This window comes from Shewanella sp. GD04112 (genome assembly GCF_029835735.1).
In the GTDB taxonomy this organism is placed as follows: Bacteria; Pseudomonadota; Gammaproteobacteria; order Enterobacterales; family Shewanellaceae; genus Shewanella.
In genome coordinates this window covers 230,686-286,177 of record NZ_JAOEAL010000001.1, presented here as the reverse complement: position 1 = coordinate 286,177, position 55,492 = coordinate 230,686, and the positions used below count along the sequence as shown (strand labels likewise).

Below are 55,492 nucleotides of genomic sequence, written 5' to 3'. Positions count from 1 at the left end.
CGCAAGTGATCCAACAAATCCAGTATCAAGTCGTCATCACTTCCCCTACGGAAGAGGAAACCGTGAGAGACAATAGCGGAGACTTTCAAGTCACTGCCACTGTCACCCCAGAGATCAAAAGCCAGTATCTGATGGCACTCAAACTCGACGGTCAAACGGTCGGTCAGCCTCAAGTGGGTGGCATCTTCCAACTTAAGAACATCGACCGAGGTGAACATACCATTGTTGTCGATGCCATGACTCAAAACGGCAAAGTCTTTGCATCTAGCTCTCCACGAAAGATATTTCTTCATCAAGCGGCGATGAATCCAGTCCCGAAAAAACAACCAAAATCTAATTAAACCATTTAATAACAATTGATTAGGTCGTTTTTGCTCAATCTAGCCCTTTGATGAAGTCGTGTTGCAGCCTGCACCAAATCGGTGCAACATAATGGTGCAACCCCATTTTCAGGAACGGTAGATGGATAAAGAGACTCTGCTTAATCATTTAGTCACCGCGGTACTTGTCATCGATAAGGATCTTAAGCCTTGTTATGCCAACGCAGCAGCAGAGCAACTGTTAGGTGTAGGTAGCCATAGGTTAGTCGAGCAAGCCCTTCCGGAGCATTATCAAGTCCTTGGCGTTGATGCCCAATTACTGAGTGATGCGGTGAAAGCTGGCCAAGGCCTCACGGTTAACACGGCGACCTTAGTGACCTTAGATGCCCAGCACCATACCGTCGACCTAACGCTGATCCCGCTCGAAGACGAAGCACAATTGAGCCTGCTTGAACTGAGACAGGTGGACCAGCAACGCCGGATCCACCAGCAACTCAGCCAGGATGCCCAGCAACAGGCGGCGCAATTTCTGGTGCGAAATTTGGCCCACGAGATCAAAAATCCCCTGGGTGGCCTGCGTGGCGCGGCACAGTTGCTCTCACGGGAATTAGAGGATCCGGCACAAAAGGAATTTACCAATCTGATCATTGAGCAGGCCGACCGCCTGCGCAGCCTAGTGGACAGATTGCTCGGCCCGCAGCGACCGACCCAACATAGCCTGCACAACATTCATCAAGTGGTGCAGAAGGTTTATAAACTGGTGGAAATGGCTCTGCCCGCCAATATTCAGCTAAAGCGCGACTACGATCCCTCGATTCCCGATATCGAGATGGATCCCGACCAAATGCAACAAGCAGTGTTGAATATTTTGCAGAATGCGGTGCAGGCCCTTGAGCATACAGGGGGCGAAATCCTGATCCGCACCCGCACGCAACATCAGGTCACTATCGGTTCGCAGCGCCACAAGCTCGTGCTGACCCTGTCCATTATCGACAATGGCCCAGGTATACCACCAGAGCTGATGGACACGCTATTTTATCCCATGGTCACCAGTCGTGAGCAAGGTTCGGGATTAGGCCTATCGATTGCCCATAACATTGCCAGATTACACTCGGGCAGAATCGATTGTGTATCCAGCCCTGGGCATACCGAATTTATCATTTCGTTACCGATTTTAAGCGCCAAATAATCAAGACAAACCAACACATACCGTATGAGGAAGCAAAATGCGAATGAGTGAACAAGTGTGGATCCTCGACGATGACAGTTCGATACGCTGGGTGCTCGAAAAGGCGCTACAAGGCGCGAAACTCAGCACAGCCAGCTTTGCCGCGGCCGAATCACTCTGGCAAGCATTAGAGATTTCCCAGCCACGGGTCATAGTCTCAGATATTCGTATGCCGGGCACCGATGGCTTAACCCTATTAGAAAGGCTGCAAATCCACTACCCGCATATTCCCGTCATCATCATGACTGCGCATTCGGATTTAGACAGTGCCGTCAGCGCCTATCAGGCGGGTGCATTTGAGTATTTACCCAAGCCCTTCGATATTGATGAGGCGATTTCCTTAGTCGAGCGCGCCCTAACCCATGCGACCGAGCAAAGCCCTGCACCTGCGGCGCAGGAGACGCAAGTCAAAACGCCCGAAATCATAGGCGAAGCGCCCGCCATGCAGGAGGTATTTCGCGCCATCGGCCGATTATCACGCTCCTCAATCAGCGTGCTGATCAACGGCCAATCGGGTACGGGTAAAGAGCTGGTTGCAGGCGCATTGCACAAACACAGTCCACGCAAGGATAAGCCCTTTATTGCCTTGAATATGGCGGCAATTCCCAAAGACTTAATCGAATCAGAACTCTTCGGCCATGAAAAAGGCGCCTTCACTGGCGCGGCAAACGTGCGACAAGGACGCTTCGAGCAAGCCAATGGCGGCACCCTGTTTTTAGATGAAATAGGCGATATGCCGCTGGACGTGCAAACCCGCCTGCTGCGGGTGCTCGCCGATGGGCAATTTTATCGCGTCGGCGGCCATAGCGCCGTCCAAGTGGATGTGCGCATTATTGCCGCTACTCACCAAGATCTGGAGCAACTCGTACTCAAAGGGGGATTTAGGGAAGACCTATTCCATCGGCTCAATGTTATCCGCGTCCACTTGCCGCCGCTGTCACAACGCCGTGAGGATATTCCCCAACTGGCGACCCACTTTTTAGCCTCCGCCGCGAAGGAGATTGGTGTCGAGGCAAAAATCCTCACCAAAGAGACCGCCGCCAAGCTGTCGCAACTGCCTTGGCCAGGGAACGTCAGACAACTCGAGAATACCTGTCGCTGGCTCACGGTTATGGCCTCAGGGCAAGAAATCCTGCCCCAGGATTTACCCCCAGAGCTACTTAAAGAGCCCGCCAGCATTAATCCTATGGCAAAAGGCAGCCAAGATTGGCAATCGGCACTCACAGAGTGGATTGACCAAAAACTGTCTGAGGGAAATAGTGATTTATTAACTGAGGTTCAGCCGGCCTTTGAACGTATTTTGCTCGAAACCGCATTGAGACATACACAAGGGCATAAACAAGAAGCGGCAAAACGTTTAGGCTGGGGCAGAAATACTTTAACGCGAAAACTGAAAGAATTGTCTATGGATTAACCATCCATTTAAAAGCAAAAAAGGGATAGTGATATCCCTTTTTTATTATTTAGATTAAATCTAAATAATTAGAACTGGTAATGCACACCAATCGCCAGTTGTTTAATATCGGTATCGATATCTTTCACATTTAAATAATTGTGGTCAGCGTCTAAATCACCGCTAGTAACATCGTAACTCAAGCGAACATTTAAATGCTCTGTCACAGCAGCGTTAATACCTACGCCATATGTCCAACCAAAACCAGTGAAATCTTCATCGAAACCAAAACCGTCAAAATTCATAGCCATAGATGCAACACCAACTTTTGCATAAGCTGAGAACATATCATTGATTTGCAAAGTAAACTTAGGCGTGAAGGTTAATGCGCCCGCGGTGACATCCGTATCTCTGTCGCCCAAATCGGCCGTCGCAAATAAATTGGCTTCTAAACCAAACCACTCGTTGAAGTTGTAACCACCGTAAACACCGAAACCTGTGCCAGTATCTGAATCATCAACAACATCCACAGCTACGCGGTTTAGTGCGCCACCCACATAAAAACCTGTAGTATCGGCTGCCGCTGAAGCTTGGCCGGCCACTAATGCAGATAATAAAGATACCGCAACTAAAGATAGTTTTTTCATTATATTTTCCTAATGAGTTAACTTGAGTAGTAAACGCGGCGGATATTACAACAAACAAATAATAAGAGTGACATTTTGTAAAAAATAAATACGTTTTATACAGGAAGTATTCAGCTTTAAATTAAACAATAACAAAATTTATATACTTAAGTATTAAATAACATACTCAATATTAAATACTAAGTATTAACTGATTATACGTAATAAATTCATTATGCCGAAATAACACCAACGAATTATCGAACGGCGTTTTCGTTCATCGAGACATTCAATAATAACCACCTTCCCCGACTGCTCGCAGGTCACACGGCTGCGCCACATCAACAAGGGCCAAATATGCAGTCGGTAGTCCCGCTGTGCAATATTAAATGGAATCGTTCGCGGCCAATAGTATAAAGGTTGGCGCAGGATAAGCTCGCTCCAAACGCCCATAGGAGGATTGACTAAATGCGGTTCAGGGAGTTTTGAATCTGGCCCCGCGCTCGCGACGGGGCCATGTTCGGCGATCAACTCGAAGCGGGTCGATAATCTATGATAACGGCAAATCAGCCGAGTCTGTTCGGCTAAGGGGTGAACCTGTTGCTGCGTCCATGACATAACCATTCCTTTGGCTGTTTAATAACGGTTAACACTATTATGATGAAGCCGCAGCACTAGGCTCCACCTGCACGGGATCTTGGTGAATAATCACCTCGGCATCTTCAAAGGCGGCCTTCACCCTCAGTCCCGTGGTATCGGCAATACTATGGGCTTCATTCAAGCTCAGGTTACCATCCAACTCTAAATGGAATTGAATGAAGATAGTCTTACCTGCTTGGCGCGTGCGCAAATCATGTAGTCCTTGGACTCGGGAGTCTTCCTTAGCGATTTGTTTAATCCGTTGACGAGTGTCCTCATCCAACTCCCGGTCAAGCAGTGCTTGAATAGAGCGGTAACCTAGGTCAAATGCCTGTTGGCCGATATAGCAAGCGATAAGCACGGCAAAGAGCCCATCGGCCCACCACCAACCATATTGGGACAAAACGAGTGCGAGCAATACTGCGCCATTGAGGAATAAATCCGACTTATAGTGCAACGAATCGGCTTCGACTACCGTACTATTGGTCGCCGCCAGCGCCCGCTTTTGCAACATCACTAATGCTAATGTCAACACAATCGCGACAACTGAGACCACCACACCTAAAGTTGCGTGCTCAACCGGGGCGGGATTCAGTAACCGCTCTCCACCATAAAACAGCAGCAGGAATGCCGAGCCCATAATAAAGGCCGATTGCGCCAACGACGCTAATGGCTCCGCTTTACCGTGGCCGTATCTGTGGTCATGGTCGGCGGGGACGATGGCATAACGAATGGCGATAAAGTTGATGATTGAGGCGAGTGCGTCGGCGAAGGAGTCCGTTAAGGATGCCAGCATACTGGCCGAGCCAGAATATAACCAAGCTAACAGCTTGATAAGAATAAGGGTCAAAGCGGTAGCCACGGAAGCGCGACTAGCCAGTTTGACCCAAAAATCGTATTGGGAAGTCTGAGTCATAAGGGTCTATATCGGGAAGCTATGACCCTATTGTATATCAGCTTACAAGCTTAACCGCGAGGTTCTTTACCAGCTTGTGCTTCAAATCGCGCTTTAAACTTAGCTTGCTGCTCCGGTGTCAGCAGATTGTAGATTTGATTCTGCATCGCCTGCATTTCAGCACGATGCGCTGAACGCTCCTCCTTGCACGGCTTGTCGTCGCTACGTGCGGCGCGTTGCTCAGCAAACAGCTTTTTAATGTCTGCTTTTTGTGCATCAGTTAAGTCTAATCCTTCGAACATTCTATGCATGCCATCATGCTCCATGCGATCGCCACGTTTATGAAACTCGCCACGAGGATGGTCACAACCTTGGCCTGGCTCGGCATTAACTGTCGTCGCGAATACCGCGGAGCTTGCTAGGATGGCAAATAGGCCTGCTTTAAAAGGAGATAATGTTTTCATCATGTTAACCTCAATAGTTCAACGTTATGTTGTAAAGACAAGATACAGTGACGACCCTTTTAAAAGCCGAATCACTTTCGACGATTACAGTCTAAAGCGTCATATGTAAGTGAGGGCGTGACCTGAGTAAATCAGTGTAAAGTTGCGACAAGAACTAACAAATTCCCTATTCTTTACTTTGGCTTACATTGCTACACAGCAATTGACATCAAAAGAGGTATACTCAGGCAAAATACTCAAGCCGTCTGTGGTTTAGCACATCGCTTTGAGTCTTTCACACCAGTTCACCCAGATTAAGGAACACTATGAGTCGGATATTATTAATCGATGATGATCTTGGTTTATCAGAACTCCTCGGACAATTACTCGAGCTCGAAGGGTTTAAACTCACGCTGGCCTATGATGGCAAGCAAGGCCTAGAACTGGCCCTAGCGGGGGATTACGATCTGATCTTACTCGATGTGATGTTACCTAAATTAAATGGCTTTGAAGTGCTGCGCGCCCTTCGCCAACACAAGCAAACACCGGTGCTGATGCTCACCGCCAGAGGTGATGAAATTGACCGTGTGGTAGGGCTTGAAATCGGTGCCGATGACTATTTACCTAAACCCTTTAATGACAGGGAGCTTATCGCTCGGATTCGCGCCATCATTCGCCGCTCACACTTAACCGCCCAAGAGATCCACGCCACCCCAGCGCAGGAATTTGGCGATTTGCGCTTAGATCCCTCACGCCAAGAAGCCTACTGCAATGAGCAACTGATTATCCTCACGGGAACCGAGTTTACCCTGCTACACACCTTAGCGCTCCATGCTGGCGAGTTGATGAATAAAGAAGAGCTTAACGAGATGGTGCTCGGCAAAAAACTCATGCCCTTCGACCGCAGCCTAGATATGCACCTCTCGAATCTACGCAAAAAACTCCCCGAGCGTAGCGATGGCAGACCTAGGGTGAAAACTATCCGTGGCAAAGGCTATATCTGGCTACCATAACGACGGGAACAACTGTGCCTAATCGCTTATTTATCAAGTTACTGCTCGGATTTTGGCTCTGTAGTTCGTTGATTATTGCCTTAGTCGGGCTGTTGCCTTTGTTGCAACAAAATCACGACCGCGCCCCAATTCCGCCGCATCTGCAAAAAGTGCTGGCAAGCATAGCGCAGCGTATTCAAGACAATCCCGAGCTAGTCACATCTGATTTTCTGCGCCGCTGGGAAAGACGTGGTGATATGGAGGGCAAACCCCCTAGGCTCTATCTGGCCAACAGCCAAGGCCAAGTGATTAACACCAATAGAATCAGCCGTGGCGTACGCAGTTTTATGCTAATGACCGACGAGGAAAAACAGCCGATTAGTCATCAGTTTAAAGATGAATTGGTCTTCGGCCCACACCAATTTACCCTTCAGGGTGAAACCTACTATCTCTATGGTCGCTTGCCGGATATTCACCCTCGTCCCTGGTTCTTCTTCTTTATTGAAAACAAGCTACTCACCCTAAGCCTAGCCATAGTGCTCTCGGGATTACTGTGCGCCATACTCGCTTGGCATTTAGGTAAACCATTAAACTCGCTCAAGAAAAGTGCCGATGCCCTCGCCGAAGGTGATCTCAGCAATCGCGTCGATAAGGCGACCACTCAACGTAACGATGAAATCGGCCAGCTCGCCACCGCCTTTAATAGCATGGCGGATTCGATCGAAGCCATGGTGAAGAATCAGCAACGTTTGATGGGGGATATTTCCCACGAACTGCGCACCCCACTGACCCGCCTACAATTATCACTGGCATTGGCCCGCAAGAAAGGCCAACAGACTACGGAAACCGACCGTATCGCCTACGAGGCCGAGCAACTAGAGAAATTGATCGCAGAGCTCTTGGAGTTGTCGCGGGTCAAACTCAGCACCAATGAGACCAAGGTGCGCCTTGGCTTAGCCGAGTCGCTAAGCCAAGTATTGGACGATGCCGAATTTGAAGCCGATCAACAGGGCAAAAAGATCACTATCGATATCGATGAAGCCATCGAACTCAGCCATTATCCGAAATCCCTGTCCCGGGCGATAGAAAACCTGCTGCGCAACGCGATTCGTTATGCCCAGAGCGATATTCACCTGCGCGCGAGCCAAGCCAGCGGCCAAGTACAGATCACCATTAAAGACGATGGCCCGGGGATAGATCCTGCTGAACTTGAAGCGATTTTTAAACCCTTCTATCGCCCCGATTCGGCAAGGCAGCGGGAAAGCGGTGGTTGGGGCCTAGGACTCGCCATTACCGAAGCGGCCATTAGCGCCCATAAAGGTAAAATCAGAGCCGAGAATCGCCAGCCCCACGGCCTTGAAGTCAATATCAGTTTACCGACCTAAAAACATAAGCCCCGCTAACACAGTTAGCGGGGCTTATATCATCAACAGTCAACTACCGTTAATTCTTAATCCCTAGCTGTTTTAATTTGCGATACAAGGCATTACGACTAATCCCCAAACGCTTAGCACATTGGCTCACATTGCCCTCACAGGCACGATAAGCCTGCAACACGTTCAGATTTATGGTTCCGTGGAGCGAGTCTATGGTGGCGGAGCTAGACTCGGACAGTTCGTGCGAATGCGCCGTTGTTTCTGCTTCGACAACCTCAGTTAAGGTGTACGGCTCACACGCCAGGTTCATTAACTTTTGAGCAAGGTAATCGGGGAGATGATTTATCTCGAGTACAGCCTCACCTTCGGCCATCAAACAGGCCACCTGCATTAGGTTATCCAGCTCCCTTAGGTTGCCGGGCCAATCGTAGCGCATCAGTTGCGCCAACAGCTCAGTACACAAGGTTTGCGCGCTGCTGCGGTGACGGCGGTGCAACTTATGGATGATGCGTTCAATATCCTGCCGCTCACGCAGCGCAGGCAGCCGCACCTGCAATCCATTCAGGCGATAAAACAAATCCTGACGGAACAGCCCCTGCGCCACCAGCGATTCTAAGTCCATATGGGTCGCGGCGATGATCTGAATATCGACCTTAAAACTTTGATTACTGCCGACGGGGACCACCTCGCGCTCCTGTAGCACCCGGAGTAAACGGCTCTGCGCCGCCAGTGGCATCTCGCCAATTTCATCGAGGAACAAAAAGCCGCCGTGTGCCTGACGGATCTTACCGATAAAACCAGTTCGATTGGCGCCAGTAAAAGCCCCCGCCTGATAACCAAATAGCTCAGACTCAACCAATTCCGCGGGCAAGGCGGCGCAGTTCACCGCCACCAAGGGCTGTGCGCGACGGGCACTCTGGGCGTGGAGCTTTTTCACAAATTGCTCTTTGCCGACACCCGTTTCGCCAAGCACAAGTAAAGGAATTTGCTTAGTGATCACCTTGTTCGCCTGCTGCCAGGCACGCTCAAGTAACGGGTCGCGAAACCTGACGCCTAATTGGTTCAAGGGTTTATCTTGAAGGGTTCTGGTACTTTTCGTCTGCGTAAGTGCCAATGCTTGCGTCTGCACATGCAGCGCCGAATCGCGGTGAAAGCCCCCCGCTCGCGCCCAATTGTCGCCGAGGTGTTGCTCTAAACTGTCACCCAGTTTGGCCTGACTCAACAGTTGTTTCGCCATGGGATTACAGCCGACAATCCGCCCGTCACTGCTAGCGATAACTATGCCTTGCCAACCGGAATTTAATAGACTCGGCTGCGCCGCGAAATCGATTCGATAATGACTGTCGGGCAGATGACACAGCAGCGCCGTTTCGACCTGCTGCGCCAGACTCGATACTAGCATCAAGGTTTGCTGCGAATGCCGTTGCTGTTCACTGGTAATATCGAGCACTCCGAGCATCTCGCCTTGGGGCGAAAAAATCGGGCAAGCGGTGCAACTCATAAAACGGTTTTGGCGGATAAAATGCTGCTCTCCGACCACTGACACCGCCTGCTTGGCCGTGAGCGCTGTGCCTATTGCATTGGTGCCCTTATACTTTTCGAGCCAGTTGACCCCAATATCGAGCGCCACATCCGCCAGCTTGCTGGAATAGCGGCTCACGCCCCAATGTTTCAGCACATAACCATCGGCATCGGAGAGCAATAATCGACTATTAGAGTGCGCCATCAGTTGATTAAACAGCGGCAAGGCATGGGATTGTACTAATTCGATGAGCTGCTGATATTGTTCATGTTTATGTTTGAGCTCCGAACGCGTGAGCCTGAGAGCCTCACCGGCATGAAACTCTGACAAGCCAGCACCTAAGCTGCGCTGCCATGAATCGGTTAACCATGCCTGTGTGGTTGGAAAATGCGGTTTTACTGTCATAGCCAAGCTCCCCGAGCGCTGTTCCATTTCGGCACACCCATGATGTGTCGTTGGATGACAAAATGACCACAGGGCACCTTTCCTTCCGTGAGCGCCCCTATTGTTTGGGATCTACAAAATTAGCTTTTCATCATACTGTTAGCTCAACAAGTGTACAACTCCTGCCAGTTTGGCACTGTCCTTGCGATGTCTATTTATACGCAGTGCTCAAGTGTTGCGTAAGAGAACACCAACTTAATCAAGAGCTTTGTCAGTCAACTCGATTGGCAAAGGATAAAAATAACAACAGTGCTTAAACCCATTTCAACAAGACCCATTGCTGAGACGCTGCACATTTAGCGTATTCGGCAGCCACAGAAGGAAAACACTATGATTTATGCTCAACCCGGAACCGCTGGTGCCATCGTTAACTTTAAAGAAAAATACGCCAACTTTATCGGTGGCAAATGGATCGCCCCAGTCAACGGCGAATACTTCGATAATCGCTCCCCCATCAATGGTCAAAACTTCTGTAAAATTCCCCGCTCCGACTACCGCGATATCGAACTGGCGCTCGATGCTGCCCACGCCGCTAAAGATGCTTGGGGCAAAACCTCAGTCACCGAGCGTGCCAATTTACTGCTGCGTATCGCCGATCGCGTTGAGCAAAATCTCGAATACTTAGCTGTTGCCGAAACCTGGGAAAACGGTAAAGCAGTGCGCGAAACTCTCAACGCCGACTTACCTCTGTTTGTCGACCATTTCCGTTACTTCGCCGGCTGCATTCGAGCACAAGAAGGAAGCGCCGCCGATATCGATGGCAACACCGTCAGCTACCACTTCCCCGAGCCATTGGGTGTCGTCGGGCAAATCATCCCGTGGAACTTCCCACTGTTGATGGCGGCATGGAAAATCGCCCCCGCACTCGCCGCGGGTAACTGCGTAGTACTCAAACCCGCCGAGCAAACGCCCGTATCTATCCTTGTGCTGCTCGAACTGATTGAAGATCTGCTGCCGCCCGGCATCCTTAACGTCGTCAACGGTTTTGGCGCCGAAGCGGGCCAAGCCCTCGCCACCAGCAAACGCATCGCTAAACTGGCCTTTACTGGTTCCACCGAAGTCGGTTACCACATCTTAAAATGTGCCGCCGAATCGCTGATCCCATCGACCGTCGAACTCGGTGGTAAGTCGCCTAACCTGTATTTCGCCGATGTGATGGACCACGAAGACGAGTATTTAGATAAGGCCGTCGAAGGCATGTTACTGGCCTTCTTCAACCAAGGTGAAGTCTGTACTTGCCCATCAAGGGTGTTAATCCAAGAGTCAATTTACGATCGCTTTATCGAAAAAGTGCTCGCCCGTGCGCAAACCATCAAGCAGGGCAACCCGCTGGATACCGCCACCCAAGTGGGCGCACAGGCCTCCCAAGAACAGTTCGATAAGATCTTAAGCTATCTCGCGATTGGTAAAGATGAAGGCGCGCAGGTGCTTTTAGGCGGCTCGCTCTGCCAGCTCGAAGGCGAGCAAAGCAAAGGCTATTACATCAGCCCAACCATCATGAAAGGCCATAATAAGATGCGGATTTTCCAAGAGGAAATCTTCGGTCCGGTAATTTCGGTGACCACCTTCAAGGATGAAGCCGAAGCCTTGGCAATTGCCAACGATACCGAATACGGCCTTGGTGCGGGTGTATGGACTCGGGATATGAACCGCGCCCAGCGTCTAGGTCGCGGCATTCAAGCGGGTCGCGTTTGGATTAACTGCTACCACGCCTATCCTGCCCACGCGGCCTTTGGCGGTTATAAGAAGTCGGGCATCGGCCGTGAGACCCATAAAATGATGCTCAATCACTATCAAAACACCAAAAACCTATTGGTGAGTTACGATATCAATCCGCTCGGGTTCTTCTAACCGAGCTGAAACCTTGCCTTGATAACAAGAAAGGGCCATTGGCCCTTTCTTTATTTTTAGCGCGTTGAACTATAAGAACATACCGCCAGATGCCTCGATACGTTGTGCGTTTATCCACGCCGCGGCGGGTGACAACAAGACACTGATTGCGCCGCCAATATCCTCGGGTAATCCCACCCGCCCCAAAGCCGTTTGCTGCGCTAAAAACTCATTCATCTGTCGGTTATCCCGCACCGCACCACCACCAAAGTCCGTTTCAATTGCACCGGGAGCCAGCACATTAACGCGAATGCCCCGTGGCCCTAACTCCTTAGCCCAGTATTTGGTCATGGTTTCGACCGCGCCTTTCATGGTGGCGTAGGCGCCAAACCCCGGGATTGCAAAGCGCGTTAACCCCGTAGAGACATTGATAATACTGCCGTTATCGGCAAGTAGAGGCAGCAACGCCTGAGTTAAAAAGAAGGGGCCTTTGACATGGATATTCATCAGAGTATCGAACTGCTCCACGCTGGTTTCTGCCATAGGCACATGGATACCAATCCCAGCATTATTAACTAGATAGTTAAAACTATCCCGCTGCCAAGTCTGTTCGAGTGCGGTTTTTACGCGTAGCGAAAAATCGTTAAAGGATTGGCTATCACCCACATCTAACGGTAAAGCGACAGCCTTGCGCCCGTGCCATTCAATTTCCGCGACCACCTCGGCGGCGGCAGCAGCATTGCTTTGGTAAGTTAGAATAATATCAACACCTTGTGCGGCTATGGTCAGGGCCGCATTTTTACCTAAGCCACGGCTTGCACCAGTGATCAGCGCGATGGGAGTTGTGTTCATTGTGTATCCTCTTCATTCATCTATGTTAATGCCGCCGCACAGCATGGCGATCCCACTGCACACAGCTTATTACTTGCACAAAGAGGGATAAACACACTATAAATGGCAAGACTGTTAGCCATTAGAGAACAATTGCGATGCAAGATAGACTACAAGCCATGCAAATTTTTATGCGGGTGGCTGAATTAGAGAGTTTTACTCAAGCCAGTATCAGCCTTGGTCTATCGAAAACCCATGTGTCGAATGTCGTAGCTCAGTTCGAAACCGCACTAGGGGCACGCTTACTACAACGCACCACCCGCACGGTGCGCCTCACTCAAGATGGTATAAGTTGTTATGAGCGCTGCAAAAACTTGCTCACCGACTATCAAGAGTTAGAAAGCCTTTTCCAACTGCAGGCAGTGCAAGTTTCCGGTCGCTTAAGAGTCGATATGTCCACGGGGATAGCACGAAACTTAGTACTTCCCCATCTTCCTGAGTTTATTGAACAATATCCCCAAATTGAGTTGGAGCTAAGCAGTACTGACCGCAAAGTCGATATCGTCGCCGAAGGTTTTGACTGCGTGATCCGCGTTGGCAGCGTGCAGCAAGAAGGCGTTATCGCCAAAAAGATTGGCCACTTTAAGATGCTTAACTGCGTTAGCCCAAGCTACATCGCAAAATACGGCAAACCATCGAATATAGAAGAACTTAGCCATGGGCATAAGCTTATCCACTACGTTGGCCAGTTAGGCGGCAGCGATTCAGGATTTGAGTATCTGAGCCAAGATAATCACGAACTATGCGCCCTAGCCTTACCTAAGTTAATCACAGTCAATAATGCCGATGCCTACAGCGCGGCCTGTCTCGCAGGATTAGGCATTATTCAAGCGCCGAATATTGGGGTGGCAAAATATCTCCAAACCGGAGAACTGATTGAGATCCTGCCAGATTATCCTGCCCCCTCAATGCCAGTGAGCCTGCTCTATCCCCATAGGCGCCACCTTTCTAAACGCCTTCAGGTATTTATGGCTTGGTTAACCGAGCTGCTAACGCCTTTTTTAGTATCGCGTTAACGGCTAGTCTCGATATTCGCTAACCGCTGCGAAAGTTTTGCCATCGAGCTTGCTGTGCGGGGATCGCTCTCAGGTTCGACCACGGGGTTAAATTCGAGGCGCGGACCGACGAACCTACCTAGACGGCTTGGCAGAATATGCAAATCCCAAACTAACTGATCGTAGTAATGCAGCCGCAGGCCATTATCCGCAACTGGCCAATGGGCATAGAGTAAAAACGAATGATAGCTCTGCGAGAGGGAGCGGCTCGCCACTAATTTAAAATTTGCATCGAGCAGGCTGCACTCGGTCGATTCTTCAAAGGGACAATCGTAGGAGGTCAGCAGTAAATAGCCTTGGGTGCCATTGGGTAACGAGCAGCGGTACTGGGCCTCAAGCTGCCTTCCTGCGATGTTGACCCCAGCAGCTTGCTGATTGAAATACAAAGGTTGAGTGAGCGCCTCGGTATCGGACACTCGCAGTGTGAAGGCTGTTATCGGCTTCATGCGGTATCCTCCCAATGCCTTGAAATCGCTAATTTCGCTTCCAATACAGGCCCATCAAAATCAGGTATCCCACAAAATACGCCAGCAAGTCGAGTGGGTCGAAATGGCTACCAATCACGATTCGCGCCAAGCGATTGCCGCCCAGCCCCAGCTTGTCCACTAAGCCCCAATACTGGCCAAATTCGATTGCGAAGGCAAACAGCAACACAGCCAGCGCCAACCATGGCGTGTGCCAAAACCGATTGATTGACTCCCCTTTTGTATTCACCACGGGCACGAGCGTACGCGCCATGCAAAACAACAGGATCACCACTAACACGTCACCGACAAAACCGCGAATAAACCCCGGAGGCGCAAAACGCGCGATCAACACTTCAATGATAAACAGCAGCACCGCATAAATTAAAAAAGATTTTCGATCGGGCCGACGGCTAAAAAGATGGACTGGCATAAACGGTTAATCCCTTACCTCTCGAAGATTAAGCGGCAAAATCTAGCTGAATACCAATAGCTTAACAAGCTTAGTTCGATGGATTTCTCACTTATTTATCCCGTTCACTCATCAGAACACCGGGCAAGTTCACTCCGCAAAATTTAAGCGCCGTTTAAGTTTGGCTTTAGTAGCCTGCAAGCACACCACCTTAGGAGCAACAGATCATGTCCTCAAATATGCAGCAAAACATCAACGTCTGGGATCCCTTGATCCGTATCTTTCACTGGTCATTGGTAGGCTTTTTTACCTTAGCCTACCTCACCGAAGGTGAAAACGAATGGATGAGCATCCACAGTTACGCCGGCTACAGCATCTTAACCCTGCTGGTATTTCGCCTGTTATGGGGTGTGATTGGCACTCACCATGCGCGTTTTATCAACTTTGTCACCAGTCCGAGCATCGCATGGGCTTACCTGAAAGAACTGTTCACGGGTAAGGCTAAGGATTACATAGGCCACAATCCTGCAGGCGCACTGATGATAGTCGCCCTGATCCTCAGCATAGGGTTCACTGGCTTCTCCGGCATGGCGCTTTATGCCACCGATGACCAAGGTCCACTGGCCACAAGCTTTTTCGCCACTTGGCCCGAGGGCGCACTGAAGGAAGTGCATGAGTTTTTCGCCAATTTCAGCCTGTTTCTTATCGTCACCCATGTCGGCGGCGTGATCGTCAGCAGCCTGCTGCATAAGGAAAACCTCGTTAGAGCCATGCTGACAGGTAAAAAGCAGCGCCCGCTGATCCAACAAGATGAACATCAATAATCGTCGAAATCGACCGTTCAAAGGAGTCGGAAATGAACAACAACCTGAATAAAAGCCTGATTGGATTGGCACTCACTGTGGTACTGCTCAGCAGTGTTAATGCCAGCGCCGCCAATACTAAGGTCGCCAGCTTGCCACTCAGCGCCGAGCGAATCGGCTTACAACTGCAACAATATCAGGCACAAGGCGCAGGCCCCTTTAGCGCCGCGGCAGGCCAAACACTCTGGCTACAGCAAAGTGAAGATCGCAGCTGTGCCAGCTGCCACACCGCCAAAGTGACAGACTCAGGTATGCATCAAAACACCCGAAAGCCCATCGAGGCCATGGCGCCGTCGCTCACCAGTAACCGTTTAACCGATGCGGCCAAGATTGAGAAATGGTTTACCCGCAACTGTAACTGGACCTTTAAACGCGAGTGCACGCCTCAAGAAAAAGGCGACGTACTGCTGTGGCTCAGTTTGCAATAACGGCGTTATTCACATTCATTTTAATCAGTAAAACCTAAGGAAATACCATGACTAAACAAGCCCATCCCCTAAGCTGGATTGTAGGCTCCACACTCACCGCCCTCGCCCTTGCGATAGGCGCCGTAGGGCTCAGCTTGACCTTTACCAGTACAGGTTATGCCGACGATGGTCGAGAGCTGAATCAAGCTATCCCACAAAATGCAGAGTACTCGGCAGAATGCGGTAGCTGCCATATGGCGTATCCCGCAAATTTACTGCCCGCCGAAAAATGGCTGGCAATTACCCGCAACCTAAGCAACCACTTTGGTGATGATGCCAGCATGGCGCCTGAAGCAGCGGCTAGAATTGAGCAATATCTCGTTCAACATGCTGCGCAAAATGGTAAGGTGATGAAAAATAGCAAACCTTTGATTGCCGGCATGGGGCCGCAAAAAATTACCGAGCAAGCATTTTTTATCCGTAAGCACGATGAGATCCCAAGACGCATGGTGCAAGATAACCCCAAAGTCGGCTCATTCAGCCAATGCAGCAATTGCCATAACCTCGCAGAGAAGGGCATATTCGATGAAGATACCGTTAATATTCCTGGCTTTGGCCGCTGGGATGATTAACAGCCCAAGCTGTCTAGCCCATGATGAAGACCTCTCCAACAGAGTGGTCGAATGGGTGAAGGAGGGTAAAGTATTACCCTTCGACACCATAATGCAACGCTATGAGTCGCGCCTTAAGGGGCGCTTGCTCGACCTCGAGGTCGAGCAAAAACACGGGCGCATCATCTATGAACTCGAAATCCTGCGCGAGGATGGCATTGTCTATGAGATTAAGATCGATGCCAAAACGGGTGAATGGCTTAAGGAAAAGGTCGACTAATGCGCTTACTCTTGATTGAAGATGATGCCGACTTAGTGGCTCGGCTCATTCCCGCCCTTAACAAGGCGGGCTACACGGTTGAACATGCCAATAACGGTATCGATGGCGCGTTTCTTGGTGAGGAAGAAACCTTCGAAGCGGTGATCCTCGATTTAGGCTTGCCCGGTAAGCCGGGCTTAAGCGTACTGAGCCAATGGCGCCAAAAGGGCCTGCTGATGCCTGTGTTAATTCTTACAGCTCGCGATGCTTGGCACGAACGCGTCGATGGCCTAAAGGCTGGCGCCGATGATTATCTCGGCAAACCTTTCCATGTTGAGGAGCTGCTCGCCAGATTGGAAGCGCTGATCCGCCGCCACTTTGGCCGCGCCGATAATCTGCTGCAACATGCGGGCGTCTCCCTCGATGTGGATAAACAAGCGGTGACCAATGCCGAAGGAGAAGTTATCGAGCTGACTAAGATTGAGTACCGCCTGCTGCATTATTTAATGGCCAACCCGACTAAAATTGTCTCCAAATCCGAGTTGAGCGAGCGTATTTACGAAGAGGAACAAATCAAAGACAGCAATGTGATTGAAGTGTACATCAACCGACTCCGTCAACGCCTAGGCAAAGACTATATCGAGACGCGGCGCGGCCAAGGTTATCGACTCAAGGATGCCTAAGCGTGTATTCACTCAAAGCCTATCTCACCCGCAATCTGCTTATCACCCTCACCTGCGCCATGGCGTTATTGTTGTATTTGCTATTTCAAGGCATTCAAATCTTAACCCAAGACTTTGTCGCCTCGCGCCTGCAACACGATGCCGATAGCCTGATCTCCGCCCTAGAGCCGCAATCCGATGGCACTTGGGCACTGAGTGCAGACAGGCTCCCCAATGTGTATCACAGGGTCAATTCGGGCCACTACTTTGCGATTAACATCGGTGAGCAGTTATTACGTTCACGCTCGCTGTTTGACCATGCCGTCTCACTCCCCAATCTTAAAGTTGGCGAGCAACAACAAGCCACTCAATACGTTGGCCAAGAGCACTGGCTGATGTTTAGCCAGACCATAGTCAAGAATGGGCAAACCATTACCCTCTGGGTAACGGAAGACATAAGCTCGCTCGAGCAAACCCAATTACGCTTTCTAGGCTTTGCGGCGGTAGTGGTACTGCTGACCATTATGATCCTGCTATTTGCCCAGTATCTGTTGCTAAAACGGGGCTTTAAACCGCTAGAGCAAATGCCAGATGCCATCAGGCAACTGCGGCTCCAAGGTCAAGAAATTGATACCCAGCATACGCCAACAGAAATTAGCCCTTTGATTGAGGAAATCGAACGCCTCATGAATCAACTCGGGCAGAGGGTGCAACGTTCACGCAATGCCTTGGGTAATCTTGCCCACGAAATGAAACGTCCTCTGCAAGGGCTACAATCCTACCTCGATAGCCTAGCGCCAGAACAAAGACGCGAAGGTAGCAAGGTACTTGCGGATCTGCACCATATTATTGAGCGCGAGCTTAAGCGCACTAAAATCGTCGGACTTTCAACGCCTGGACGTTTCACCGTGCTCAATGACGATCTGCCGCCACTTATCCAAGTGATGCAGCGCATCTATCCAAAACGTCAAATTGATTGTCAGTTGGATAAAACACTGGTCATGCCCTTCGATCGGGACGACTTGCTGGAACTGCTTGGCAATCTGCTCGACAACGCCTGCAAGCATGCGCGTCGACAGATACAGCTTTGTATTAAGCAGACAAATGCCAGCAATCAAGCGTATCAAATAGAGGTCAGCGACGATGGCGAAGGAGTATCGGATAGAGATTTAACGGTGATTACGGAGCGAGGGATTCGGCTCGATGAGAGCATTCAAGGCCATGGTTTAGGCCTGTCGATTTGCAAAGATATTGTCGAGAGTTATCAGGGGGAACTTAGCTTTACGCATTCAACACTTGGCGGGCTAAAGGTTAGCGTGATATTGCCTCAGCCGCATTAAGCGCACAGCAAAGCAAACACTCTGCTGTGCGATGGGCATTACGACTTGTAAGGCATAGGGCCAAGATAATCTTTCTTACCCACATCCACACCGTTGTGGCGCAAAATCGCATAGGCCGTCGTCACATGGAAATATAAGTTCGGGATGGCATGCTCAATCGCAAACTCGTACCCCGTCAAATACTTACCTTCCCAACGCGGTTGAGAAACATGAATAGTCGCCGCATCGGCAAAATCTGCCTCGGTAAATTGAGCTAAGTACTCGATAACAGAAGCAATACGTGCCTGCAGCTCAGGTAGCGTCGTTTCAGTATCATCATGCTTAGGCACAGTTTCTAAATTACCCGTCAGACGCGCGACCCCAATCTTAGCGGTATCACAGGCAATCTGGATCTGACGGGTCAGATTAAATTGGTCGGGTGCTAAGCGGGAATTCAATAATACCGCCATATCCACCTTCTTCAAGTTGGCAAAAACCTCACCCTTTTCCAGAATAAGACTCAAATTTTTCAGCATCTTGCTAAATTGAACAGCCGTTAAATCATAAAGCATGACATAAACTCCTGTGATAAACGCCACCAGATTGCAGCACTTCGGATTATCTTGGGGCAAATAACATGATTTCAACAGCAGAAAATAAAGATTTATTTTGCGTTAGCCTGAGGCTGGTAGGTAAAGAAAGATAGGAGCGGCTAAAAAATGGTACAAATAAAACGAAAAAAGCCTCATCTTTCGATGAGGCTTATCTCTTTGTGTTGGCGGAGCGGACGGGACTCGAACCCGCGACCCCCGGCGTGACAGGCCGGTATTCTAACCAACTGAACTACCGCTCCAACTCTGTATGGTCATTGACCAAATTAGGCGCTTGGCGATGACCTACTCTCACATGGGGAGACCCCACACTACCATCGGCGCGATTGCGTTTCACTTCTGAGTTCGGGATGGGATCAGGTGGGACCACAATGCTATTGTCACCAAGCAAATTTGTTATTCACTACCCGTCTTATCGTCGCAGGCAGTAAATTAATTCGGAAAGCTGGTTTGAGTTGCACTTCTTAAGTGTTTGTATTCAAGCTAAGTACTTGTAAAACCCATCTGGGTTGTATGGTTAAGCCTCTCGAGTCATTAGTATCAGTTAGCTCAACGCCTCACAACGCTTACACACCTGACCTATCAACGTCCTAGTCTCGAACGGCTCTTTAGTGGACTTAAAGTCCAAGGGATGACTCATCTTGGGGCTCGCTTCCCGCTTAGATGCTTTCAGCGGTTATCGATTCCGAACATAGCTACCGGGCAATGCCATTGGCATGACAACCCGAACACCAGCGGTTCGTTCACTCCGGTCCTCTCGTACTAGGAGCAACTCCCCTCAATCATCCAACGCCCACGGCAGATAGGGACCGAACTGTCTCACGACGTTCTGAACCCAGCTCGCGTACCACTTTAAATGGCGAACAGCCATACCCTTGGGACCGACTTCAGCCCCAGGATGTGATGAGCCGACATCGAGGTGCCAAACACCGCCGTCGATATGAACTCTTGGGCGGTATCAGCCTGTTATCCCCGGAGTACCTTTTATCCGTTGAGCGATGGCCCTTCCATTCAGAACCACCGGATCACTATGACCTACTTTCGTACCTGCTCGACGTGTCTGTCTCGCAGTTAAGCTGGCTTATGCCATTGCACTAACCGTACGATGTCCGACCGTACTTAGCCAACCTTCGTGCTCCTCCGTTACTCTTTGGGAGGAGACCGCCCCAGTCAAACTACCCACCAGGCACTGTCCTTAACCCCGATTAGGGGCCCAAGTTAGAACATCAACACTACAAGGGTGGTATTTCAAGGACGACTCCACGAGAACTAGCGTTCCCGCTTCAAAGTCTCCCACCTATCCTACACATGTAGGGTCAATGTTCAGTGCCAAGCTATAGTAAAGGTTCACGGGGTCTTTCCGTCTAGCCGCGGGTATACGGCATCTTCACCGCAATTTCAACTTCACTGAGTCTCGGCTGGAGACAGCGTGGCCATCATTACGCCATTCGTGCAGGTCGGAACTTACCCGACAAGGAATTTCGCTACCTTAGGACCGTTATAGTTACGGCCGCCGTTTACCGGGGCTTCGATCATGAGCTTCTCTTGCGATAACCCAATCAATTAACCTTCCGGCACCGGGCAGGCGTCACACCGTATACGTCATCTTGCGATTTTGCACAGTGCTGTGTTTTTGATAAACAGTTGCAGCCACCTGGTATCTGCGACTGCCGTCAGCTTAGGGAGCAAGTCCCATCACCAACAGCAGCGTACCTTCTCCCGAAGTTACGGTACCATTTTGCCTAGTTCCTTCAGCCGAGTTCTCTCAAGCGCCTTGGTATTCTCTACCCGACCACCTGTGTCGGTTTGGGGTACGATTCCCGCTAACCTGAAGCTTAGAAGATTTTCCTGGAAGCATGGCATCAACTACTTCATCCCCTTGGGGACTCGTCATCAGCTCTCAGTGTATAGTGACCCGGATTTGCCTAAGTCACCCACCTACCACCTTAAACGCGGACTACCAACGCCGCGCTAGCCTAGCCTTCTCCGTCTCTCCATCGCAGTTAGCGGAAGTACAGAAATATTAATCTGTTTCCCATCGACTACGCCTTTCGGCCTCGCCTTAGGGGTCGACTCACCCTGCCCCGATTAACGTTGGACAGGAACCCTTGGTCTTTCGGCGAGGGGGTTTTTCACCCCCTTTATCGTTACTCATGTCAGCATTCGCACTTCTGATACCTCCAGCGTGGGTTACCCCTTCACCTTCAACGGCTTACAGAACGCTCCTCTACCGCGCAACCCTAATGGATTGCACCCGTAGCTTCGGTGGTATGTTTAGCCCCGTTACATCTTCCGCGCAGGCCGACTCGACTAGTGAGCTATTACGCTTTCTTTAAATGATGGCTGCTTCTAAGCCAACATCCTAGCTGTCTAAGCCTTCCCACATCGTTTCCCACTTAACATACACTTTGGGACCTTAGCTGACGGTCTGGGTTGTTTCCCTTTTGACGACGGACGTTAGCACCCGCCGTCTGTCTCCCGGATAGCACTCTTTGGTATTCGGAGTTTGCAAAGGGTTGGTAAGTCGGGATGACCCCCTAGCCTTAACAGTGCTCTACCCCCAAAGGTGTTCGTCCGAGGCGCTACCTAAATAGCTTTCGAGGAGAACCAGATATCTCCCGGTTTGATTGGCCTTTCACCCCCAGCCACAAGTCATCCGCTAATTTTTCAACATTAGTCGGTTCGGTCCTCCAGTTGATGTTACTCAACCTTCAACCTGCCCATGGCTAGATCACCGGGTTTCGGGTCTACGCCTTGCAACTAAACGCGCAGTTAACACTCGGTTTCCCTACGGCTCCGCTATTCGCTTAACCTCGCTACAAAACGTAAGTCGCTGACCCATTATACAAAAGGTACGCAGTCACGGTCTCAAGAACCGCTCCCACTGCTTGTACGTATACGGTTTCAGGTTCTATTTCACTCCCCTCACAGGGGTTCTTTTCGCCTTTCCCTCACGGTACTGGTTCACTATCGGTCAGTCAGGAGTATTTAGCCTTGGAGGATGGTCCCCCCATATTCAAACAGGATATCACGTGTCCCGCCTTACTCGTTTTCATCAAAGGTTAGTTTTCGTGTACGGGGCTATCACCCTGTGCCGCTGGACTTTCCAGACCATTCCACTAACACCCCTCTGACTTAAGGGCTAATCCCCGTTCGCTCGCCGCTACTAGGGGAATCTCGGTTGATTTCTTTTCCTAAGGGTACTTAGATGTTTCAGTTCCCCTCGTTTGCCTCACTACACTATGTATTCATGCAGTGATAACAGCTTATGCTGCTGGGTTCCCCCATTCGGACATCGTTAGCTCAAATGCTTGTTACTAGCTCGCCAACGCTTTTCGCAAGTTACTACGTCCTTCATCGCCTCTGACTGCCAAGGCATCCACCGTATACGCTTAGTCGCTTAACCATACAACCCAAATGAGTTTCACTTGAGCTGTTGCGACCAGCTGGTTTTACTTGTCTCATTTCCGACCAAGGAAATGGACTCGCCTTAGACTTGAATATTCAAGACACTTAAAAAGTGTTTTAAGAACTCAATTTTTTCGTATTAACACAACGACAGACATCATTGTATTAATTACTATCAGCTTTCCAAATTGTTAAAGAACAATGCTTACCGGCTCGCGGTGCATTTCGCTCTCCCTCCTCTTTCGAGAAGTTCAACAAGCCATCTGTGTGAACACTCAACAAACATCAAGTTAGTCGTATAGGTAAGGAGGTGATCCAGCCCCAGGTTCCCCTAGGGCTACCTTGTTACGACTTCACCCCAGTCATGAACCACAAAGTGGTGAGCGCCCTCCCGAAGGTTAAGCTACCCACTTCTTTTGCAGCCCACTCCCATGGTGTGACGGGCGGTGTGTACAAGGCCCGGGAACGTATTCACCGTGGCATTCTGATCCACGATTACTAGCGATTCCGACTTCATGGAGTCGAGTTGCAGACTCCAATCCGGACTACGACGAGCTTTGTGAGATTAGCTCCACCTCGCGGCTTTGCAACCCTCTGTACTCGCCATTGTAGCACGTGTGTAGCCCTACTCGTAAGGGCCATGATGACTTGACGTCGTCCCCACCTTCCTCCGGTTTATCACCGGCAGTCTCCCTAGAGTTCCCGCCATTACGCGCTGGCAAATAAGGATAGGGGTTGCGCTCGTTGCGGGACTTAACCCAACATTTCACAACACGAGCTGACGACAGCCATGCAGCACCTGTCTCAGAGTTCCCGAAGGCACTAAGCTATCTCTAGCGAATTCTCTGGATGTCAAGAGTAGGTAAGGTTCTTCGCGTTGCATCGAATTAAACCACATGCTCCACCGCTTGTGCGGGCCCCCGTCAATTCATTTGAGTTTTAACCTTGCGGCCGTACTCCCCAGGCGGTCTACTTAATGCGTTAGCTTGAGAGCCCAGTGTTCAAGACACCAAACTCCGAGTAGACATCGTTTACGGCGTGGACTACCAGGGTATCTAATCCTGTTTGCTCCCCACGCTTTCGTGCCTGAGCGTCAGTCTTTGTCCAGGGGGCCGCCTTCGCCACCGGTATTCCTCCAGATCTCTACGCATTTCACCGCTACACCTGGAATTCTACCCCCCTCTACAAGACTCTAGTTTGCCAGTTCGAAATGCAATTCCCAGGTTGAGCCCGGGGCTTTCACATCTCGCTTAACAAACCGCCTGCGCACGCTTTACGCCCAGTAATTCCGATTAACGCTTGGACCCTCCGTATTACCGCGGCTGCTGGCACGGAGTTAGCCGGTCCTTCTTCTGTAGGTAACGTCACAGCTGCAAGGTATTAACTTACAACCTTTCCTCCCTACTGAAAGTGCTTTACAACCCGAAGGCCTTCTTCACACACGCGGCATGGCTGCATCAGGGTTTCCCCCATTGTGCAATATTCCCCACTGCTGCCTCCCGTAGGAGTCTGGGCCGTGTCTCAGTCCCAGTGTGGCTGATCATCCTCTCAGAACAGCTAGGGATCGTCGCCTTGGTGAGCCATTACCTCACCAACTAGCTAATCCCACCTAGGTTCATCCAATCGCGGAAGGCCCGAAGGTCCCCTCCTTTCCCCCGTAGGGCGTATGCGGTATTAGCAGTCGTTTCCAACTGTTATCCCCCACGACTGGGCAGATCCCTAGGCATTACTCACCCGTCCGCCGCTCGCCACCTCAGGAGTAAACTCCCTTGTGCTGCCGCTCGACTTGCATGTGTTAGGCCTGCCGCCAGCGTTCAATCTGAGCCATGATCAAACTCTTCAATTAAAAGTTTTTTTGTTTAACTCGCGTTAAACGACTCAATGAATTCTGAATCGACTTAACTTAATAAGTCGTTGTACATATTGCTATGAACACTCATTCATTGATTTAAATTTTGATTACTCGCCAAACGGCAGAGTAATTTCGATTAACTCAACACCTGTGAGTGTCCACACAGATTTCTTGTTTAGATTGTTAAAGAGCATTTGACCACTCACTTCGCGTTACCGCTCAGCGGGTCAGGGCTGCGTATTCTACGCATTTCCCGTGTCGCGTCAAGGCGTTTTTGCAAACTTCTTGAAGCTTTCGAACCAAGTGCACATTTTGCATTCGATTCGCACTGTAACCGCAGTTGCTTTCGCTGTCTGCCGTGTCAGTGGATGCGCATTATAGGCAGCGAAAACTTTTGTGCAAGGGCTTTTTAAAAGAAAAAAGATCGCATGGCGATCTTTTCTACAATGGCGTTCTATTTACGCGCAATCTGCTGCTTAATTCAGCTTTTTCACGCCTTTATCGATAAAACCTTGGATCAGCGATACGGCTTTTGCGTCATCCCAATCGACAAATGATCGCACAAACGCGATCAATTGGCCGTTTTGATCGAGAATAAAGGTCGCGGGGATAGTATCTAATGGAAACACCTGCCCGAGGTTTTGCAGAGGATCATAGTAGGAATTAAAGTTTGCCATTCCTAATGAAGTTAAAAATGGCTGAACCTGCTGTTTGCCATCCGCATCGATAGAGATAGGTAATAGTGCAAACTCTTCCGCTTTAAACTTTGTAGCCAAACGTTCAATCGCAGGTAACTCTCTGACACAGGGAGGACACCAAGTCGCCCACATGTTCACCATCACGACTTTGCCTTTGTATTGGCTGAAATCGACAGCCTTGCCATCGACATCGCTAAAAGCAACGGGCTCGATAGGATAAGTCTTGGGTAAAACGTTAATCAGATCGACAGTCGACTCTATCGGCTTATTTGCCTGCTGCATGCCGGGGTACGCTTGGGCACCACCAGCAAAGGCAACAGACAGACTCGCAAGGATTGCAGCTAAGGCAAATGACTTCATTTATTATCACGCTTTAATAAAGCATCGAGCGCTTTTTGATCTTCGGCGCTGATCTCGGCCTCAGTGGCGCCACCGATACGTTGCTTGCGGATAAAGATGAAGCCAATGATCAGACCGAGCAGCAACAAACCCACTGGACCTAACCAAAGAATATAGGTTTTGGTTTCCATTTTAGGTTTGTAGAGAACGAACTCACCATAGCGGCTCGTCATAAACTCGATGATCTCATCATCGCCCTTGCCTTCATCAACCATCTTGTAGACTTCAAGACGCAGATCTCGGGCAACGGGTGAGTTCGAGTCGATCAGGTTTTGGTTTTGACATTGCGGACAACGCAGTTCATGGGCCAGCGATAAACCACGTTTTTGGTTTTCTGGCGATTTAAACTCGTAAGTATCGACGGGTGTCGCCATGGCCGTTGTTGCCATACTCAGCAACAGCACTAAACCACCGATGATTTTTGTCAGTGTTCTCACGCTGCACCATCCTTCGCCGCTTCAGCTTGTAGTTGTTGGATCATCGGGTACAAGGTCTCGCTCCATACGCGCTGGTCGATGGGACCGGCGTAACGGAAACGAATAATGCCTTTATGATCGACAATAAAGCTTTCTGGCGCACCATAAACCCCGAGGTCTAAGCCTAAACGGCCATCCTTATCGAAGATGTTGGTATGGTACGGATCGCCTTGACGTTTTAATTCTTCCAATGCGGGAATACGCTCGTCGCGGTAGTTAATCCCGTAGATAGGCAGAATATTTTGGCGTTTCAGCATGACTAAGAAAGGATGCTCATACTTACAAGATGGGCACCAAGTGGCCCATACGTTGAGTAGCGAGACTTTGCCTTTCAGTTGCTCATTGGTAATCATCTCGCTTGGTGTTTCGAGACGTTCCAGTTGGAAAGCCGGGATCGGCTTTCCTTCCAGAGCTGAATCCAGTTTCTGTGGATTTAAAAACAATCCTTTGTATAAAAATACCCCCATGCCAAGAAAGATGACTAATGGGATAAACAGAACCAACTTCTTCATATATTCCCCAACTATTGCGCGGTAGCTAATTTCGCTTTTTCAGCTTGTGGCTTAACCGTAGCCGCCACTTTTGAGCGATAGCGTTTATCCGATGCGGCAAAGAAACCACCGACCATCATGAATATTGCTCCAAACCATAACCAGCGAACAAATGGCTTGTAGTTCAAACGCACAGCAAACTCGGTGCTGCTGATTGGGTCGCCCATGGTGACATATAAGTCACGGAACAGACCCCAATCGATACCCGCTTCGGTCATGTCCATAGTACGCACATTGTATTGGCGACGATCAGGCTTGAGTAACGTCAGCAGTTTATCGCCTTTGTAGATCTCAATTTGACCTTGTTGCGCGGTGTAATTAGGACCGACGACGTTCTTAGTCTCGAGATACTTAAAGGTATAACCCGCAAGCTCTTGACTCACGCCTGGGCCCATACGCACACTCTTCTCAACCGAGTAGTTCGATACCATAGTGGCACCAATCACCGACACGGCAATACCTAAGTGGGCTAAGATCATCCCTAGTTCGCTGCGGCCCATACGTGCCACGCTCACTTCACCCTCTTTTGGCTTAACGATGTTGTACGCGGCTCTTGCCGTCGCTAACACAATCCAAGACGCGGCAGCGATACCACAGGCAACCCAAGCATTAAACGCACCATCAACAATAAATGGTGTCACGATACCAATCGCTGCAGAGACTAATGCTGGCACCAGTAATTGACGCTTGAGCTCACCGGCTTTGGATTTCTTCCAACGGATGATTGGACCGACACCCATAAAGCCAAACAGTACAAGGACGATAGGCACAAACACAGCGTTGAAGTATGGAGGTCCAACAGAAATCTTACCCATGCCTAAGGCATCGATCAGCAGTGGATATAGAGTTCCTAACAACACAGTACCCGCTGCAACCGTGAGTAACACGTTACAGACTAACAGCATGGTTTCTTTTGATTTCAGCTCGAAACGTGCAGGGCTGCTCATTTCACTGGCGCGGAAGGCGAACAGCGTGAGTGAACCACCAATCGCTAGACCCAGTAGTAACAGAATGAACATACCGCGGCTTGGATCGGCTGCAAACGAGTGTACTGAAGTCAATACACCAGAACGCACGATAAAGGTGCCGAGTAAGCTTAAAGAGAACGCGAAGATAGACAGTAATACGGTCCAGTTACGGAACGCACCACGTTTTTCGGTCACGATCAGTGAATGCACTAATGCTGTACCGACTAACCAAGGCATAAAGGAAGCGTTTTCTACGGGATCCCAGAACCACCAGCCGCCCCAGCCCAATTCGTAGTATGCCCACCAAGAACCTAATGCAATACCGCCTGTGAGGAAAATCCAAGCGGCTAAGGTCCAAGGACGTGACCAACGTGCCCAAGCAGAGTCAAGGTGACCACTCATGAGAGCGGCAATCGCAAACGCGAAGCTTACCGAGAAGCCCACATAACCTAAGTACAGCATAGGTGGATGGAAGATTAAGCCCACGTCCTGCAGCATTGGGTTTAAGTCACGACCTTCGGCTGGCATTGGGAATAGGCGTTCAAATGGGCTAGAGGTGAGTAGCATAAATAAGCTGAAGCCAATCACGATCAGCGCCAGTACCGCTAAAACCCTAGCGGTGAACACTTCTTCTAAGCCTTTACTGAATAAGGCAACCGAAGCCGCCCAGGTCGATAGCGCAAACACCCAGAACAGCAGTGACCCTTCATGACCGCCCCATACGGCCGCAATCTTAAAGAAGATAGGTAACTGGGAGTTCGAGTGATGTGCCACATAGGCAACGGAGAAGTCATCAACGGCGAAGCTGTAACCAAGAGATACTACGGATAAAGCGATAAAAAAGAACATTCCGTAGGTTAACGGCCAAGCATACCTCACTAGATATTGGTCTTTACGGGCAACACCTATAAGGGGAACGCTGACTAATAAGAAGGCGAATGCCACTCCTATAATCAGCGAAAAGTGTCCAAGTTCTGGGATCATGGGTTTTCCTCAGTCTCTAATAATATGTTGATTTAGAAAGACTCTAGACCAACGCACAACATGCTGTTCACACAAATGCACGAAATTTTGTTCATTTTAGTATTTGCTATTGTTCCTGTCTGCCTCTTTCATACAAAACTGGGTGACTTGTCTCATTCTCGATTTTTGTCGAAATGGAGCCATCACAGGCCTACAGTTTTGCATGTGACAGATAAATGAGCCTTAAGTTTCATACAAAATTTACCTGATGGATCAATTTGTGAACCAGTGCCCAACTCTCAGTTTTCACTGCGTTGAAGGTCTTATATTACTGTTCAATGAATAATCTTTACGTATAATCTTGCTTCCAAGCCGGCGGTAACAACCGCTTTTATGCAAACTAAAGTGAATATAGAAACAATGACGACATTTTGGATTTTTATTGCGCTTGTTGTGTTGGTCAGCTTAACGCTGATCTGGATCCCGCATTTCAGACAGCAAAAGTTGTTACGCACTGAAGAAGCCGGCGTTCGCAGACAAACTAACCTTGAATTGTTCAATGAACGTCTTGCCACTCTTGAGAAAGAACTCAATGAAGAACTGCTCGACCAAGCTGAATTTGATGCGCTGAAGAAAGAGCTAGAAATCAGCCTGCTCCAAGACATCAAACAAGCGAGCGATGATTCACTCGTCAACCAGATCAAACCTAAGAGCATTTTATGGCCATCGGTCATGTCGGTCTGCTTGATTGCGATTTCAGGTTACCTCTATCAGCACTTGGGTGCCTTTGAGAATATCGGCAACACTCAACCTGCTAACCCACATGCGGGTATGGACGCGGCGCAAATCATGGCGCAGCGCGTACAGATGATGGAAGCTCAAATACAAGCCGAACCTGAAAACAGCCAAGCTTGGTTCAGCCTAGGTCACGCTTATATCTCTGCTAACCAATTCGATAAAGCTGTAGCAGCCTTCGATAAGGTGATGGAATTAGTCGGTAAACACGCTGAATTAATTGGTCCAAAAGCAACAGCCTTGTACTATAAAGCGGGTCAGCAAATGACACCGCAAATTCAAGCCTTAATCGATGAATCTTTAGCATTAGATCCACAGGATCCATCAACCTTACTGCTCGTGGGTATGGATGCTTTCTTCACCGCTAACTATCAAAAAGCCATTGATTCATGGCAAACCATTCTCAATAGCGACCGCACCGATGTAGACCGTGCCGCGCTGATGAATGCCATTGAAACGGCAAACCTGCGTATGCAAGGCGAAACCGCTGGCATGCCAAACGATGATGTCCACAAGCAGGCAAAAGTTGCGACTAAGTCTGTAAGTATTGCGATTTCAATTTCACCTGAACTGGCCGCACAAGCTGGCCCTGATGACACTATCTTCGTCTTCGCCCGTGCTACTGAAGGTCCTAAAGTGCCATTAGCGGCAACTAAGGTGAGCGCAAAATCTTTACCGGTAACAGTAACGCTCGATGACAGCACGGGTATGGGTGGCGATGTGAAACTGAGCCAAACTGCGAGTGTTGAAGTGATTGCGGTGTTGTCTAAGCATGGCAATATCAAACCTCAAGCAGGTGATATTCAAGGCAAGGTCAGCAAAGTGAATGTGGGTGACACTGCAAGCTTAGTGTTAGATACCCAAGTGCAATAAATTATCCGCACCTAGCGCTAAGTTTCGGCTTAGCGCAGACATAAAAAAACCGGCTAATGCCGGTTTTTTTAACACTGCAAAAATTACTGAGCTTTAGACATAAACTCGATAGCTGCTTTGTAATCTTCGTCAGTACAATCAGTACACATACCACCTGGTGGCATTGCGTTTAAGCCAGTTTTTACACTGTGTAACAGAGTGTCCATACCTTTTGCTAAGCGTGGTTCCCACTCAGCAGCGTTGTGCGCCTTTGGAGCACCAGCAACACCCATGCTGTGGCATACGGTACATGCCTTGTTGAAAATAGCTTCAGCATCTTGAGCTGAAACGTTGACTGACATAGTCAAAGCAGCGACTGCAGTCATTGCTAACAGTTTTTTCATGTTCAATGTTCCTAATGCAAATACGTACAAAGCTCTCGCTGCCCTTTGAGGCAGACTCATTATAGCGAACTAAGATTACTACAAACTTCAATAAATCTCATCTTTTTGTGATTAGAATCTCAGCACAAATGATATAAGGCGACAAGCGTGACAAATTCGTTAATATATTAGCAAGTATTAAAAAAGTTCGATTAGTTCGAGAAATATTGCGGTTATTGGAACCACATCAAATTGCTGACATCTAGTATTAAGCAAGTGTAAACCCCGCAATATCGTTTGTGTTAGAATCACTTGTGTTTCCTTCCGGCTTGAGATAGAGGGTTCAGTGACAAATATAACTTCAGTAAACACACTGGTATCGGCGAGCAAGCTGACATGTATCCGCGAAGAACGCATCCTGTTTGATGAATTAAGTTTTGATATTAATGCTGGCGATATCGTCCAGATCGAAGGCCCAAATGGCGCCGGCAAAACCAGTTTATTACGTATATTGGCAGGCTTATCTCGTCCCTACGCTGGACAAACTTTTTATCTCAATGAAGATATTAACCGTTGCCGCGACGAATATAACGAAGACCTATTGTATTTAGGCCATCTTGCCGGGGTGAAATCCGAATTAACCGCTGAAGAAAACCTTAACTTCAATTTAAGAATCAGTGGCTATGATGATTTCGATACTTCCGCCATTCTCGCTAAAGTGAATTTAGCCGGGTTTGAGGAAGCTCTCGCCGGGCATTTATCCGCTGGTCAACACCGCCGTACAGCACTAGCCAGACTCTGGCACAATGACTGTAAAGTGTGGATCCTCGATGAGCCTTTTACCGCAATCGATAAAAGAGGTGTCGAAGAGCTTGAACAGTTATTTATTCAACATGCGGATAATGGTGGCTGCGTGATCCTCACCACTCACCAAGATATGGGCATTATCAAAGATGATAGGCTTCGTAAAATTCGTCTAGATTATCGCTTCGTATAAGGTTTGGCATAATGAAAAGAGGCATCAGCTTTACCCAAGCGTTTTTAACATTACTGCAGCGGGATCTAAAAATCGCCATTCGTCACCGCGGCGATATCTTTAATCCCTTGTTATTCTTCATCATGGTTGTGACTCTATTCCCTTTGGGAATTGGTCCTGAACCACAAATGCTAGCCCGTATTGCTCCTGGGATTATTTGGGTTGCGGCATTACTGGCGTCTATGCTTTCACTCGAGCGTCTATTTAAAGCCGACTTTAGCGATGGCAGCTTAGAGCAAATGCTACTCAGCCCACAGCCACTCTCGGTATTGGTATTGGCCAAAGTATTAGCCCACTGGCTACTGACTGGCGTGCCACTGATTATTATCGCGCCCTTGCTGGCGGTGCTGCTCAATTTAGACGCCAACAGTTATGGTGCGCTGATTGCAACACTCGCACTGGGCACACCAGTATTATCCCTCTTAGGCGCAATTGGTGTGGCCCTAACCGTGGGTCTGCGTAAAGGCGGCGTGTTACTGAGTCTGCTTATTTTACCACTTTATATTCCTGTGCTGATTTTCGCGACCAGCGCCATAGATGCTGCAGGAATGAATTTACCCTATGATGGTCAGCTCGCTATAATTGGCGCCATGTTGATCGGTTCGTTAACCTTAGCACCCTTTGCAATTGGTGCATCTCTGCGAGTGAGTACTAACTAAAATGTGGAAATGGTTACACCCTTACGCGGATCCTGAGCGCGCTTACAAATTATCAGGAACATTATTTCCATGGTTTGCCACCTTAGCCTGCCTTTTTATTGCCGTCGGCACGGTATGGGGATTAATGTTTGCTCCAACAGATTATCAACAGGGCGACAGCTACCGGATTATCTTTATCCATGTTCCAGCAGCCTCAATGTCAATGGCCGCCTACATGGGTATGGCGACAGCCGCATTTATCGGCCTCGTATGGCAAATTAAACTGGCTGATTGGGCCGCCGCATCCATTGCACCTATTGGTGCCGTGATTACCTTTATCGCCCTCTTTACTGGTGCGACTTGGGGTAAGCCCATGTGGGGGACTTGGTGGGTATGGGATGCGCGTCTAACGTCTGAATTAGTTCTGCTATTCCTCTACTTGGGCGTTATCTCGCTCTATGCTTCCTTCGAAGACAAAGTGCTGGCAGCACGTGCAGCAGGGATCTTAGCGATCGTCGGCGTGATCAACATTCCGATCATCAAATACTCGGTTGAATGGTGGAGCTCTCTGCATCAACCATCAACTATCAAAATTACCTCTAAATCGACTATGTCGAGCGAAATGTTATACCCACTTTTAATCAATATTTTAGGTTTCGGCCTTATGATAGGGGCTATCACAATTGTGAGATTTAGAGCAGAAATCTTAGCAAGAAACGGCATGCGCCCTTGGGTGCGTGAACTTGCTAAAGCTGAGGAGGTCAAATAATGCAATTCGATTCTATCAGTGATTTTTTCAACATGGGTGGCTATGCCTTTTATGTATGGCTTGCCTATGGCGTGACCTTCTTCTGTTTATCGACGCTGATCATCACTAGTGCGCGCCAAAAGCGCAAAGTACTGATTGAAATCGCGAAGAAGATGAACCGCGAAGAACGCCTTAAAGAGACTAGGAGTACCAAATCGTGAACCCAAGACGCAAAAAGAGACTGACGTTAGCTGTAGCATTAATCGGTGGCGTAGCCGCGATTGCTTCGCTTCTGCTGTATGCGCTGAACTCCAACTTAAACTTATTCTATACACCGTCGGAGATCGTACACGGTAAAACCGATACCGGTGTTAAACCCGAAGCGGGCCAACGTATTCGCGTAGGCGGTATGGTAACGGTTGGTTCTATGGTGCGCGATCCAAACAGCCTGCACGTGCAATTTGCCGTGCATGACTCATTAGGTGGCGAAATTCTCGTGACCTATGACGATCTGCTGCCGGATCTGTTCCGCGAAGGCCAAGGTATTGTGGCACAAGGTGTATTAGGTGAAGACGGCAAATTGGCCGCAACCGAAGTACTGGCTAAGCATGACGAAAACTACATGCCGCCAGAAGTGGCCGAAGCCATGGGCCAAAAACATGAAAAGTTAGATTACAGCCAGCAAAAATCGGCGGCGCAATAATCGCCATGCTGTAAATTTAGATAAACAAAGAGCCTCTTCGGAGGCTTTTTTATTGTCCATTCACAATTAACGGCTGAACTATACTCAAGACAGTTTTCCAGCAGGACGCTGTCTATGAATGTGATTAAGCCATTTAACAAAAGATGGCGACTGTTGCTACTCCTAATGCTCACCAGTCACCCGCTGATGCTCTACGCTGCTAAAGTGGTGGTTATCGAAAGTTACCATCAAGGCTATCAGTGGGATAAAGAATACTATCAAGCCATTACCGATAAACTGACACCACAACATCAAGTTAGCCACTTTGAGATGGACACTAAGCGCTTAGCTAAAGAGCGCTACGCCGAGCGTGCAGAACTCGCTTGGCAATTTATTGTGGAGCAACAACCACAACTTGTGATCCTTGCCGATGACAACGCCGTTCATTATCTCCATAAACGCCTCAATCACGGCCAAATTCCCGTGGTTTACCTCGAGGTGAATATGAATCCTCGGGAATACCATTTAAATGAACATAGACGCTTCACAGGCGTGCTAGAGCGCCCCTTACTCAAGCGTTCCTTACTCTTACTCGAGAGATTATTGCCACAAGCCAAGCATCGTAAAATCCTAGTGCTCTTCGATGGCAGCAATACTTCGAAAATCGCGGCCGAGTACATCAGTAAGCAACCATCAAGCATGTTAAGTGATATCGAAGTTCACATTCTCCAGCTAGCCCAATTAGCAGAGTGGCAACAACAAGTCAGAGCGGCAAAGGATAATGGTTATAGTGCAATTGTAGTGGCGCTGTATCACGCAGTCAGAGATGAACACGATCAATCAGTGGATGCCGATAACTTGCTCGAATGGATTGCTAACCACACGCCGGTGCCGAATTTCGGCTTTTGGGGATTTAGCATCTATGCCAATGGCAATCTAGGTGGCTATGTGCTCGATGGCTATCATCATGGCTCAATCGCTGCGGACATGGCCCTTAGAATACTCACAGGAGAAAAGCCTGAGAACATCTTCCCTATCACGGATGCTCTTGGCCAATATCGATTTAGCCGTGCAGCGATAAAGAAATGGCAACTCAAACTGCCAAAGGAAATTGAGAAACAAACGACTTGGGTTGATTAAAGAAGAAACGCTAAAAACAAAAAAACCGGGCTTAGAGCCCGGTTTTTCAATCTTTGTAACCTTAATTACTCAGCAGCTTCAACTTCAACAGCTTGAGCAGCTTCTGGACGACCTACTAGCTCGATGTAAGCCATTGGGGCTTTATCACCAGCACGTAAACCGCACTTAAGGATACGGGTGTAGCCACCAGGACGTTCCTGGTAACGTGGACCCAATTCAGTGAATAACTTACCTACGACTTCAGCGTCGCGAGTACGTGCAAACGCTAAACGACGGTTTGCAACGCTGTCACTCTTAGCAAGTGTTATCAGAGGCTCAACTACGCGACGCAGTTCTTTCGCTTTAGCTACGGTTGTCTTGATGATCTCATGACGAACCAGTGAGCTTGCCATGTTACGGAACATAGCTTGGCGGTGGCTGCTGTTGCGGTTAAGTTGACGACCACTCTTACGATGGCGCATGACCTAATCCTTATAACCTAAATCTGTACAAACCTGAGACTTATAGGTCGTCTGCTAAACTAGCTGGAGGCCAGTTTTCCAGACGCATACCTAACGACAGTCCGCGAGAAGCTAAAACGTCCTTAATTTCAGTAAGAGACTTCTTACCTAAGTTAGGGGTCTTCAGCAGCTCAACTTCAGTACGCTGTACCAGATCTCCGATGTAATGAATCGCTTCGGCTTTCAAACAGTTAGCCGAACGTACAGTTAGCTCTAAATCGTCGACAGGACGCAACAGAATCGGATCGAACTCCGGCTTCTCTTCTTTCATTTCTGGCTCAGTCACGTCGCGCAGCTCAACAAACGCATCCAGCTGTTCAGCTAAGATGGTTGCAGAACGACGGATAGCTTCCTCAGGATCGATAGTACCGTTAGTGGTCATATCGATAACGAGTTTATCCAAGTCAGTACGCTGTTCAACACGAGCTGCTTCTACATTGTAGGCAATACGTGCAACTGGCGAGAAAGAAGCATCAACCAGCAAACGGCCGATTGGGCGATCATCGTCTTCAGTCTGTGCACGAGCAGATGCTGGCACATAACCACGACCACGCTCAACGCGAATACGCATGCTGATATCATTGTTACCTGTTAAATGACAGATAACATGATCAGGATTCACGATAGTGACATCACCATCATGCGTGATATCTGCTGCGATGACAGGGCCTGCGCCGGACTTGCTTAATGTAAGCATAGCCTCGTCTTTACCCTCGATAGTCACTGCTAACCCTTTCAGGTTCAGCAAGATTTCAAGGATATCTTCTTGTACGCCTTCCTTACTGCTGTATTCGTGCAGTACGCCGTCAATCTCGACTTCGGTAACCGCGCAGCCGGGCATAGACGACAATAGGATGCGACGCAACGCGTTACCTAAAGTGTGGCCGAAACCACGCTCAAGCGGTTCCAAAGTAACCTTGGCACGTGTTGAGTTAACCTGCTCGATATCAACGAGACGCGGTTTAAGAAATTCTGTAACAGAACCCTGCATTGTGTCCTCTCTTGTTTGTTAGCCTTACTTAGAGTAAAGCTCGACGATCAGCTGTTCGTTAATTTCCGCAGACAAATCGCTACGTTCTGGAATACGCTTGAAAGCACCTTCCATTTTCGCGCTGTCGACTTCAACCCATGTAGGCTTCTCGCGTTGAGCAGCCACTTCTAAAGCCGCTTTGATACGAGCTTGAGTGCGTGACTTTTCACGGATGCTTACAACATCATTCGCAGACACTTTGAATGACGGAATGTTAACAACACGACCGTTAACCATAATTGATTTATGGCTTACTAGCTGACGTGATTCTGCACGAGTCGCACCGAAACCCATACGATAAACAACGTTATCTAAACGAGTTTCTAAAAGTTGCAACAGGTTCTCACCAGTGTTGCCTTTCAGACGTGCAGCCTCTTTGTAGTAGTTACGGAATTGCTTTTCTAACACACCGTAAATACGACGAACTTTTTGTTTTTCGCGTAACTGTAAACCGTACTCTGACAGACGTGGCTTACGAGCGCCATGCTGTCCTGGTGCAGATTCCAGTTTACACTTTGAATCGATTGCTCTCACACCGCTTTTTAAGAAAAGGTCAGTACCTTCTCGGCGGCTGAGCTTGAGCTTGGGACCCAAGTATCTTGCCATGATCTTTCTCCAACTATCCTAATGAAACGCGTTATACACGACGCTTTTTAGGAGGACGACAACCATTATGAGGGATCGGCGTCACATCGGTAATGTTGGTAATTTTATAACCAACAGCGTTCAGCGCACGAATGGCTGATTCACGACCTGGACCTGGACCCTTCACAAACACTTCAAGGTTTTTTAAACCGTAGTCTTGAGCAGCAGCACCTGCACGCTCAGCAGCTACCTGTGCAGCAAATGGCGTAGATTTACGTGAACCACGGAAACCTGAACCACCTGAAGTAGCCCATGACAACGCATTACCTTGACGATCTGTAATGGTGACAATTGTGTTGTTGAAAGAAGCATGGATATGAGCCATGCCATCTGCAACCTGTTTACGTACGCGCTTACGCGGAGAACGTGACGGAACTTTAGCCATTGTCTACCTTCCCGTTACTTCTTGATTGGTTTACGTGGACCTTTACGCGTACGCGCATTGGTCTTAGTACGTTGCCCACGAAGAGGCAGGCTACGACGATGGCGGAGACCACGATAGCAACCAAGGTCCATCAGACGCTTGATGTTCATGGAAATCTCACGACGTAAGTCACCTTCTACTAAGTATTTGGCAACTTCTTCGCGTAGGGTGTCGATTTGAGCTTCGCTCAATTCCTTGATCTTAGCAGTTTCAGCAATTGACGTAGCTGCGCAGATTGCTCTAGCGCGAGTACGGCCGATGCCGAAAATTGCAGTCAATGCGATGACTGTATGCTTTTGATCAGGAATGTTAATGCCAGCGATACGGGCCACTATGCACTCCTTAAGTTAAAGGCCAACTGCGAAAAGCCCGAAAGGATACTCGACAGTTGACAGATTTGCAAACAATATTTTGTTCAGCCCAAAACTGGGCTGAACAATCTTTCAATTAGCCTTGACGCTGTTTGTGTTTTGGTTCAACACAGATAACGCGTACAACGCCACTACGCTTGACGATCTTGCAGTTACGGCAGATCTTCTTCACGGAAGCTCGAACTTTCATTTCATCACTCCGTAAAGCTACTTAGCGACCAAAGCGATCTAAGTTCGCTTTGTTTACTAGGTTAGCTTTCTTCATCACAGACTCATACTGATGTGACATCATATGGGTCTGAACCTGAGCCATGAAGTCCATGATTACGACTACCATAATTAGTAGTGAAGTACCGCCAAAATAGAACTGTACTTTCCACGCAATTAACATGAACTCCGGAATTAAACAGATAAAGGTAATGTATAACGCGCCAGCTAATGTCAGGCGAGTCATTACTTTATCAATGTAACGCGAAGTCTGTTCTCCAGGACGGATCCCAGGGATGAATGCACCACTCTTCTTCAGGTTATCTGCTGTTTCACGTGGGTTAAATACCAACGCAGTATAGAAGAAACAGAAGAAGATAATCGCTGCTGCATACAATAATGAGTAAAGCGGTTGTCCTGGTGACACGGCCAGTGAAAAATCACTTAACCATGACATAGACTCATTTTGACCAAACCACTGAGCCAGTGTGCCTGGGAACAAAATGATGCTTGACGCAAAAATTGGAGGAATTACACCCGCCATGTTTATTTTCAGCGGCAAGTGAGTAGATTGCGCAGCGAATACCTTACGGCCTTGCTGGCGCTTAGCGTAGTTAACAACGATACGACGTTGACCACGTTCTACAAACACCACGAAATAAGTCACAGCAAAAATAATTACCGCGAGCAACAACAATACTAACACATTCAGGTCACCTTGACGCGCCTGCTCAGCCGTTTGGCCGATAGCGGAAGGTAATCCAGCAACAATACCTGCGAAAATTAAAATCGAGATACCGTTACCTATACCTCGTTCGGTAATTTGCTCACCTAGCCACATGAGGAACATGGTTCCTGTTACTAAGCTCACAACCGCAACAAAGTAGAAACCGAATCCAATGTTGACCACTAGGCCTGGGACTAAGTTTGGTAACCCTGTTGCAATACCGATCGACTGGAATGTACCCAGCACCAACGTACCCCAACGTGTGTACTGACTGATTTTTTTACGTCCAGACTCGCCTTCTTTTTTCAATTCAGCGAGTGCTGGATGCACCACAGTCAATAACTGCATGATAATCGATGCCGAAATGTACGGCATGATACCTAATGCAAAGATAGAAGCACGGGAAAGAGCACCACCCGAGAACATGTTAAACATGCCAAGGATGGTACCTTTTTGCTGAGCAAACAGCTCTGCTAATACAGCTGCGTCAATACCAGGAATTGGCACAAACGAACCGGCTCTAAAGACGATAATCGCACCAATCACGAACAGGAGGCGAGCTTTCAATTCAGAAAGTCCACCTTTCGCGCTTTTTAAATCAAGTCCTGGTTTTGCCATCGACGTATTATTCCTCGATCTTACCGCCAGCAGCTTCAATAGCTGCACGTGCACCTTTGGTTACCTTCAGACCTTTTACGGTCACTGGGCGCTCAATGGTACCTGAAAGAACGATTTTCGCAAACTGGATGTTGCGAGTAATAACGTTCGCATCTTTCAGAGCGTTTAAGTCGATAACATCACCGTTAACTTTAGCCAGTTCGAGTACACGAACTTCAGCTGTTACCATAGCGCGACGCGAGGTAAAACCAAATTTAGGTAAACGGATCTTAAGTGGCATTTGACCACCCTCGAAGCCTGGGCGTACACCGCCACCGCTACGAGATTTTTGGCCTTTGTGACCACGACCAGCAGTTTTACCTAAACCTGAACCCATACCACGGCCTACACGCTTTGGTGCATGCTTAGCGCCTGCAGCTGGAGATAGAGTATTTAAACGCATCTATTAATCCTCCACCTTAACCATGTAGTAGACCTTGTTGATCATACCGCGAACTGAAGGAGTATCTTCTAATTCAACAGTGTGACCAATGCGACGCAGACCAAGACCAGTTAAGGTCGCACGGTGCTTTGGTAAACGACCGATAGCACTTTTAGTCTGAGTAACTTTTACAGTTTTAGTTGCCATGGTGCATTACCCCCGAATTTCGTCAACATTCAGGCCACGCTTAGCTGCGATTTGCGAAGGTGACTTCATGTGCACCAGAGCATCTACAGTCGCGCGAACGATGTTGATCGGGTTAGTAGAACCGTATGCTTTTGACAGAACGTTATGAACGCCTGCTACTTCCAATACGGCACGCATTGCGCCACCGGCGATAATACCGGTACCCTGTGATGCTGGTTGCATGTATACACGTGAACCAGTATGACGACCTTTAACTGGGTGATGCAGAGTGCCTGCATTCAACTCAACGGTCACCATGTTACGACGGGCTTTTTCCATAGCTTTTTGAATCGCTGCTGGAACTTCGCGCGCTTTACCATAGCCATAGCCGACCTTACCGTTACCATCACCCACTACTGTTAGTGCAGTGAAGCTAAAGATACGACCGCCCTTAACTACTTTAGAAACACGATTAACTGCAATTAATTTCTCTTGCAGATCGTCTTTTTGCTGAGCTTCTAATTTAGCCATTTTTATAACCCCTTAGAACTGGAGGCCAGCTTCACGAGCAGCATCTGCCAGAGCAGCTACACGACCGTGATACTTGAAACCAGAACGATCGAACGCAACAGTAGTTACGCCTTTCTCGATCGCGCGTTCAGCAATAAATTTACCTACTGCTTTAGCCGCGTCTACGTTACCGGTACTCTTCAGTTGCTCTTTAACCGCTTTTTCCACGGTTGAAGCAGCTGCCACCACCTGAGCTTCAGGATTGATCACCTGAGCATAAATGTGACGCGGTGTACGATGTACAACCAGACGGTTCACGCCCAGCTCTTGGATCTTCTTACGAGCGCGAATAGCGCGACGTAAGCGAGATGTTTTCTTATCCATATCGCGTTACCTACTTCTTCTTAGCCTCTTTACGGCGTACTTCTTCGTCGTCATAGCGAACACCCTTGCCTTTGTATGGCTCTGGTGGACGGTATCCGCGAATCTCAGCAGCGACTTGGCCAATTAACTGCTTATCAACGCCACGTAGGACGATGTCAGTTTGGCTTGGACACTCTGCAGTAACGCCTGCGGGCAGTTTGTGTACTAACGGATGAGAGAAACCTAAAGTCAGGTCAATGTCAGAACCGACGAGCTTCGCACGGTAACCAACGCCAACTAACTTTAACTTACGCTCAAAACCTTGAGATACACCAACAACCATGTTGTTTACTAATGCACGTGTGGTTCCAGCCTGTGCCCAAGCGCCAACAGCGCCTTCAACAGGTAGGAACTTGATCACGCCATCTTCAATAACAACATTGACCGCATTGTTGATCACTCGAGTCAGACTTCCTTTCGCGCCTTTGACGGTCAGGGTCTGTTCGTTTAAGGTCACCTCTACGCCAGCTGGAATAGATACTGGTGCTTTTGCTACACGAGACATTCCTAGCTCCTTATGCTACGTAGCAGATAACCTCGCCACCCATGCCTGCAAGGCGGGCGGCACGATCAGTCATCAGGCCTTTAGAAGTGGACACAATTGCGACACCCAGTCCGCCCATCACTTTTGGTAACTCGTTTTTACCTTTGTAAATACGAAGACCAGGACGGCTTACGCGCTGGATAGTCTCAACGACTGGTTGGCCTTGGAAATACTTTAAAGTGATTTCCAGTTCAGGCTTGGCTTCATCTGCTACGGCGTAATCAGCGATGTAACCTTCTTCTTTAAGCAGTTTCGCAATAGCGACTTTCAGCTTAGCAGAAGGCATCTTCACAGATACTTTGTTAGCAGCTTGGCCGTTACGAATACGGGTTAACATATCCGCAATAGGATCTTGCATGCTCATATTAGCTTACTCCGTGACAAGTGCTTACCAGCTAGCCTTACGCAGGCCAGGAACTTCACCACGCATGGTTGCTTCACGTAACTTGATACGGCTTAAACCGAACTTACGCAGGAAACCATGTGGGCGACCAGTTTGATTACAACGATTGCGTTGACGCGATGCGCTGGAATCACGTGGTAGAGCTTGCAGCTTTAATACTGCGTCCCAACGGTCTTCGTCAGAAGAAGCTGGATTTGCAATAATTGCTTTCAGAGCAGCGCGCTTTTCAGCGAACTTAGCTACGAGCTGTGCACGCTTTGCTTCACGTGCTTTCATTGATGTTTTTGCCATTACGCTACCCTTATTTCTTGAATGGGAAGTTAAAAGCGTCTAACAAAGCACGACCTTCTTCGTCAGAATTCGCAGAGGTAGTGATAACAATATCCATACCGCGAATTTTATCGATTTTATCGTAATCGATTTCTGGGAAAATGATCTGCTCACGCACGCCCATTGCGTAGTTACCACGGCCGTCGAACGCTTTAGCGCTCAGACCACGGAAGTCACGAATACGTGGGATTGCGATGTCAACTAAACGCTCTAAGAATTCCCACATACGCTCACCGCGCAGGGTCACTTTACAGCCAATAGGGTAGCCTTCACGGATTTTAAAACCAGCAACTGATTTACGAGCAACAGTCACTACTGGTTTTTGACCAGCGATTGCAGTCATGTCACGAACAGCATGTTCCATAACTTTTTTGTCTGCAACGGCTTCGCCAACACCCATGTTCAGGGTGATTTTCTCAATCCGAGGGACTTGCATGACACTGGTATAACCGAACTTTTTAGTCAGTTCAGCGACAACAGTCTCTTGATATTTATCATGCAGTTTCGCCATCGTTTACTCCAGTTACTTAACGAGTTCACTGTTCGATTTAAAGAAACGAACTTTTTTGCCGTCTTCAAATCGGAAACCAACACGATCCGCCTTGCCAGTGACAGGGTTAAAGATCGCAACATTTGATGCTTGAATCGGTGCTTCTTTCTCAACAATACCACCGGCTACACCCAGTTGTGGGTTTGGCTTTTGGTGTTTCTTGACAAGATTGATGCCTTCAACAATTAACTTACCAGTAGGTAATACTTGAGCAACTTTAGCGCGTTTGCCCTTGTCTTTACCTGCTAATACGATTACTTCGTCTTGACGACGGATTTTAGCTGCCATTTTGAAGCTCCTTACAGTACTTCTGGTGCCAGCGAGACAATCTTCATGAACTGCTCAGAGCGCAATTCACGTGTCACTGGTCCAAAGATACGAGTGCCAATCGGCTGCAGGTTGTTGTTCAGAAGAACTGCTGCATTCCGATCGAAGCGAATGACAGAACCGTCTGGACGACGTACGCCTTTCTTAGTACGGACTACCACCGCGTTATACACATCACCTTTCTTCGCTTTAGCGCGAGGAATTGCTTCTTTAACAGAAACCTTGATGATGTCGCCGATACCGGCATAACGACGATGAGAGCCACCCAAGACCTTAATACACTGAACTCTGCGTGCGCCGCTGTTACATGCGACGTCAAGAGTCGATTGCATTTGGATCATTTTAAGTGCTCCGCTATCGTTACTACACAATTCCCACAATTGGGACTATAAACACCATTTTTGCTTTGAATTTAGTCAAAAATGGCGCGCAAATATAACACCATAAATATGGAATGTATAGTATTAAAAAACAAACGGCCCCAAATACTGGAGCCGTTTACCTAAATACCTAATATAATTAGGCCTTTGATACTACTTCAACCAGAGTCCAAGATTTAGTCTTAGACAGAGGACGACATTCGCGGATCGCTACTACATCGCCTTCGTTGCACTGATTAGCTTCATCGTGTGCATGGATCTTAGTCGTACGCTTAATGTACTTCCCATAGATTGGGTGTTTCACTTGGCGTTCGATAGCTACAGTAATGGTTTTATCCATTTTGTTGCTTGTCACACGACCTTGCAAAGTACGGATTTTATCAGACATTATGCACCCGCCTTAGAAGTAATAATGGTCTTAACGCGCGCAATGTTACGGCGCACTAATTTCAGTTGATGAGTCTGAGTCAACTGACCAGTGGCGTGTTGCATACGCAGGTTGAACTGCTCACGCAGCAGACCAAGTAGTTCAGCGTTCAGTTCTTCAACGCTCTTTTCTCTTAGTTCGCTCGCTTTCATTACATCACCGTCTTAGTTACGAAGGTAGTCTTAATTGGAAGCTTGGCAGCAGCTAAAGCAAACGCTTCACGAGCGATCACTTCAGAAACACCATTCATCTCATAAAGAACCTTACCAGGTTGAATCTGACATACCCAGTATTCAACGTTACCTTTACCTTTACCCATACGCACTTCAAGAGGCTTAGAGGTAATTGGTTTGTCCGGGAAAACTCGAATCCAAATTTGTCCCTGACGCTTAATGTGACGTGTCATGGCACGACGTGCAGATTCGATCTGACGAGCAGTTAAACGACCACGGCCGACTGCTTTCAGACCAAAAGTACCAAAGCTAACTTCGGTACCGTTCGCTAGACCGCGGTTGCGGCCTTTGAACATCTTGCGAAACTTCATACGTTTAGGTTGCAGCATTGCCGGCTCTCCTATTTACCACGAGGCTTGCGCTTAGGTTGCTGCTGTTTCGGCTCTTCAATCTGTGGCAGCATTCCGTCCAGAACTTCACCTTTGAAGATCCAAACTTTAATACCAATCACACCGTATTGAGTGTGACTTTCAGAGGTTGAATAGTCGATATCAGCACGCAGTGTATGCAAAGGTACACGACCTTCACGGTACCACTCAGAGCGCGCAATCTCAGCACCGCCTAAACGGCCACTAACTTCAACTTTGATACCTTGAGCACCAATACGCATTGCGTTTTGTACTGCACGCTTCATAGCGCGACGGAACATAACACGACGCTCTAATTGCTGTGCAATTGAGTCAGCAACTAACTTGGCATCTAGCTCAGGTTTACGGATCTCAGCGATGTTAATTTGAGCAGGAGTGCCAGCCAGTTTTGAAACTGCAGCACGTAATACTTCAACGTCTTCACCTTTCTTACCGATCACAACGCCTGGACGGGCAGTGTGAATAGTAACGCGGATGCTTTTCGCTGGGCGTTCGATAACAATCTTAGATACTGATGCAGCTTGCAGTTTGTCTGCAAGATACTTACGCACTTCCCAGTCGCTGTTCAGGTTATTTGCATAATCTGACTTATCTGCGTACCAGGTAGAGATCCAAGGCTTGGTGATACCCAGACGGATACCATTAGGATGTACTTTCTGTCCCATTGCTCTCTCCTAGCGATCTGATACAACCACAGTGATGTGGCTGGTACGCTTCATGATACGATCAGCGCGGCCTTTAGCACGTGGCATGATACGCTTCATAGTTGGACCCTCGTCAACGAAGACGGCGCCTACTTTTAGCTCATCAATGTCAGCGCCTTCGTTGTGTTCGGCGTTTGCGATAGCTGAGTCAAGTACTTTTTTAACCAGTACGGCGGCTTTCTTTGGGCTGAAAGTCAGAATTTCGAGGGCCTTAGCAACAGGCAAACCACGAATTTGATCAGCAACTAGACGAGCCTTCTGCGCAGACGTACGGGCAAAACGATGTTTAGCTAAAACTTCCATCTTATTCCTCCCGTATTAACGCTTCTTCGCTTTCTTATCAGCAGCATGGCCGCGATAAGTGCGAGTTGGTGAGAATTCACCAAGTTTGTGGCCGATCATTTCGTCAGTTACGAACACAGGAACGTGCTGACGACCATTATGGACAGCGATGGTCAAACCAATCATATTTGGAATGATCATAGAGCGACGTGACCAAGTCTTAATAGGCTTCTTGTCACCTGCTTCCATCGCTTTCTCTACCTTCTTCAGCAAGTGCAGGTCAATGAAGGGACCTTTCTTGAGAGAACGTGGCATGGCGAATCCTCTTACTATTTATTACGACGACGTACGATGTACTTGTCAGTGCGCTTGTTACTACGAGTCTTATAACCCTTAGTTGGCACACCCCATGGAGTCACTGGGTGACGACCACCAGAAGTACGGCCTTCACCACCACCGTGTGGATGGTCTACCGGGTTCATTGCAACACCGCGAACTGTTGGGCGAACGCCTCTCCAGCGCTTAGCACCTGCTTTACCTAACTGGCGTAGCATGTGTTCGGCATTACCAACTTCACCAAATGTTGCGCGGCAATCAACTGGCACTTTGCGCATTTCGCCAGAGCGAAGACGTAAAGTGGCATATGCGCCATCACGAGCAACAACTTGTACATAAGCACCCGCTGAACGCGCGATCTGAGCACCTTTACCAGGCTTCATTTCTACAGCGTGCACAACAGAACCTACTGGAATGTTGCGCAGTGGCATTGCGTTACCGGTTTTGATTTCGGCTTCAACACCAGACTGGATCTTGTCGCCAGCTTGCATGCCTTTAGCAGCAAGGATGTAACGACGCTCACCATCCGCATACAGTACTAACGCGATGTGCGCAGTACGGTTTGGATCGTATTCCAGACGCTCAATTTTTGCAGGGATACCGTCTTTATCGCGTTTGAAGTCGATTAAACGATAGTGCTGCTTGTGACCGCCACCAACGTGACGAACAGTGATACGGCCAGTGTTGTTACGGCCACCACTTTTAGATTTTTTCGCCAACAGGCCAGCAAAAGGTTTACCCTTGTGCAGGTCAGAGTTCACCACTTTAACAACGTGGCGACGACCTGGAGAGGTTGGCTTACACTTAATAACTGCCATGATAATTCTCCTTTGCTTACTCAGCGCCGCCGACGAAATCGATGTCAGCACCAGCAGCTAAAGTCACGTAGGCTTTTTTCCAATCGCTACGACGGCCAGCACGGCCACCAGTACGTTTAGTTTTGCCTTTGCTCACTAAAGTGCGAACTGATTCGACTTCAACTTCAAATAGCTTAGCAACAGCAGCTTTGATTTCAGCTTTAGTTGCATCGATAGCTACGCGGAAAACAACAGTGTTGTGCTTCTCAGCATTCACAGTGCTCTTTTCAGAGATGTGAGGTGCAAGAATTACTTTTAGCAAACGTTCTTCGCGGATCATCATGCTAGCATCTCCTCGATTTGCTTAACTGCATCAGCAGTCACAAGCACTGTGTTGAACGCGATCAGACTTACTGGGTCTAGACCTGCAACGTCACGAACGTCAACCTTGTACAGGTTGCGAGCTGCTAAGAATAAATTCTCGTCAACTTCTGAAGTCACAATTAACACGTCTTCTAAGTTCATTGCTTTCAATTTAGCTTTCAGCTCTTTAGTTTTAGGAGCTTCAACGCTGAATGATTCAACAACAACCAGACGGTCTTGACGTACCAGCTCAGACAGAATGCTTTTCAGCGCGCCGCGGTACATCTTCTTGTTAACTTTTTGGCTGTGATCTTGAGTTTTAGCAGCGAAAGTTACGCCACCGCCACGCCAGATTGGGCCCTTAACACCACCCGCACGAGCGCGGCCAGTGCCTTTTTGGCGCCATGGCTTTTTGCCAGAGCCAGTTACTTCCGCACGAGTCTTTTGAGCACGAGTGCCCTGACGTGCGTTTGCAGCGTATGCTACAACTACCTGATGAACCAGTGCCTCGTTAAAGTCACGGCCGAAGGTAGTTTCGGAAACTTCAAGAGCGCTTTGCGCGTCTTTCAATACCAATTCCATTACTATCTCCTCAGACCTTAAGCTTTAACTGCAGGCTTGATGATCAGGTCGCCGTTAGTTGCGCCCGGAACAGCACCTTTAACCAGTAGCAGGTTACGTTCAACATCTACACGTACAACGTCTAGATTTTGAGTAGTAACACGCTCGGCACCCATGTGGCCTGACATTTTCTTGCCTTTAAATACGCGACCAGGCGTTTGGTTCTGACCGATAGAACCGTTCGAACGGTGCGACAAAGAGTTACCGTGAGTCATATCTTGAGTACGGAAGTTCCAACGCTTAACGCCGCCTTGGAAGCCTTTACCTTTAGATTGACCAGTAACGTCAACTTTCGCTACATCAGCGAAGATACCTACATTTAGCTCAGCACCAACTTCAATGCCTTCGCCTTCACCGTCTGCCAGACGCAATTCCCACAGTCCACGACCGGCTTCAACACCGCTCTTGGCAAAGTGACCTGCTTCTGGTTTAGTGATGCGATTGGCTTTTTTGGTACCAGTAGTAACTTGAAGAGCACGGTAACCGTCAGTTTCTAAAGTTTTCACTTGAGTAACACGGTTGCCAGCAACTTCAATTACTGTAACAGGTATAGAAACACCATCTTCAGTGAAGATGCGAGTCATACCAACTTTACGACCAATAAGACCGATAGCCATCTCTCAAACCTCTTCTAAGGATCTCAATTAACCCAAGCTAATCTGTACGTCGACACCAGCCGCAAGATCTAAACGCATTAGAGCGTCTACAGTCTTTTCAGTTGGCTCTACGATGTCAACCAGGCGCTTGTGAGTACGTAATTCGTACTGGTCACGAGCATCTTTATTAACGTGCGGAGAGATCAAAACGGTATAACGCTCTTTGCGCGTAGGTAGTGGAATTGGACCACGTACTTGGGCGCCTGTACGCTTAGCAGTTTCAACGATTTCCGCTGTAGACTGATCAATTAAGCGATGATCAAATCCTTTTAAGCGGATACGGATTCTTTGGTTCTGCATTGACCAGAGCTCCTAAAATGGACACATAAAAAATCACCCTCTAGCTTCTTCCTTACTGGAAAAGCAGAGCGAGATGATTTAACCGTTCGACTCCCAATCGGAGCCGCTATGATAATGACAAGTTCATTGACTCATCATTTAATTCGCTAACCTAGGTTAACGAGGGGGCCATTATACTTATCTAAAATTAGATTTCAAGCCCGCTGTGTAAATAGTCATCAAAAAGACTATTCAACTTCAGAGTGGCGAGCATTTTACACAAATTTCAGAATAACACCAGCCCAAAATAAAAAAGGAAGCCGAAGCTTCCTTTTTCAGTACTATAACTAGTTCGCGATTAAGCGAAAATCTTAGCTACAACACCAGCGCCTACTGTACGGCCACCTTCACGGATTGCGAAGCGTAAACCTTCGTCCATCGCGATTGGGCAGATCAGAGTCACTTTCATCTTGATGTTGTCGCCTGGCATTACCATCTCTACGCCTTCTGGCAGTTCGATAGTACCTGTCACGTCAGTTGTACGGAAGTAGAACTGTGGACGGTAGCCTTTGAAGAATGGAGTGTGACGACCACCTTCTTCTTTTGACAGAACGTAAACTTCTGATTCAAAAGTAGTGTGTGGGTTGATTGAACCTGGCTTAGATAATACTTGACCACGTTCTACGTCATCACGCTTAGTACCACGTAACAGGATACCACAGTTCTCACCTGCACGACCTTCGTCAAGCAGCTTACGGAACATTTCAACACCAGTACAGGTTGTCTTAGTGGTTGCACGGATACCAACGATTTCTACTTCGTCACCAACACGTACGATACCACGCTCAACACGACCTGTTACTACTGTACCACGGCCAGAGATTGAGAATACGTCTTCGATTGGCATCAGGAATGGCTTATCGATATCACGCTCTGGTTCTGGAATGTAAGAATCCAGTGCAGCGGCTAATTCGATGATCTTAGCTTCCCACTCTGGCTCGCCTTCAAGGGCTTTCAGAGCAGAACCTTGGATAACTGGTAAGTCATCACCTGGGAAGTCGTATTCTGATAACAGTTCACGTACTTCCATTTCTACTAATTCTAACAGTTCAGCATCGTCAACCATGTCACATTTGTTCATGAATACGATGATGAATGGTACGCCTACTTGGCGAGACAGCAGGATGTGCTCACGAGTTTGTGGCATTGGACCGTCAGTAGAAGCTACTACCAGGATAGCGCCGTCCATCTGTGCAGCACCAGTGATCATGTTTTTAACATAGTCAGCGTGGCCTGGGCAGTCTACGTGTGCGTAGTGGCGAGTTGGTGTATCGTATTCGATGTGAGAGGTATTGATGGTAATACCGCGCTCACGCTCTTCTGGAGCGTTATCGATTTGAGAGAAGTCTTTAGCTTCACCACCGTAGGTCTTAGCCAGTACGTGAGAGATAGCTGCAGTCAGAGTGGTTTTACCATGGTCAACGTGACCGATGGTGCCCACGTTAACGTGAGGCTTATTACGTTCAAATTTAGCTTTTGCCACGATATATTCCTTTCTTTTCAGAATAATCCTGTATCAACAGGACCATATTACATTTATGTCGTAACTTAAAATTAGCTACGAGATTCAATAATCGCTTTCGCAATGTTTTGCGGTGCATCAGTGTACTTCAAGAACTCCATGGAGTAGGAAGCACGACCCTGAGTCGCAGAACGCAAATCAGTTGCATAACCAAACATTTCAGAAAGAGGCACTACAGCATGGACTATTTTGATGCCACCGAAGCCATCATCCATACCTTCAATCAAACCACGACGACGGTTTAAGTCACCAACCACATCGCCCATGTAGTTCTCAGGAGTAGTTACTTCTACTTTCATGCAAGGCTCGAGCAACACAGGATTCGCTTCGAGCGCACCCTTTTTGAAGCCCATAGAACCCGCAATTTTGAACGCCATTTCATTCGAGTCCACATCGTGATATGAACCGTCGAACAGAGTGACCTTCACGTCCAACACAGGGAAGCCGGCGAGAACACCGTTCTTCATCTGCTCTTGGATACCTTTATCAACCGCAGGAATGAATTCACGTGGAACCACACCCCCAACGATCGCGTTGATAAATTCGTAACCAGCGCCTTCTTCATTAGGCTCTAGTTTTAACCAAACATGACCGAATTGTCCACGGCCACCTGATTGGCGTACAAATTTACCTTCAGCCTCGACTGATGCGCGAATGGTTTCGCGGTAGGCCACTTGTGGCTTACCAACGTTACACTCAACACCAAATTCGCGACGCATACGGTCAACGATAATGTCTAAGTGTAACTCACCCATTCCAGAAATCAGTGTTTGTGATGATTCTTCGTCAGTCTCAACCCGGAAAGATGGATCTTCTGCTGCAAGTTTTTGCAGCGCGATACCCATTTTATCTTGGTCCGCTTTAGACTTAGGCTCAACGGCAATGGTAATTACTGGCTCAGGGAACTCCATGCGTTCCAAGATCACCTTATGATCAGGATCACAAAGTGTATCACCCGTGGTGACTTCTTTCAGACCGATAGCCGCAGCGATATCACCTGCACGTACTTCTTTCAGTTCGGTACGGTCGTTAGCGTGCATTTGCACGATACGGCCGATACGTTCACGCTTCTGTTTAACAGAGTTATAAACGCCTGAACCTGATTCGAGTACGCCAGAGTACACGCGAATAAAGGTCAAAGTGCCCACGAACGGGTCTGTAGCAATCTTAAATGCCAACGCAGCAAAGGGGGCATTGTCATCTGATGGGCGCTCAACTTCTTGCTCATCGTCATCAATGCCCTTAATTGGAGGCACATCAACAGGAGCTGGCAAGAATTCCACAACCGCATCAAGAACCGCTTGAACGCCTTTGTTCTTAAATGCAGAACCACAGGTCGCTAAAACGATTTCATTATTAATAGTACGCTGACGCAGTGCCTTTTTGATCTCGTCTTCTGACAGTGTGCCTTCTTCAAGGTACTTGTCCATCAGTTCATCCGAGGCCTCGGCTGCTGCCTCAACCAGATACTCATGCATTTCAGCCGCTTTATCGGCTAACTCAGCAGGGATCTCTTCATAAGAGAAAGTCATACCCTGGTCCGCTTCGTTCCAGTTAATGGCTTTCATCTTGATTAAGTCGATCACGCCAGTGAAGTTTTCTTCTGCACCGATATTCAGTTGAATAGGCACACAAGTCGCTCCTAGGCGAGTTCTGATTTGCTTCACTACACGTTCAAAGTCCGCACCTGCGCGGTCCATCTTGTTAACAAACACTAAGCGTGGAACGCGGTATTTGTCAGCTTGACGCCAAACGGTTTCTGATTGAGGTTCAACACCTGAAGAACCACAGAAAACCACGACAGCGCCGTCGAGAACGCGCAAAGAACGTTCAACTTCAATAGTGAAGTCAACGTGACCAGGGGTATCGATGATATTGATGCGGTGTTCAGTGAATTGAGCATCCATACCACGCCAGAATGTAGTTACAGCAGCCGAGGTGATAGTAATACCACGCTCTTGCTCTTGTACCATCCAGTCAGTGGTCGCGGCGCCGTCATGCACCTCACCGATTTTATGAGACAAACCGGTATAGAACAGAACACGTTCTGTTGTGGTGGTTTTACCTGCGTCCACATGAGCACAAATACCGATATTACGATAACGCTCAATTGGGGTTGTACGAGCCACTATTATACCCTCTCCACCAAGACAGGTGCCTTGGCAATATCAACAACAATGGTGTGGGCCTAAGCCCACACCATCAGATTACCAACGGTAATGAGCAAAGGCCTTGTTAGCTTCAGCCATGCGGTGCACGTCTTCACGCTTCTTAACAGCAGTACCTTTGTTTTCAGACGCATCTAGCATTTCACCTGCTAGACGTAAAGCCATAGATTTTTCACCACGCTTACGAGCAGCTTCAACTAACCAGCGCATCGCCAGTGCGTTACGACGCACAGGACGAACTTCACATGGTACCTGGTAAGTAGAACCACCAACGCGACGAGATTTAACTTCGACTGATGGGCGTACGTTGTCCAGGGCTGCTTCAAGAACGTCTAAATGGTTAGCGCCTTTCTTTTCAGCGATAACATCTAGCGCCTTGTAAATGATTTTTTCTGCAGTCGACTTTTTGCCGTCTTGCATAATGACGTTGATGAACTTAGCCAGCAACTCACTGTGAAACTTTGGATCTGGTAGGATTTTACGTTGTCCTACAACGCGACGTCTTGGCATAACAATTCTCCGTATGCTTCAGGGATTTCCAAAACTGGAATTCTCAAAATAAAACTAGCTTGGCCTTACTTAACGGATTGCGTTAAGACTTAGGACGCTTAGCACCGTACTTAGAACGACCTTGGCGACGAGTGTTCACGCCAGCACAGTCTAGGGCGCCACGAACAGTGTGATAGCGCACACCTGGTAAGTCTTTAACACGACCACCACGGATTAAGATCACGCTGTGTTCCTGCAGGTTGTGGCCTTCACCGCCGATGTACGAAGTAACTTCGAAACCGTTAGTTAAGCGCACACGAGCTACTTTACGTAGTGCAGAGTTAGGTTTTTTAGGGGTAGTAGTGTACACACGTGTACATACACCACGTTTTTGTGGGCACGCGTTCAACGCAGGCACGTTAGTCTTGTCGACTTTAGGTGCGCGTGGCTTACGTACCAACTGGTTTACAGTTGCCATGTATAGCTCCGAAACAGTTGAATCAAACTCAACGATAAGGTGTGAAAAATCTATATCCCACAATGGTGGGACGCGGAATTTTAGAAAGGTAATGCCTGACTGTCAAGAAATAGCCAACTTTTGCGGCATTTTACAATAAAAAAGGCGCCATCGGCGCCTTTTTGTTACAAACTGATTACTTAATCTTGGCTACCAGCCAGGTTTAAGAGGTCTGCAAGGTTTTGTTCCGCTTCACTTGCAGTGATCTTATTCACTACAACTGGCTCGTCTTTCTTAGCACGGGCATCGTTACGGGTCTTGTGATAAGCATAACCAGTACCGGCTGGGATCAGACGGCCAACGATTACGTTTTCTTTCAGACCACGTAAGTTATCAGACTTACCACCTACGGCAGCTTCTGTCAGTACGCGAGTGGTTTCTTGGAACGATGCTGCAGAGATAAACGATTCTGTTGCCAGAGACGCTTTGGTAATACCCAACAGTTCACGTTCGAAGGTCGCAGGCACTTTGCCTTGTTCGATCAGGTCGCGGTTAGCGATCTTCACGCGAGACACTTCAACTTGTTCGCCTTCTAAGAACTCACTGTCACCCGCAGAGGTGATCACGCACTTACGCAGCATTTGACGGATGATCACTTCGATATGCTTATCGTTGATCTTCACGCCTTGTAGACGGTATACGTCTTGTACTTCGTTCACAATGTAGTTTGCTACGTTGTGGATGCCACGTAGACGCAGAATGTCGTGCGCTGCTTCTGGACCGTCTGCAATAACTTCACCACGTTCGACTTTTTCACCTTCGAACACGTTTAAGTTACGCCATTTCGGGATCATCTCTTCGTACTGTTCACCGCCATCCGCTGGTGTAATCACCAGACGACGCTTGCCTTTGGTCTCTTTACCAAACGAGATGGTACCAGAGATTTCCGCCAGAATAGCTGGCTCTTTTGGCTTACGAGCTTCGAACAGGTCAGCAACGCGTGGTAGACCACCCGTGATGTCGCGTGTTTTAGACGATTCTTGTGGAATACGTGCTAACGCGTCACCCACGGCGATTTGCGCGTTGTCGTCGAGGTTAACGATCGCACTGCCTGGTAAGAAGTATTGTGCAGGTACTTCAGTACCTGGGATCATCAGGTCGCTACCGTCGGCACCAACCAGACGGATCATTGGGCGCATTTCTTTACCCGCTGAACCACGTTGACCCACGTCGAGGATCACGATTGAAGACAGACCAGTCAGTTCGTCTGTTTGACGAGTCATGGTCACGCCGTCGATCATGTCAACGAACTTAATACTACCCGCCACTTCAGTGATGATTGGGTGAGTATGTGGATCCCAGTTAGCGATGATATCGCCCGCTTCTACCGCAGCTTCTTCTAACTTCTCGAGCACAGTACCGTAAGGCACTTTATAACGCTCTTTCTCACGACCTAATTCGTCGATGATCGCCAGTTCAGAAGAACGAGAAACGATAACCAGCTTGCCGTCAGTGTTAGTTACGTACTTAGCGTTGTGCAGTTTCAACGAACCAGAGTTCTTCACTTGAACGTTGTTTTCTGCAGACGCTCTCGATGCCGCACCACCGATGTGGAACGTACGCATCGTTAACTGTGTACCTGGTTCACCGATTGATTGCGCCGCGACAACACCAATGGCTTCGCCGTGGTTAATCAGGTGACCACGGGCTAAGTCACGGCCATAACATGCCGCACACACACCGAAGTCGGTATCACAGGTAATTACTGAACGTACAATCACTTCGTCGATTGAGTGTTCTTCTAACTTGTCACACCATGCTTCATCGAGCAGAGTGTTACGTGGCGCAAGCACATCTTCAGCACCTGGGTACAGAACATCAACCGCAACCACACGACCCAGTACGCGTTCACGTAATGGCTCAACAACGTCACCACCTTCGATCAGCGGCTTCATTGTCAGACCTTCGTGAGTACCACAATCGTCTTCGATGACCACTAAGTCTTGAGCAACGTCAACCAGACGACGAGTCAGGTAACCCGAGTTCGCTGTCTTCAATGCGGTATCGGCAAGACCTTTACGCGCACCGTGGGTTGAGATGAAGTACTGAAGAACGTTCAGACCTTCACGGAAGTTCGCTACGATTGGGGTTTCGATGATCGAACCGTCTGGTTTCGCCATCAGACCACGCATACCCGCTAACTGACGGATCTGTGCGGCACTACCACGAGCGCCCGAGTCGGCCATCATGTAAATGCTGTTGAACGAAGCTTGTTTCTCTTCA

67 protein-coding genes, 1 tRNA gene and 3 rRNA genes (2 of these 71 running past the window's edge) are annotated in these 55,492 nt (G+C 48.4%); 20 read left to right on the top strand and 51 right to left on the bottom strand.

The window, feature by feature from the left end:
- The 3 genes from N7386_RS01375 to glnG form a co-directional block, all read left to right on the top strand.
- Nucleotides 1–341: the 3' portion of a DUF4124 domain-containing protein gene (locus tag N7386_RS01375; protein ID WP_279766815.1), read on the top strand. It extends 193 nt beyond the left edge of the window; the window shows 341 of its 534 coding nt (coding positions 194–534); the start codon falls outside the window, past its left edge; it ends in the stop codon at nt 339–341.
- A gap of 121 nt (nt 342–462) precedes the next feature.
- The gene (gene glnL, locus N7386_RS01370; RefSeq protein WP_086903929.1) at nt 463–1,509 is read left to right on the top strand and encodes a nitrogen regulation protein NR(II); all 1,047 of its coding nucleotides are present in this window, start codon (nt 463–465) and stop codon (nt 1,507–1,509) included.
- Nucleotides 1,510–1,546: 37 nt separating this feature from the next.
- The gene (gene glnG / locus N7386_RS01365; protein ID WP_088212550.1) at nt 1,547–2,962 is read left to right on the top strand and encodes a nitrogen regulation protein NR(I); all 1,416 of its coding nucleotides are present in this window, start codon (nt 1,547–1,549) and stop codon (nt 2,960–2,962) included.
- A gap of 68 nt (nt 2,963–3,030) precedes the next feature.
- On the opposite strand, the gene N7386_RS01360 is transcribed toward glnG, so the two are convergent.
- From N7386_RS01360 to N7386_RS01345, 4 genes are all read right to left on the bottom strand, one after another.
- Nucleotides 3,031–3,588: a porin family protein gene (locus N7386_RS01360; RefSeq protein ID WP_279766814.1), complete on the bottom strand. Its 558-nt coding sequence runs from the start codon at nt 3,586–3,588 to the stop codon at nt 3,031–3,033.
- Nucleotides 3,589–3,774: 186 nt separating this feature from the next.
- A complete protein-coding gene (locus tag N7386_RS01355) occupies nt 3,775–4,185 on the bottom strand; it encodes a hypothetical protein (protein WP_279766813.1) in 411 nt (136 codons plus the stop codon).
- 37 nt (nt 4,186–4,222) lie between these two features.
- On the bottom strand, nt 4,223–5,122 hold the full coding sequence (locus tag N7386_RS01350; RefSeq protein ID WP_011715494.1) for a cation diffusion facilitator family transporter: 900 nt from the start codon (nt 5,120–5,122) through the stop codon (nt 4,223–4,225).
- 50 nt (nt 5,123–5,172) lie between these two features.
- Nucleotides 5,173–5,565 carry a Spy/CpxP family protein refolding chaperone gene (locus N7386_RS01345; RefSeq protein ID WP_176370344.1) on the bottom strand — a complete coding sequence of 131 codons (393 nt, stop codon included), beginning with the start codon at nt 5,563–5,565 and terminating at the stop codon, nt 5,173–5,175.
- Between the two features lie 305 nt (nt 5,566–5,870).
- Between N7386_RS01345 and N7386_RS01340 the strand changes: the two genes are divergently transcribed.
- The gene (locus N7386_RS01340; protein WP_086903926.1) at nt 5,871–6,557 is read left to right on the top strand and encodes a response regulator; all 687 of its coding nucleotides are present in this window, start codon (nt 5,871–5,873) and stop codon (nt 6,555–6,557) included.
- 14 nt (nt 6,558–6,571) lie between these two features.
- Nucleotides 6,572–7,921: an ATP-binding protein gene (locus tag N7386_RS01335; protein WP_140907478.1), complete on the top strand. Its 1,350-nt coding sequence runs from the start codon at nt 6,572–6,574 to the stop codon at nt 7,919–7,921.
- A gap of 58 nt (nt 7,922–7,979) precedes the next feature.
- Here N7386_RS01335 and N7386_RS01330 read toward each other — a convergent pair whose 3' ends face one another.
- The gene (locus N7386_RS01330) at nt 7,980–9,839 is read right to left on the bottom strand and encodes a sigma-54-dependent Fis family transcriptional regulator (RefSeq protein WP_279766812.1); all 1,860 of its coding nucleotides are present in this window, start codon (nt 9,837–9,839) and stop codon (nt 7,980–7,982) included.
- Between the two features lie 369 nt (nt 9,840–10,208).
- Here N7386_RS01330 and N7386_RS01325 point away from each other — a divergent pair, with 369 nt between their 5' ends.
- On the top strand, nt 10,209–11,729 hold the full coding sequence (locus N7386_RS01325; RefSeq protein WP_279766811.1) for an aldehyde dehydrogenase: 1,521 nt from the start codon (nt 10,209–10,211) through the stop codon (nt 11,727–11,729).
- Nucleotides 11,730–11,798: 69 nt separating this feature from the next.
- Here N7386_RS01325 and N7386_RS01320 read toward each other — a convergent pair whose 3' ends face one another.
- Nucleotides 11,799–12,560, bottom strand: coding sequence for an SDR family oxidoreductase (locus N7386_RS01320; RefSeq protein WP_279766810.1), 762 nt, complete (start codon nt 12,558–12,560; stop codon nt 11,799–11,801).
- Between the two features lie 137 nt (nt 12,561–12,697).
- Between N7386_RS01320 and N7386_RS01315 the strand changes: the two genes are divergently transcribed.
- Nucleotides 12,698–13,615: a LysR family transcriptional regulator gene (locus tag N7386_RS01315; protein ID WP_279766809.1), complete on the top strand. Its 918-nt coding sequence runs from the start codon at nt 12,698–12,700 to the stop codon at nt 13,613–13,615.
- On the opposite strand, the gene N7386_RS01310 is transcribed toward N7386_RS01315, so the two are convergent.
- Both N7386_RS01310 and N7386_RS01305 read right to left on the bottom strand, forming a co-directional pair.
- On the bottom strand, nt 13,612–14,100 hold the full coding sequence (locus tag N7386_RS01310; RefSeq protein ID WP_279766808.1) for a hypothetical protein: 489 nt from the start codon (nt 14,098–14,100) through the stop codon (nt 13,612–13,614). The two genes, N7386_RS01315 and N7386_RS01310, sit on opposite strands and share 4 nt — an antisense overlap.
- A 28-nt stretch (nt 14,101–14,128) precedes the next feature.
- Complete coding sequence (locus N7386_RS01305) at nt 14,129–14,551, bottom strand: DUF2809 domain-containing protein (RefSeq protein WP_279766807.1); 423 nt, start codon at nt 14,549–14,551, stop codon at nt 14,129–14,131.
- Between the two features lie 206 nt (nt 14,552–14,757).
- On the opposite strand from N7386_RS01305, the gene N7386_RS01300 reads away from it, so the two are divergent.
- From N7386_RS01300 to N7386_RS01275, 6 genes are read left to right on the top strand one after another with little or no spacing between them, the layout of a single operon-like run.
- Nucleotides 14,758–15,354, top strand: coding sequence for a cytochrome b/b6 domain-containing protein (locus tag N7386_RS01300; RefSeq protein WP_279766806.1), 597 nt, complete (start codon nt 14,758–14,760; stop codon nt 15,352–15,354).
- A gap of 32 nt (nt 15,355–15,386) precedes the next feature.
- Nucleotides 15,387–15,821, top strand: a complete 435-nt coding sequence (locus N7386_RS01295) for a DUF1924 domain-containing protein (RefSeq protein ID WP_279766805.1) — start codon at nt 15,387–15,389, stop codon at nt 15,819–15,821.
- A 47-nt stretch (nt 15,822–15,868) separates the two neighbouring features.
- Nucleotides 15,869–16,432 carry a diacylglycerol kinase gene (locus tag N7386_RS01290; RefSeq protein ID WP_279766804.1) on the top strand — a complete coding sequence of 188 codons (564 nt, stop codon included), beginning with the start codon at nt 15,869–15,871 and terminating at the stop codon, nt 16,430–16,432.
- Nucleotides 16,425–16,691: a PepSY domain-containing protein gene (locus N7386_RS01285; RefSeq protein WP_279766803.1), complete on the top strand. Its 267-nt coding sequence runs from the start codon at nt 16,425–16,427 to the stop codon at nt 16,689–16,691. The genes N7386_RS01290 and N7386_RS01285 overlap by 8 nt, the downstream gene beginning before the upstream one ends.
- The gene (locus N7386_RS01280; protein ID WP_279766802.1) at nt 16,691–17,353 is read left to right on the top strand and encodes a response regulator transcription factor; all 663 of its coding nucleotides are present in this window, start codon (nt 16,691–16,693) and stop codon (nt 17,351–17,353) included. The genes N7386_RS01285 and N7386_RS01280 overlap by 1 nt, the downstream gene beginning before the upstream one ends.
- 2 nt (nt 17,354–17,355) lie before the next feature.
- Nucleotides 17,356–18,672, top strand: coding sequence for a sensor histidine kinase (locus N7386_RS01275; RefSeq protein ID WP_279766801.1), 1,317 nt, complete (start codon nt 17,356–17,358; stop codon nt 18,670–18,672).
- 38 nt (nt 18,673–18,710) lie between these two features.
- Here N7386_RS01275 and N7386_RS01270 read toward each other — a convergent pair whose 3' ends face one another.
- The 9 genes from N7386_RS01270 to N7386_RS01230 form a co-directional block, all read right to left on the bottom strand.
- Nucleotides 18,711–19,223 carry a DUF1993 domain-containing protein gene (locus tag N7386_RS01270; RefSeq protein ID WP_279766800.1) on the bottom strand — a complete coding sequence of 171 codons (513 nt, stop codon included), beginning with the start codon at nt 19,221–19,223 and terminating at the stop codon, nt 18,711–18,713.
- 204 nt (nt 19,224–19,427) lie between these two features.
- Nucleotides 19,428–19,504, bottom strand: a tRNA-Asp gene (locus N7386_RS01265).
- A 30-nt stretch (nt 19,505–19,534) separates the two neighbouring features.
- Nucleotides 19,535–19,650 (bottom strand): 5S ribosomal RNA (rrf, locus tag N7386_RS01260).
- Between the two features lie 125 nt (nt 19,651–19,775).
- Nucleotides 19,776–22,668: ribosomal RNA gene (locus N7386_RS01255) — 23S ribosomal RNA — on the bottom strand.
- Between the two features lie 305 nt (nt 22,669–22,973).
- A 16S ribosomal RNA gene (locus N7386_RS01250) occupies nt 22,974–24,516 on the bottom strand.
- Together the 16S, 23S and 5S rRNA genes with 1 tRNA gene alongside form the textbook arrangement of a ribosomal RNA operon.
- Nucleotides 24,517–24,998: 482 nt before the next feature.
- On the bottom strand, nt 24,999–25,580 hold the full coding sequence (locus N7386_RS01245; RefSeq protein ID WP_279766799.1) for a TlpA disulfide reductase family protein: 582 nt from the start codon (nt 25,578–25,580) through the stop codon (nt 24,999–25,001).
- Nucleotides 25,577–26,056, bottom strand: a complete 480-nt coding sequence (nrfF, locus tag N7386_RS01240) for a heme lyase NrfEFG subunit NrfF (RefSeq protein ID WP_279766798.1) — start codon at nt 26,054–26,056, stop codon at nt 25,577–25,579. The genes N7386_RS01245 and nrfF overlap by 4 nt, the downstream gene beginning before the upstream one ends.
- On the bottom strand, nt 26,053–26,607 hold the full coding sequence (locus N7386_RS01235) for a DsbE family thiol:disulfide interchange protein (RefSeq protein WP_011715476.1): 555 nt from the start codon (nt 26,605–26,607) through the stop codon (nt 26,053–26,055). The genes nrfF and N7386_RS01235 overlap by 4 nt, the downstream gene beginning before the upstream one ends.
- A gap of 11 nt (nt 26,608–26,618) precedes the next feature.
- The gene (locus N7386_RS01230) at nt 26,619–28,598 is read right to left on the bottom strand and encodes a heme lyase CcmF/NrfE family subunit (protein WP_011715475.1); all 1,980 of its coding nucleotides are present in this window, start codon (nt 28,596–28,598) and stop codon (nt 26,619–26,621) included.
- A gap of 399 nt (nt 28,599–28,997) precedes the next feature.
- Between N7386_RS01230 and ccmI the strand changes: the two genes are divergently transcribed.
- Nucleotides 28,998–30,245 carry a c-type cytochrome biogenesis protein CcmI gene (gene ccmI / locus N7386_RS01225; protein ID WP_089066699.1) on the top strand — a complete coding sequence of 416 codons (1,248 nt, stop codon included), beginning with the start codon at nt 28,998–29,000 and terminating at the stop codon, nt 30,243–30,245.
- A gap of 83 nt (nt 30,246–30,328) precedes the next feature.
- Here ccmI and N7386_RS01220 read toward each other — a convergent pair whose 3' ends face one another.
- A complete protein-coding gene (locus N7386_RS01220; RefSeq protein ID WP_011621040.1) occupies nt 30,329–30,628 on the bottom strand; it encodes a c-type cytochrome in 300 nt (99 codons plus the stop codon).
- A 325-nt stretch (nt 30,629–30,953) separates the two neighbouring features.
- Here N7386_RS01220 and ccmA point away from each other — a divergent pair, with 325 nt between their 5' ends.
- From ccmA to N7386_RS01190, 6 genes are all read left to right on the top strand, one after another.
- Entirely contained in the window at nt 30,954–31,604 is a 651-nt protein-coding gene (ccmA, locus tag N7386_RS01215) for a cytochrome c biogenesis heme-transporting ATPase CcmA (protein ID WP_086904164.1), read from the top strand.
- Between the two features lie 11 nt (nt 31,605–31,615).
- Entirely contained in the window at nt 31,616–32,302 is a 687-nt protein-coding gene (gene ccmB / locus N7386_RS01210; RefSeq protein ID WP_011715472.1) for a heme exporter protein CcmB, read from the top strand.
- Between the two features lies 1 nt (nt 32,303).
- Nucleotides 32,304–33,050 carry a heme ABC transporter permease gene (locus N7386_RS01205; protein WP_011715471.1) on the top strand — a complete coding sequence of 249 codons (747 nt, stop codon included), beginning with the start codon at nt 32,304–32,306 and terminating at the stop codon, nt 33,048–33,050.
- Nucleotides 33,050–33,250: a heme exporter protein CcmD gene (gene ccmD, locus N7386_RS01200; RefSeq protein ID WP_011621036.1), complete on the top strand. Its 201-nt coding sequence runs from the start codon at nt 33,050–33,052 to the stop codon at nt 33,248–33,250. The genes N7386_RS01205 and ccmD overlap by 1 nt, the downstream gene beginning before the upstream one ends.
- A complete protein-coding gene (ccmE, locus tag N7386_RS01195; protein WP_011715470.1) occupies nt 33,247–33,732 on the top strand; it encodes a cytochrome c maturation protein CcmE in 486 nt (161 codons plus the stop codon). The genes ccmD and ccmE overlap by 4 nt, the downstream gene beginning before the upstream one ends.
- Before the next feature lie 114 nt (nt 33,733–33,846).
- Nucleotides 33,847–34,851: an ABC transporter substrate binding protein gene (locus N7386_RS01190; protein WP_011715469.1), complete on the top strand. Its 1,005-nt coding sequence runs from the start codon at nt 33,847–33,849 to the stop codon at nt 34,849–34,851.
- A 65-nt stretch (nt 34,852–34,916) separates the two neighbouring features.
- On the opposite strand, the gene rplQ is transcribed toward N7386_RS01190, so the two are convergent.
- From rplQ to rpoC, 33 genes are all read right to left on the bottom strand, one after another.
- Nucleotides 34,917–35,312: a 50S ribosomal protein L17 gene (gene rplQ, locus N7386_RS01185; RefSeq protein WP_011621033.1), complete on the bottom strand. Its 396-nt coding sequence runs from the start codon at nt 35,310–35,312 to the stop codon at nt 34,917–34,919.
- A gap of 40 nt (nt 35,313–35,352) precedes the next feature.
- Entirely contained in the window at nt 35,353–36,342 is a 990-nt protein-coding gene (gene rpoA, locus N7386_RS01180) for a DNA-directed RNA polymerase subunit alpha (protein WP_011070632.1), read from the bottom strand.
- Between the two features lie 24 nt (nt 36,343–36,366).
- A complete protein-coding gene (gene rpsD, locus N7386_RS01175) occupies nt 36,367–36,987 on the bottom strand; it encodes a 30S ribosomal protein S4 (RefSeq protein WP_011715468.1) in 621 nt (206 codons plus the stop codon).
- 31 nt (nt 36,988–37,018) lie between these two features.
- Nucleotides 37,019–37,411: a 30S ribosomal protein S11 gene (rpsK, locus tag N7386_RS01170; RefSeq protein WP_006083577.1), complete on the bottom strand. Its 393-nt coding sequence runs from the start codon at nt 37,409–37,411 to the stop codon at nt 37,019–37,021.
- Nucleotides 37,412–37,425: 14 nt separating this feature from the next.
- Entirely contained in the window at nt 37,426–37,782 is a 357-nt protein-coding gene (rpsM, locus tag N7386_RS01165) for a 30S ribosomal protein S13 (protein ID WP_011070630.1), read from the bottom strand.
- A 115-nt stretch (nt 37,783–37,897) separates the two neighbouring features.
- Entirely contained in the window at nt 37,898–38,011 is a 114-nt protein-coding gene (rpmJ, locus tag N7386_RS01160; protein WP_006083579.1) for a 50S ribosomal protein L36, read from the bottom strand.
- Between the two features lie 21 nt (nt 38,012–38,032).
- Complete coding sequence (gene secY, locus N7386_RS01155) at nt 38,033–39,373, bottom strand: preprotein translocase subunit SecY (RefSeq protein ID WP_011621032.1); 1,341 nt, start codon at nt 39,371–39,373, stop codon at nt 38,033–38,035.
- A gap of 7 nt (nt 39,374–39,380) precedes the next feature.
- Nucleotides 39,381–39,815, bottom strand: coding sequence for a 50S ribosomal protein L15 (rplO, locus tag N7386_RS01150; protein WP_011070628.1), 435 nt, complete (start codon nt 39,813–39,815; stop codon nt 39,381–39,383).
- Nucleotides 39,816–39,818: 3 nt separating this feature from the next.
- Nucleotides 39,819–40,001, bottom strand: coding sequence for a 50S ribosomal protein L30 (rpmD, locus tag N7386_RS01145; protein WP_007644440.1), 183 nt, complete (start codon nt 39,999–40,001; stop codon nt 39,819–39,821).
- A 6-nt stretch (nt 40,002–40,007) separates the two neighbouring features.
- Nucleotides 40,008–40,511: a 30S ribosomal protein S5 gene (gene rpsE / locus N7386_RS01140; RefSeq protein ID WP_007644438.1), complete on the bottom strand. Its 504-nt coding sequence runs from the start codon at nt 40,509–40,511 to the stop codon at nt 40,008–40,010.
- A 12-nt stretch (nt 40,512–40,523) separates the two neighbouring features.
- Entirely contained in the window at nt 40,524–40,874 is a 351-nt protein-coding gene (gene rplR / locus N7386_RS01135) for a 50S ribosomal protein L18 (protein ID WP_011715467.1), read from the bottom strand.
- 10 nt (nt 40,875–40,884) lie between these two features.
- A complete protein-coding gene (rplF, locus tag N7386_RS01130) occupies nt 40,885–41,418 on the bottom strand; it encodes a 50S ribosomal protein L6 (RefSeq protein ID WP_011715466.1) in 534 nt (177 codons plus the stop codon).
- Between the two features lie 10 nt (nt 41,419–41,428).
- Nucleotides 41,429–41,821: a 30S ribosomal protein S8 gene (rpsH, locus tag N7386_RS01125; RefSeq protein WP_007644434.1), complete on the bottom strand. Its 393-nt coding sequence runs from the start codon at nt 41,819–41,821 to the stop codon at nt 41,429–41,431.
- 24 nt (nt 41,822–41,845) lie between these two features.
- Complete coding sequence (gene rpsN, locus N7386_RS01120) at nt 41,846–42,151, bottom strand: 30S ribosomal protein S14 (protein WP_011621030.1); 306 nt, start codon at nt 42,149–42,151, stop codon at nt 41,846–41,848.
- Between the two features lie 10 nt (nt 42,152–42,161).
- Entirely contained in the window at nt 42,162–42,701 is a 540-nt protein-coding gene (rplE, locus tag N7386_RS01115) for a 50S ribosomal protein L5 (RefSeq protein ID WP_011715464.1), read from the bottom strand.
- A 12-nt stretch (nt 42,702–42,713) separates the two neighbouring features.
- Nucleotides 42,714–43,028 carry a 50S ribosomal protein L24 gene (gene rplX, locus N7386_RS01110; protein ID WP_011070623.1) on the bottom strand — a complete coding sequence of 105 codons (315 nt, stop codon included), beginning with the start codon at nt 43,026–43,028 and terminating at the stop codon, nt 42,714–42,716.
- Nucleotides 43,029–43,039: 11 nt separating this feature from the next.
- A complete protein-coding gene (rplN, locus tag N7386_RS01105; protein ID WP_011715463.1) occupies nt 43,040–43,408 on the bottom strand; it encodes a 50S ribosomal protein L14 in 369 nt (122 codons plus the stop codon).
- 178 nt (nt 43,409–43,586) lie between these two features.
- Nucleotides 43,587–43,835, bottom strand: a complete 249-nt coding sequence (gene rpsQ, locus N7386_RS01100) for a 30S ribosomal protein S17 (RefSeq protein WP_011070622.1) — start codon at nt 43,833–43,835, stop codon at nt 43,587–43,589.
- Nucleotides 43,835–44,026, bottom strand: a complete 192-nt coding sequence (gene rpmC, locus N7386_RS01095; protein ID WP_007644429.1) for a 50S ribosomal protein L29 — start codon at nt 44,024–44,026, stop codon at nt 43,835–43,837. Before rpmC ends, rpsQ begins: the two co-directional genes overlap by 1 nt.
- Nucleotides 44,026–44,436, bottom strand: a complete 411-nt coding sequence (rplP, locus tag N7386_RS01090; RefSeq protein ID WP_006083593.1) for a 50S ribosomal protein L16 — start codon at nt 44,434–44,436, stop codon at nt 44,026–44,028. Before rplP ends, rpmC begins: the two co-directional genes overlap by 1 nt.
- An 11-nt stretch (nt 44,437–44,447) precedes the next feature.
- Entirely contained in the window at nt 44,448–45,140 is a 693-nt protein-coding gene (gene rpsC, locus N7386_RS01085; RefSeq protein ID WP_011070621.1) for a 30S ribosomal protein S3, read from the bottom strand.
- Nucleotides 45,141–45,149: 9 nt separating this feature from the next.
- A complete protein-coding gene (rplV, locus tag N7386_RS01080) occupies nt 45,150–45,482 on the bottom strand; it encodes a 50S ribosomal protein L22 (RefSeq protein ID WP_006083595.1) in 333 nt (110 codons plus the stop codon).
- 15 nt (nt 45,483–45,497) lie between these two features.
- Complete coding sequence (gene rpsS, locus N7386_RS01075) at nt 45,498–45,776, bottom strand: 30S ribosomal protein S19 (protein WP_006083596.1); 279 nt, start codon at nt 45,774–45,776, stop codon at nt 45,498–45,500.
- 14 nt (nt 45,777–45,790) lie between these two features.
- Nucleotides 45,791–46,615 carry a 50S ribosomal protein L2 gene (rplB, locus tag N7386_RS01070; RefSeq protein ID WP_011621028.1) on the bottom strand — a complete coding sequence of 275 codons (825 nt, stop codon included), beginning with the start codon at nt 46,613–46,615 and terminating at the stop codon, nt 45,791–45,793.
- 16 nt (nt 46,616–46,631) lie between these two features.
- Nucleotides 46,632–46,934: a 50S ribosomal protein L23 gene (gene rplW / locus N7386_RS01065; protein ID WP_039977607.1), complete on the bottom strand. Its 303-nt coding sequence runs from the start codon at nt 46,932–46,934 to the stop codon at nt 46,632–46,634.
- Nucleotides 46,934–47,539, bottom strand: coding sequence for a 50S ribosomal protein L4 (rplD, locus tag N7386_RS01060; protein ID WP_011070618.1), 606 nt, complete (start codon nt 47,537–47,539; stop codon nt 46,934–46,936). The genes rplW and rplD overlap by 1 nt, the downstream gene beginning before the upstream one ends.
- A gap of 17 nt (nt 47,540–47,556) precedes the next feature.
- Nucleotides 47,557–48,195, bottom strand: a complete 639-nt coding sequence (gene rplC, locus N7386_RS01055) for a 50S ribosomal protein L3 (protein ID WP_011070617.1) — start codon at nt 48,193–48,195, stop codon at nt 47,557–47,559.
- A 27-nt stretch (nt 48,196–48,222) separates the two neighbouring features.
- On the bottom strand, nt 48,223–48,534 hold the full coding sequence (gene rpsJ / locus N7386_RS01050; RefSeq protein WP_011070616.1) for a 30S ribosomal protein S10: 312 nt from the start codon (nt 48,532–48,534) through the stop codon (nt 48,223–48,225).
- Nucleotides 48,535–48,871: 337 nt separating this feature from the next.
- Entirely contained in the window at nt 48,872–50,056 is a 1,185-nt protein-coding gene (gene tuf, locus N7386_RS01045) for an elongation factor Tu (protein WP_011715454.1), read from the bottom strand.
- 71 nt (nt 50,057–50,127) lie between these two features.
- Complete coding sequence (fusA, locus tag N7386_RS01040) at nt 50,128–52,224, bottom strand: elongation factor G (protein WP_086904167.1); 2,097 nt, start codon at nt 52,222–52,224, stop codon at nt 50,128–50,130.
- A gap of 78 nt (nt 52,225–52,302) precedes the next feature.
- The gene (gene rpsG, locus N7386_RS01035) at nt 52,303–52,773 is read right to left on the bottom strand and encodes a 30S ribosomal protein S7 (RefSeq protein WP_011715460.1); all 471 of its coding nucleotides are present in this window, start codon (nt 52,771–52,773) and stop codon (nt 52,303–52,305) included.
- A gap of 82 nt (nt 52,774–52,855) precedes the next feature.
- Nucleotides 52,856–53,230, bottom strand: coding sequence for a 30S ribosomal protein S12 (gene rpsL, locus N7386_RS01030; RefSeq protein ID WP_011715459.1), 375 nt, complete (start codon nt 53,228–53,230; stop codon nt 52,856–52,858).
- 179 nt (nt 53,231–53,409) lie between these two features.
- On the bottom strand, nt 53,410–55,492 hold the end of the coding sequence (rpoC, locus tag N7386_RS01025; protein WP_279766793.1) for a DNA-directed RNA polymerase subunit beta'. The gene runs 2,135 nt beyond the window's last position; 2,083 of the gene's 4,218 nt are visible here — the last part of the coding sequence; its start codon lies off the right edge, out of view — the gene reads right to left on this strand; the stop codon is at nt 53,410–53,412.

Excerpts from the sequence above, each read along its gene's own strand:
- N7386_RS01315 (WP_279766809.1), top strand. The coding sequence starts at position 12,698 with ATGCAAGATAGACTACAAGCCATGCAAATTTTTATGCGGGTGGCTGAA.
- rpsG (WP_011715460.1), bottom strand. The coding sequence starts at position 52,773 with ATGCCAAGACGTCGCGTTGTAGGACAACGTAAAATCCTACCAGATCCA.
- N7386_RS01220 (WP_011621040.1), bottom strand. The coding sequence starts at position 30,628 with ATGAAAAAACTGTTAGCAATGACTGCAGTCGCTGCTTTGACTATGTCA.
- N7386_RS01325 (WP_279766811.1), top strand. The coding sequence starts at position 10,209 with ATGATTTATGCTCAACCCGGAACCGCTGGTGCCATCGTTAACTTTAAA.
- glnG (WP_088212550.1), top strand. The coding sequence starts at position 1,547 with ATGCGAATGAGTGAACAAGTGTGGATCCTCGACGATGACAGTTCGATA.
- secY (WP_011621032.1), bottom strand. The coding sequence starts at position 39,373 with ATGGCAAAACCAGGACTTGATTTAAAAAGCGCGAAAGGTGGACTTTCT.
- N7386_RS01310 (WP_279766808.1), bottom strand. The coding sequence starts at position 14,100 with ATGAAGCCGATAACAGCCTTCACACTGCGAGTGTCCGATACCGAGGCG.
- ccmB (WP_011715472.1), top strand. The coding sequence starts at position 31,616 with ATGAAAAGAGGCATCAGCTTTACCCAAGCGTTTTTAACATTACTGCAG.
- N7386_RS01355 (WP_279766813.1), bottom strand. The coding sequence starts at position 4,185 with ATGTCATGGACGCAGCAACAGGTTCACCCCTTAGCCGAACAGACTCGG.
- N7386_RS01270 (WP_279766800.1), bottom strand. The coding sequence starts at position 19,223 with ATGCTTTATGATTTAACGGCTGTTCAATTTAGCAAGATGCTGAAAAAT.
- rpsS (WP_006083596.1), bottom strand. The coding sequence starts at position 45,776 with ATGCCACGTTCTCTCAAGAAAGGTCCCTTCATTGACCTGCACTTGCTG.
- N7386_RS01230 (WP_011715475.1), bottom strand. The coding sequence starts at position 28,598 with ATGATCCCAGAACTTGGACACTTTTCGCTGATTATAGGAGTGGCATTC.
- N7386_RS01345 (WP_176370344.1), bottom strand. The coding sequence starts at position 5,565 with ATGAAAACATTATCTCCTTTTAAAGCAGGCCTATTTGCCATCCTAGCA.
- rplN (WP_011715463.1), bottom strand. The coding sequence starts at position 43,408 with ATGATCCAAATGCAATCGACTCTTGACGTCGCATGTAACAGCGGCGCA.
- rplO (WP_011070628.1), bottom strand. The coding sequence starts at position 39,815 with ATGCGTTTAAATACTCTATCTCCAGCTGCAGGCGCTAAGCATGCACCA.
- N7386_RS01350 (WP_011715494.1), bottom strand. The coding sequence starts at position 5,122 with ATGACTCAGACTTCCCAATACGATTTTTGGGTCAAACTGGCTAGTCGC.
- N7386_RS01190 (WP_011715469.1), top strand. The coding sequence starts at position 33,847 with ATGAATGTGATTAAGCCATTTAACAAAAGATGGCGACTGTTGCTACTC.
- ccmD (WP_011621036.1), top strand. The coding sequence starts at position 33,050 with ATGCAATTCGATTCTATCAGTGATTTTTTCAACATGGGTGGCTATGCC.
- rpsL (WP_011715459.1), bottom strand. The coding sequence starts at position 53,230 with ATGGCAACTGTAAACCAGTTGGTACGTAAGCCACGCGCACCTAAAGTC.
- rplW (WP_039977607.1), bottom strand. The coding sequence starts at position 46,934 with ATGATCCGCGAAGAACGTTTGCTAAAAGTAATTCTTGCACCTCACATC.
- rplQ (WP_011621033.1), bottom strand. The coding sequence starts at position 35,312 with ATGCGCCATCGTAAGAGTGGTCGTCAACTTAACCGCAACAGCAGCCAC.
- rpsN (WP_011621030.1), bottom strand. The coding sequence starts at position 42,151 with ATGGCAAAAACATCAATGAAAGCACGTGAAGCAAAGCGTGCACAGCTC.
- ccmI (WP_089066699.1), top strand. The coding sequence starts at position 28,998 with ATGACGACATTTTGGATTTTTATTGCGCTTGTTGTGTTGGTCAGCTTA.
- rpoA (WP_011070632.1), bottom strand. The coding sequence starts at position 36,342 with ATGCAGGGTTCTGTTACAGAATTTCTTAAACCGCGTCTCGTTGATATC.
- rplR (WP_011715467.1), bottom strand. The coding sequence starts at position 40,874 with ATGGATAAGAAAACATCTCGCTTACGTCGCGCTATTCGCGCTCGTAAG.
- rpsK (WP_006083577.1), bottom strand. The coding sequence starts at position 37,411 with ATGGCTAAAGTTCCGTCACGTTCTCCGCGTAAGCGCGTACGTAAACAG.
- rplB (WP_011621028.1), bottom strand. The coding sequence starts at position 46,615 with ATGGCAGTTATTAAGTGTAAGCCAACCTCTCCAGGTCGTCGCCACGTT.
- N7386_RS01285 (WP_279766803.1), top strand. The coding sequence starts at position 16,425 with ATGATTAACAGCCCAAGCTGTCTAGCCCATGATGAAGACCTCTCCAAC.
- rpmC (WP_007644429.1), bottom strand. The coding sequence starts at position 44,026 with ATGAAAGCGAGCGAACTAAGAGAAAAGAGCGTTGAAGAACTGAACGCT.
- rpmD (WP_007644440.1), bottom strand. The coding sequence starts at position 40,001 with ATGGCAACTAAAACTGTAAAAGTTACTCAGACTAAAAGTGCTATCGGT.
- rpsE (WP_007644438.1), bottom strand. The coding sequence starts at position 40,511 with ATGGCTAAATTAGAAGCTCAGCAAAAAGACGATCTGCAAGAGAAATTA.
- N7386_RS01320 (WP_279766810.1), bottom strand. The coding sequence starts at position 12,560 with ATGAACACAACTCCCATCGCGCTGATCACTGGTGCAAGCCGTGGCTTA.
- N7386_RS01360 (WP_279766814.1), bottom strand. The coding sequence starts at position 3,588 with ATGAAAAAACTATCTTTAGTTGCGGTATCTTTATTATCTGCATTAGTG.
- rplC (WP_011070617.1), bottom strand. The coding sequence starts at position 48,195 with ATGGCTATCGGTCTTATTGGTCGTAAAGTTGGTATGACTCGCATCTTC.
- rplX (WP_011070623.1), bottom strand. The coding sequence starts at position 43,028 with ATGGCAGCTAAAATCCGTCGTCAAGACGAAGTAATCGTATTAGCAGGT.
- rplV (WP_006083595.1), bottom strand. The coding sequence starts at position 45,482 with ATGGAAGTTTTAGCTAAACATCGTTTTGCCCGTACGTCTGCGCAGAAG.
- N7386_RS01280 (WP_279766802.1), top strand. The coding sequence starts at position 16,691 with ATGCGCTTACTCTTGATTGAAGATGATGCCGACTTAGTGGCTCGGCTC.
- rplP (WP_006083593.1), bottom strand. The coding sequence starts at position 44,436 with ATGCTGCAACCTAAACGTATGAAGTTTCGCAAGATGTTCAAAGGCCGC.
- rpsJ (WP_011070616.1), bottom strand. The coding sequence starts at position 48,534 with ATGCAGAACCAAAGAATCCGTATCCGCTTAAAAGGATTTGATCATCGC.
- N7386_RS01290 (WP_279766804.1), top strand. The coding sequence starts at position 15,869 with ATGACTAAACAAGCCCATCCCCTAAGCTGGATTGTAGGCTCCACACTC.
- rplE (WP_011715464.1), bottom strand. The coding sequence starts at position 42,701 with ATGGCGAAACTGCATGATAAATATCAAGAGACTGTTGTCGCTGAACTG.
- N7386_RS01340 (WP_086903926.1), top strand. The coding sequence starts at position 5,871 with ATGAGTCGGATATTATTAATCGATGATGATCTTGGTTTATCAGAACTC.
- N7386_RS01300 (WP_279766806.1), top strand. The coding sequence starts at position 14,758 with ATGTCCTCAAATATGCAGCAAAACATCAACGTCTGGGATCCCTTGATC.
- rplD (WP_011070618.1), bottom strand. The coding sequence starts at position 47,539 with ATGGAATTGGTATTGAAAGACGCGCAAAGCGCTCTTGAAGTTTCCGAA.
- N7386_RS01205 (WP_011715471.1), top strand. The coding sequence starts at position 32,304 with ATGTGGAAATGGTTACACCCTTACGCGGATCCTGAGCGCGCTTACAAA.
- rpsQ (WP_011070622.1), bottom strand. The coding sequence starts at position 43,835 with ATGTCTGATAAAATCCGTACTTTGCAAGGTCGTGTGACAAGCAACAAA.
- rpsC (WP_011070621.1), bottom strand. The coding sequence starts at position 45,140 with ATGGGACAGAAAGTACATCCTAATGGTATCCGTCTGGGTATCACCAAG.
- rpmJ (WP_006083579.1), bottom strand. The coding sequence starts at position 38,011 with ATGAAAGTTCGAGCTTCCGTGAAGAAGATCTGCCGTAACTGCAAGATC.
- N7386_RS01305 (WP_279766807.1), bottom strand. The coding sequence starts at position 14,551 with ATGCCAGTCCATCTTTTTAGCCGTCGGCCCGATCGAAAATCTTTTTTA.
- rpsD (WP_011715468.1), bottom strand. The coding sequence starts at position 36,987 with ATGGCAAGATACTTGGGTCCCAAGCTCAAGCTCAGCCGCCGAGAAGGT.
- N7386_RS01295 (WP_279766805.1), top strand. The coding sequence starts at position 15,387 with ATGAACAACAACCTGAATAAAAGCCTGATTGGATTGGCACTCACTGTG.
- N7386_RS01245 (WP_279766799.1), bottom strand. The coding sequence starts at position 25,580 with ATGAAGTCATTTGCCTTAGCTGCAATCCTTGCGAGTCTGTCTGTTGCC.
- rplF (WP_011715466.1), bottom strand. The coding sequence starts at position 41,418 with ATGTCTCGTGTAGCAAAAGCACCAGTATCTATTCCAGCTGGCGTAGAG.
- N7386_RS01330 (WP_279766812.1), bottom strand. The coding sequence starts at position 9,839 with ATGACAGTAAAACCGCATTTTCCAACCACACAGGCATGGTTAACCGAT.
- rpsH (WP_007644434.1), bottom strand. The coding sequence starts at position 41,821 with ATGAGCATGCAAGATCCTATTGCGGATATGTTAACCCGTATTCGTAAC.
- N7386_RS01235 (WP_011715476.1), bottom strand. The coding sequence starts at position 26,607 with ATGAAGAAGTTGGTTCTGTTTATCCCATTAGTCATCTTTCTTGGCATG.
- glnL (WP_086903929.1), top strand. The coding sequence starts at position 463 with ATGGATAAAGAGACTCTGCTTAATCATTTAGTCACCGCGGTACTTGTC.